The sequence below is a fragment of the Bradyrhizobium sp. AUGA SZCCT0176 genome, from assembly GCF_018130145.1.
GTDB lineage: Bacteria > Pseudomonadota > Alphaproteobacteria > Rhizobiales > Xanthobacteraceae > Bradyrhizobium.
This window is the reverse complement of the sequence record NZ_JAFCMB010000024.1, coordinates 1-57,671: the sequence shown is the minus strand read 5'-3', so window position 1 is coordinate 57,671 and position 57,671 is coordinate 1. Positions and strand designations below refer to the sequence as shown.

Genomic DNA, 57,671 nt, shown 5'->3' with positions numbered 1-57,671 from the left:
CTTCAGCTCGGTCGCCGGTGGGCTCGGGATCGTCACCGCGGGGCCGTCGCGCTTCCGGCATGCCTCGACCAGCCGCAGCACCCAGATCTCGCCGTCGGTATAATAGAGGTCGCCGCCACCATTGTAGCCCGCAATCGTCGGCCCGATCCCGGTCACCTGATATTTCGCGGTCACCATTCCGGCATTTGCGAGGTCGGCGCTGAGCCGCGCGCGCTCGGCGTCGAGATCGGCGCTGATGTGATGCGTCACCGCGCCGGTATATCTGCTGACGCCGACGCCGCGATCTTGCGTCGCCGCGCCGAGCCACACCGGGCGTTTTTCCTCGCCATGGTCCAGCACCTTCCAGTAGCGCACGTGGTTGCGGCGATCGGCGCTGGCGCCGATCGGCTTTTCGTAAGCCAGATCCTCGCGGCGTTCCTGATAATAGAGATTGCTGACCGGCGCATCTTTGTAGGGGCGGTCGAGCAGCACGGAGCCTACGATCTCGATCGATGATTTCAGCGTGATCGGATCGGCCGGATACCAGCCGGCCTGATGCATCGCGCAGACCACGTCGCTGATGTCGCCGATCAGGCCGACATTCATGGGATCGCCGGGAATGCCTTGTCCCGTGCGCGTCACCATCGGCAAATCGGCAAGCCCTTTCTGGTGCTCGTAATGCGTCCACAGCCCGGGCAGGATCAGATAGGCGAGCAGGCCATAGCCGCAAAGGATGAACAGGGTCAGCGTGATCGCACGGCGCAGCCCGCCGCGATGCTGTCGGGGTGGCGGGCTACTGGGTTGGGTGCCGGGCACCGCTAACGTTTGGTCTCGCGGCAGCCCGCGGCTTCGGCCTCTTCGACCGAGCAGAACCAGCGCGTGCCCTTGCTGATCTTCATCTCGATCTTCGCGTACCAGCGGCTGGTGGGCTGGTGGAAAATGCACTCGCCCGAGCGGTTGACGTTGCCCTTGATGGTGCAGTCGGGCGATGGCGCGACCGAGCCGGAGGCGGATGCCTGCAGGATGGTGCTGGCGTTCTCGGGCGGTTTGGCGGCGCCGAGAATGGCGGTCTTCTTGTTGCGGGCGCGCCAGTCCCACGGCGCGATGAAGGCGCCCTGCCACATGCCGGCCTTGGCCTCGCGCGCGGCCTTTTCATCCGCCTCATAGTCGTGGGAAATACGAGTGAACGCCAGCGCCCAGCCGTTGGCGACCATCCATTTCTGGACGTCCTCGCCGCCGACCTCGCATCGCGCCACAATGCGGCCGCGGCGATCGACGCTGCGGGTACGGCAGGTCCAGCTCTTGTTGCCGAAATGCTTGATCAGTTCGTCACGCGCCGCGACGCCGCAGGTCCAGCGTTCGCCCTTGTTGTTGAGGCAGAGCTGGTCCACCGCCGGCGCGTCGATGCCGCCGAGCCGAATGCGGGTATTGCCGATCTGGAGCTGGTCGCCTTGGCGGATTTTCGGGACGCCGGTGATGTCGGCGGCGTGCGCCATCGCCGGCAGCAACAACGTCAAGACGGCACAAAGCCAAATCTTCGAATTCCAGATCCTGGACTTCCAAATCTTAGACTTCATGGGCAATCCCGGCGCGGAAATGTGCACAATCATTGCGCGGATTGTGCGGACATTGAGGCCGGCTTGCCAGTGCTCTGGGACCGCATGGCTTTCAACTTCCCGTCAGAAGGAGGCGCTTCTTCTTACCCTCCCCTGGAGGGGGAGGGTCGGCTCACGTTGAGCGAAGCGAAATGTGAGACAGGGTGGGGTGATCTCTCAACACGGGTACTGTTCGAGACGAAAGACTTTCACCCCACCCCGCCGCGAATTTCATTCGCGTCGACCCTCCCCCTCCAGGGGAGGGTAATCTTAGCCCCTTCCACCCCGCATCATAACACCCCGTGCCAGCGCCAGCCCCATCAGCACGAAAGCCGAGGTCACCTCGGGGCCGCCGACCAGGATGCGCGTCGGGGTCTTCATCTTGTTCCACTCATAGGCCTTGTAGGGACCGTGCCGGCCGCCTTCGCCGACACCGGCGACGATGCAATGCAGAGCAGGTGCAAAGCTCGAAGCGTCAGCGCCGAGATGCGCCAGCGCCATCAGGGCCAGCGCCGCGTCGAAGGCGTTCATCTCGTGGGTGATCAACTCGCCCTCGACATAGGCCAGCACGCGGCCGCGGATGAAGTCGAAGGTGTTTTCGGGATCGATCGCCAGCCGCGCCGCCGGCGGCAGCGCGATGAAGGCCGCATAGCAGCGGCCGAAATAGGCGCAATACAGCTCCGGCAGATAATAGATATGCGAGCGCGGATTGGTGAACGCGCCGCTTTCCACCAGCCGCTTCTGGAAGCCGATGATGCGGTGAACCGTCTCCAGCCGTGACGGCGTCTCGATGATCTTCCAGCGCGCAAGGTTGCGGAAGCTGACCTCGAGGATGTCGAGATTGAGCGTGGGGTCGAGGTCGTTGCCGTAGGGCCGGTCGCCGGCGAGGTTGTCGATCCAGGTGACGACGCCGCCCTCGTACTCGACATTGTCGTTCAGCGGCACCGTCACGCGCGGCTCGTTGGCGCCGCTGCGGACCTGATAGCCGGCGTAGAAATCCAAAAGCGGCTGGTCGAGGATCGGATCGGTCGAGCCGGCCTGCGTCGCCGCCGAGAACGAGCAGGCCGTGGTGTCGCAGTCCGGCACGTAGATGCCGAAGCCGAGATCCTGCTTGATCTGGGAAAAGAACTTTGAAAAGCGCGGATGCGGCAGCGGCGCCAGTGCGGTGATGACGCGCACGGTGGAGCCGTCATGCGAGGGCACTTCCTCGGCGCTGGTGGCGAGGCAAAAATCGACCATCTCTGAGATGGCGCGGCGCGACGCCGCCGTCTGGTCCACAGAGGCCAGGCCGGTTTCGACGAAGCTCAGCAGCGCCTCGGTGAAGAAGGCGTCGTAATAGGCGGAGCGATGGCGGATCTGCATCGGCTCCCACATCGGCTCGGCGATGCCGGTCCAGGGCGGGTTGATCAGCGCGCGGGCCGGCGAATGCGCGATGAAGATCCGCGCCAGGCTGAACAGCAGGGTCGAGTTCTTGTAGCCGCGCGAATTGAGCCCGGTCAGCGCCATCAGCATTTCGCGCCCGCCCATGTCGGCATCGCCGAGCAGGTTGAACGCGGCATAGGTCGGGATGAAGCCGTTGCCGGCAAACGAGCGCAGCAGATGCGAGCCGCAGGTCCGGATCACGCGCTCGATCTCGGCGAGGTCAGGCGCTTTCGCCGGCGCCACGGCCGGCGCCGGCTTTGGGTGGCGGACATCAATCGTCGCCATCAGCTCGGCGATGGGTTGACCGACCGCTTCCCAGTCCGGCGCGTCGTTGTCGCGGGCGCGGGTCAGCGCCTGGCGCAGCGACTGCAGGCGGCCTTCGTCGCGCAGTTGCGGCAACCCGGTACGGCGCAGCAGCGGGCGCAGCGCCGGGTTGCCAAGCGCGGTCCGATAGAATTTTCCGAGATGGGGGTCGCCACCGGCATAGTTCAGCAGCAGGGGGTCGCAGACGTCATACAGCGACGGCCCGTCCTTGCGAGCGGTCAGCGCGCGGTAGGCGGCGCCGGCGAAATATTGAAAGCCCATGCAGTCTCTTTTCGCCGGAACCGTGAACCGAGGGCCGTCGAATCTACCGCCGGCCTGCAAGCCATTGAAAATGATACAAATCAGCGGGAAATACAAATGTGACCGATGTCACAGAAAATGTCCCGATTTGGCACCATCATTCTTCTGGGGAACGTCATGCGCCAAAGGAGGTTGCCCGCAATGGCCGTGCGGGTTAAGGGTTTCTTTGTTGCGGTGCCGCAAATTGCCATAATTCGACGGCACACCAATTCGCAACCCCTCAAACCTAAACGGCACTGGCGCGACTAACTGGCGCGCCCTGGTCAACGATTGGGAATTGAATGATGGACGGTAAGCCTAGCATCTCTCGCCGCACGGTCACCGTGGCCGCCGCTTTGGTCGGTCTGGTGTCGCTGGCGATCGGCGCCCATGCTGCGCTCAACAAGCGTTCGCTCGATGCCGCCAAGGCGATCGCGACCGAACAGAATTCCGACGTCGCCACCAAGACTTCCCGCGTCGCACTGGTCATCGGCAACGGCCACTATCCCGACGCCTCTGCGCCGCTGGCGCAGCCGATCAATGACGCCCGCGGCCTGACCGCGGCGTTGCGCGGCAAGGGCTTTGACGTCGACGTGGTGGAAGACGCCACCAAGGACGACATGGCCCGCGCCATCGGCCGGCTCAAGTCCAAGATCAAGCCCGACAGCGTGGTGATGCTGTTCTTCGGCGGCTACGGCGTCCAGGTCGGCCGCCAGAGCTACATGATCCCGGTCGATGCCGCGATCTGGAAGGAAGCCGATGTCCGCCGCGACGGCGTCAGCATCGAGGCCGTGCTCGACGCGATGAAGGCGCAGGGCGCCAAGGTCAAACTCGTCGTGGTCGACGCCTCCCGCCGCAACCCCTATGAGCGCCGTTTCCGTTCCTACTCCCACGGCCTGGCGCCGATCTCGGCGCCCGAAAATGCGCTGATCCTGTCTTCGGCGACGCCGGGCAAGGTGGCCGACGATTCCAAGGGCCAGTACAGCGTGCTGATGTCCGAGCTGCTGAACAACCTCGCCGCACAGGCCGGCGCCGAAACCGCCTTCAACAAAACGCGCGTGACGATCTCCCGCGCCAGCGAAGGCGAGCAGGTTCCCTCGGTGTCGTCCTCGCTGCTCGAAGACGTCAGCATCGGCGGGTAAGCAAGCTAAAATAATTGTCTAAGTGTCGTCATGCCCGGGCTTGTCCCGGGCATTTTCGTGCGTGCGGCTACTTCGCGTCCGCGGCCACCATCACCGGGCGCACCGGATCGCCTTCGCGCAGCAGGGCGCCCGCGCGGGCCACCACGATATCGCCTTCGACGATGCCCTCGCGGATCTCGACCTGGCCCTGTGACATCAACCCGGTTTCCACCCGCCGCGTCTCGACGCGCTGGCGTTTTACCACCTGCACCACGGTGCCGGCATTGCCATAGAGGATCGCGGTCAGCGGCACCGAGATGCCGCAGCTCTGGCCGGTCTTGATCTGCGCCCGCCCGGATGAATTGACCAGAAGCCGCCGGTTGGTGGTGACGGCGATGAACACCTGGGCGAGCTGGCTGTTGGGCTCGACCGTGGTCGACAGCCGCCGCACCCTGCCATCGACTTCGCCGGCGCCGATCACCTTGATCCGCGCGCTTTGGTTGATCTGAAGCTTTGCGATGTCGCGGGTCGGCACCAGCCCGACGAGGTCGAATTCGCTGCGAGCGATGATCGAGAACAGCGCCTCGCCCTTGCCGGACGCCATCGCGCCGACCGCGGCGGTCGAGGCCGAAACCAGCCCGGCGACGGGCGCCTGCACCAGCACCGTGCCGCCTTCCGGCAGCGTCAGCCGGGCCAGCGTCTGGCCCGCGGTGACGGTATCGCCGGCATCGACCAGCACTTCGGCCACCTTCAGCCCCATGCGCTCGGGCCGCACCTGGGTTTCCTCGCGCGCGATAATGGTGCCGGACACCTCGACATTGTTGCCGAAGCAGGATTTTGCGGCCTTGAACACGGTCACCGCCGCGCCCTTGGGCGCTGTTTCCTCGTCGGCGGCGAACGCCTGCGGCGCGGCCAGGCTGAGTGCCCCCGCAAGCATCAGGGCAGGCAGCTTGAGGTCGCGCACGGTGATCATCGGCGTTTCATTTCCAGTTTCGGGCCCATAGATACTAGAAATGGATACCAGATGCCCGACCGGCGCGCCAAGCGGCAAGAAGACCCAAACCGCCGCTCAACCGCCTGCCAGGCTGACCAGCTTCGCCACCGGCTGGCCGGCCGCCAGCGACACGCCGGCGAGTTCATCGGCGCGGACGATGTGGGCCGCGATCACGGGGTTGATGATGGCGGCATGGGTCATGGCAAGCATATGCCCGGCATCCGGCAGATGGCGCAGTTCGGCGCCGTCGATGACCGCGGCCAGCCGGCGGACGATGCGCTGGGTCAGGTTCGGCGATTGCCCGCCGGACAACAGCAGCGTCGGCAGGCGCAACGCCGCCGCCGCCATCGTGACGTTCTCTTCGGCGAAGGCGGCGGCGAAATCGAACGGCAGCCGTTCGGCATGTTCGATCATGCGGATGCGCGCGGCCACAGGCAGCTCCTCGCGCGGGCCGGAGCCGCACCAGAATTCGCTGAACTTGTCGATCGCCTCCAGCACTGACCCGTTCCAGATGTCCTGACGCACCTCGGCGGCGACACCTTCGAACTGGTCGTGCAGCCGCCGGTCCGGCGCGCTTTTACGCAGCAGCGTCGGCAGTACCGGCTCGATCAGCGCGAGGCTCTGGATGCGATGCTCATACGCCGGATCGGTCGCGATCTTGAACGCGATGGCGCCGCCATAGGAATGGCCGACCAGATGGATCGGGCCGTTGGCCTGATCGAGCGTCGCGCGCAGGCATTCGACTTCCTGCGCCAGCGTCAGCGGCAGGTCGAAGGTAACGGCACTATTGCCATAGCCGATCAGATCCGGCGCGATCAGCTTTGTGCCGAGCCCAAATTCGACGCCGAGCTTGGCCCATTGGCGTCCCGAACCGAGCGAGCAATGCAGCGCGACGACGCAGGCGGTGGCGCTTTTGCGTGAAGATATTGGAGTCAAAATATTCATCGAACTCATCCTGTGTGTTCTCAGAAATGACTTTCTCCTCGTCATGGCCGGGCTTGACCCGGCCATCCACGTCTTCCTCGCTTACGAAAAGCAAAGGCGCGGATGCCCGGGACAAGCCCGGGCATGACGACGTTGGGGGTGTGTGGAAGTGAATCGTCATCGCTTCGTAATCACCACTTCGAGATATTCGCTCGGCACCACCATGCTGCCGTTGGTGGCGCGGTTCATGCGCACGATCAGCGCGTGCAGATCATTGTGCAGCTCTTCCTGCTTGGCCGGTTCGAGCGCGGCAAACGCCTTGAGCACCGGGCCGTAGAACGTCTTGAACACGTCGAGGAAATGCTCGGCCGAGCGGTAGCGGAAATTGAACAGCCGCGACTCGGCCTTGATCGAGGCGGCGCCGGCGTCGAACATTTCGGTGAGCCGCGCGCGGGTGCCCCACATCGCCGGCGATTTCGCGCCTGCGGGCGGCGGCAGGTGCTTGCCGAGCGTCTTGAATACTTGGCCGATGAAACCGTCCGGCGTCCAGTTGGCGAGGCCGATCTGGCCCTTCGGCTTGCACACGCGCAGCAATTCACCCGTCGCCTTTTCCTGGTTCGGCGTGAACATCACGCCGAAGGTCGACAGCACGACCTCAAAACTGTTGTTGTCGAAGGGGAGGTTCTCCGCATCGGCCTCGCGAAACTCCATCGTCATGCCCTCGGCATTGGCGCGCGCCCGGCCGCGCTCCAGAAGCGCCGGCACGTAATCGGTGGAGGTGACGTCGCACCAGCGGCGCGCGGCGGCGAGTGAGGCCATGCCGTTGCCGGCGGCTACATCCAGCACCTTGGCGCCGGCCTTGAGATCCATTGCCTCGCACAGCTGCTCGCCGACGATCTGCAGCGTGGAACCGACGATGGCGTAATTGCCTGACGACCACGCCGCCTGCTGTTTTGTCTTGAGCGCGGCCAGATCCGGGGCAGGCGCGGGGACGGGCGTCGTGGTCGCGGCGGTGGCGGCAGCTTGGGTGGCCATGCGGGGTTCCTCCGGGTCATGCGGCCACGGGGTGGGCCGCGATGAACCGAACATCGCCTTCCGCGGACCTAAAGACTCTGACCCAGGGTGGATTTTGCCTTGAGGCCACCCTGATTTTTCTGTGAGGTGGCGCACGGCCCTGATGAAGCCGAGCAAGCTAAATCGCCCCCGTACCGAATTGGTACGTCAAATCAACAAGCTTTCGGGGATGGCAGCGTGCAGTTCCAGTTTTCAAACCATGTGCTCGACACCGCTGTGCGCGAACTGACCCGCGCCGGCCAAAATGTCGCAGTCGAGCCGCAGGTGTTCGATCTGCTCACTTATCTGGTCGAGCACCGCGACCACGTCGTTACCAAGGACGATCTGATCGAGAGCATCTGGCACGGCCGCATCGTCTCCGAATCCACGTTGACCAGCCGCATCAACGCCGCGCGCACCGCCATCGGCGATAGCGGCAAGGACCAGGCGCTGATCCGCACCATCGCGCGCAAAGGTTTTCGCTTCGTCGGGAACGTCAGCAGCGGCGCCCTTGCGCCGCGACCCGCGCTCAGCGGCACTCTTGTGCCGCAAAGCGCGACCCCTGCCTCCGCACCAACGCCACGCCCGCCCGAACCCGCCGCCGCCTCCCTGCCGCCGCTCGACCGCCCCGCCATCGCCGTGCTGCCGTTCACAAACATCTCCGGCGAGCCCGAGCAGGAATATTTTTCCGAAGGCATTTCGGAGGATATCATCACCGCGCTGTCCAAGCTGCGCTGGTTCTATGTCATCGCCCGCAACTCCTCTTTCGTCTATCGCGGCCGTCAGGTGCATCTGAAGCAGATCGGCGAGGAGCTCGGCGTCGGCTACGTCGTCGAGGGCTCGGTGCGCAAGGATGGCGATCACGTGCGCATCACCGCGCAGCTCAACGACGTCGTCACCGGCAGTCACCTGTGGGCCGAGCGCTACGACCGCAACCTCGCCGACGTGTTCGCGGTGCAGGACGAGATCACGCAGGCCGTGGTCGCCGCGATCGAGCCGCAGCTCTATGCCGCCGAGAATTTCCGCAGCCAGCGCAAGACGCCTGATAATATGGACGCCTGGGATCTGGTGATGCGCGCGCTGTCGCATTACTGGCGGGTGACGCGATCGGACAATCTGGTGGCGCAGGCGCTCTTGGAAAAAGCCATCGCGGTCGATCCCGGCTACGGCCAGGCGCTCAGCCTGCTCGCGGCCTGCCATATGTTTGCGGCCCATATGGGCTGGGAGGACATGCCGACGGCGGTGCGGGCGGCGGAACGCGCCGCCCTGGCGGCGATCCGCGCCGACAGTGAGGATGCGTGGGCGCACTATGCGCTGGCGAGTGTCTATCTGTTCAACCGCCGCTTTGACGATTGCATCGCCGAGTTCGAGCTGGCGCTGCGGCTCAATCCGAATTTTTCGCCGGCGCGCGGCATCTATGGCGTGGCGCTGTCCTATCGCGGGCGCTGGGAGGACGGCGACGCCGCCGCCCGGCAGGCGCTGCGCTTTTCCCCGCGCGATCCCTTTGCCGGCATCTATTGCGGCGTCGCCGCCTATTGCCAGTATGTCGGCCGCAACTACGAGGAGGCGATCCGCCTCTCCCGCGAATCGCTGCGCCAGCGCCCCGATTTCGTCGGCGCCCACCGCGTGCTGACGGCCTCCTTGGGCATGTCCGGCCACGTCAAGGCCGCCGCCGCCGCGCTGGAGGGGCTGCGCAACGTCCAACCCAACATCTCGCTGGCGTGGCTATCCACCGAAATGCCGTATGAGCATGAGGTGGAAAGGGAGCATTATCTGGAGGGGTTTAGAAGGGCGGGGCTGGGGTAGGGGTAGGCTAACGGCACAGCTCACGCCGCTTTCGTCAGAGGTCGCGCTCGTTCAATCCGCTTGCGTTCCAGTGGTGAATGCATCGCTTCCCACAGATCGCTTCGCCGCTGCACGTTAAGCCAGAAATCCGCGCTGTTGCCGAACACGCGGGCGAGAATGAGGGCGGTCGCTGCGGTCACATTGCGACGATCGTTGCACAGCTCGTTGACGTGCTTGCGTTGCACGCCCATGGCTTCAGCCAGCGCGCCTTGCGTCAGGCCGATCGGCTTCATGAATTCCTCGACCAGAATTTCGCCAATCGTCGCCGGCTTGCGTTTTGTCATCAACATGGCTCACACATCGCTGTGGTCGTCCGGATATATCTTGCAGCGTTTTCGACGCCAGCATTCTAAACTGCATTATTTTTTCCGACGAGCGAAATAACAGCACCGCGCCCATCGGTCAGCTGCATACTCCAAGCCTAGACCGCCAGCCCGTAAAAGCTGGCGGTCCATGCCTCCGCATCCAGCACTCACCGTGCCGAACGACCTCACCTCACAGAATAAAGTCCGCCGTCGTGAACTGGTGGCTGTTCGTCGAGATGATCTCCATGTCGGCCGCGCCGCCGTTGATGTTGAAGAACACGTGCTGGCCGTCGTCGTGGGTCTCGAACCAGAACTTGCCGGCCTGGGTGGTCGCGCCGCTGGACGAGAAGGTGAAGGTGCTGTTGCCGTTGGCGGAATTGCCGTCGGCGTCCATGAAGGACACGTCGATCTTGTCGCCCACCTGGAAGTCGGTGATCCGGTCCGCGGCGCCGACCGCGCTCTCGTTCTCAGTGCCGAGGCCGACGAAGTAGACGAAATTGTCGTTGCCCGTGCCGCCTGACATCACGTCGGCCTTGCCGCCGCCGTAGAGCGTGTCTTCGCCGCTGCCGCCGTACATCGTGTCGATGCCGTGCAGGTTGGACGCAACCGCGTCATTGTCGCCGACCAGATAGTCGTTGTCGCTGCCGCCGCTGATGTTGTCCGCGCCGGCGCCGCCGAAGATGTGGTCCTCGCCCGCCTGGCCCTTGAGCGTGTCGTTGCCCGCGCCGCCGTCGATCGTGTCGTTGCCGGAGCCGCCGAACACCGTGTCGGCGGAGTTGCCGTCCAGGATGATGGTGTCGTTGCCGCCCTGGCCGTTGACGAGCTTGGGGGCAGTCCCCGTCAGCTGGAAGTGAAAGTTGTTGCCGCTGCCCAGGTTCTGAAAACCGTCGCGCGCATCGTCCTGGGTCAGTTCGGATTGCTGTTCGGCGTAATCCAGCTTGTTGAAAGGCTTCCAAGGATAGATCATCGTCGTGTTCCCTCTGTGCCGGCCGCCCGGAATGGGCTTGCCTGTGACGGAGAACATCGCAGGGTCCGCCGGCCGGCGCTGTTCCCTGGGGAACAGGCGGCCAGGGAGCAGGCGAGCTGCTTTCTCCGTCATTCCCCGATGCGCAATTGCGCATCGGGGAATGACGAAGGAGGGAGATGCGACAAATCGGCACGACGGGCAAATCAGTTCTGATTTGCAGAAAACGTGTCAAGCCCCAAAATAAAAAAGATTTCTGTTTACCAGAACACAAATCAGTTTATATGATGAGTCATCCCGTCCCACTCAGAGGGCGTCGGCCGTCGTCACGGACGTTGGATGGGTTGCGGTGGACGCTGGTTTACGCCTCGACGACGGCGTGGATAAGCGTACGGCAAAACCGTGTGGTCCTGGCGCCCGTTGCAGGCGTCAAGCTGTCGGGTAGGCGAGAGCCGAACGGCAGCGACGGAGTCAACCAAGAACTCGTCTCCGGGGAGAGCACGGCATAAGCCGTAAAGCCATTGCGCAGGGAAGGCCGGGTGTTCTCCGCTGCCCTGTATGCTCGTGTGCAGCCTTTTCTGTGCAATCGCACACGGGACCGCGGGTGCAGCGCGCACCCGGTCTTCCCTGCGCCCTCTTAATTCTGGGGGCAAGGTTTTCTGACAAAGCTCGGACGCAATGCGCCGCGAGATCGCGAACACATATCCACGTCGTCCCGGCGAAGGCCGGGACCCATACGCCGCGGCCCTTATTGTTGAAAAGGGAAGATAACGACCTGCACGCAAAAACAACTATCGCCGGTGGTTATGGGTCCCGGCCTTCGCCGGGACGACGATGAGCGGCGACGACGCGGACACGTCACGCCGTAGCTCGAAGAGCGTAGGCGGATATTCAAAATCGAATCAGAAATTGCCGACGAAACACACACACACGCACCCGATGTGACTCCACGCACAGTGCGAAGCGACAGAGCACCTTACGTTTGCGCTGTCTCCGATGGGGAGATTTCAACACGAAAGGTCTACACCAATGTTCCGCTCAGCTCTCATTTTCACCGCTGCCGTCGCCGTCGCGCTCACCGCTTCCTCGGGCGCTTACGCAAGGGGCAAGCACCGCATGGCGATCTACGATTCGAACGGCAAGAAACTGTTCGATGACGGCAAGCTCGACGGCAAGGGTTGCGTCGTCGGCAAGCAGGCCAAGTTCGATCCCAAGACCGGCGGCATCAAGGTCGTCAACGCGGCGAAGTGCAACTTTTGACCTTCGTCACGACGGGCCGGCGACGACATGGAGCTTGATCGTTCCATGTCGTCTGTCGTCCTGGGTTGCCTAGTGGCAAGTGGTGGCCATAGAGGGTTGGCCCGTCTTCGGGTCCCGAGCGACGTATTTATGGCAATGCAGCTTGATATTCGATTGGATCATCGGCCGCGTCGGCTGAACGCGGGGCGGTGTCGGGATCGGGTGGTGGATCACGGTTTTCGAGCCGGCGAAGTTGGAATTGCCGACCATCCCGGCCTGCGCGACGGACACGGAAGCAATGGCGGCGACGGCAGTGGCAAGGGTGATCATGGATACATAGGCGGTGCGGGAAAACATCGGGGTAGCTCCTGGTTTTTGGGTGTTTGTCGTCCTGGGACGCCTAGCGGCAACGGTAGGAAGCAAAGACGTTGCCCGCCGCGTCCCGATCGCGGTGTGCACGGCAATCCAGCTTGAGATTCGATTTGATCATCGGCAACGGCGTCTGAACGCGGGGCGGCGTCGGGATCGGGTGGTGGATTACGGTTTTCGAGCCGGCGAAGTTGGAATTGCCGACCATCCCGGCCTGCGCGACCGAGGCGGTGGCAAGGCTGGCTGCGGCGGCGGCAAGGGTGATGACGGATACATAGGTGGCGCGGGAAAGCATCGGGAAGCTCCTGGTGTTGGGGGACTGTCCAGGCCGCGACCTCGAATGCGAACTGACCGCCGTTTGTCGCATCCAGCGGGCAACGGGTTCTATGCGATGCGGATAAGAGACGCTGTTTTTGTGCGCTGCGACGATTTGTCGGGTTGGCTGCGGGGAGCCCGACCAACACCACCGTCGTCCCGGCCTAGTGCGCGATTGCGCACGGGGGCCGGGACCCATACGCCGCGGCCTATCGGCGAGAACGCAGGCGTTAGAGACCTTCTGCAAAGTGAGCATCACGCGGTATGGGTCCCGGCGTTCGCCGGGACGACGGCAATTACGACTTCTTCTGTTGCCGCCGCGCCGCAGACGCCGCATCCACCACATTATCCACCTCTTCCCGCCAGCTCGTAATCTCGGCCGCAAGAATCGGATGGTTAAAACCCTTCAAATTGAGATCATCAATCGGCCGGCCCTCGACCCATGGTTCGACCATGCCGTAGACACGTCTGGACACCACGATCTGGTTGGCCTTGGCCTCGTCGCACAGGCGCGAGGCGAGGTTGGTGACGCTGCCGATCGCGGCATATTCCAGCCGCTGCTCGAAGCCGATCTGGCCGAGCGTGGCGTAGCCCAGCGCAATGCCGATGCCGAAGCCGAGATTGTGGCCGCGGTTGCGCCACTTCTCGGTCAGCTGCCCGATGGCGTCGCGCATCTCGACGCTCATCTTCACCGCGCGCTTGACATGGTCCTCGAACTGGATCGGCGCGTTGAACAGGATCATCACGCCGTCGCCGGCATAGCGGTCGAGCGTGCCCTCATACTTGAAAATCAGCGCGCCAAGGGCGGCGTGATATTCCCGCAGCACGTTCATCGCCTCTTCCGGCTCGGTGGTCTCGGTGAACGAGGTAAATCCGCGTATGTCGCAGAACACCACAGTGACTTCGCGGCGATGGCTGTCGAGCAAGCCTTCATGGCCGTCGCCGGAGGCGATCAGCTGCGCCACCTGCGGCGCCAGGAAACGTTCGAGGCGGCGGATGCGTTCGATCTCGCCGAGCTGGGTCTCGACCCGCTCCTCCAGCGATTTGTTCCAGTCCTTGAGCTGGTCGGTCTGCTCCTGCAGCTTGTCGGCCTGCTCGCGCACCGTGGAGTTCGCCATCTCCAGTTCGCGGCTCTTGTGGTCGACCTCAGAGAACAGCCGCGCGTTGCGCATCGCGAGCACGCTCTGGTGCGCAAAGGTCTTCATCAAGCCGATGAGGTTGTCGGAAAATTCGCCGGCGTTTTGCCGCAGCACCACCAGCGATCCCAAGATGCCCTGCTGGTCGACCAGCGGCACCACCAGCACCGAATGGAAGCCGGCCTCGACCACGACGTCGCGCAGCGGATGATCCGCCGTCGCGTCAAGGTCGGGGATCGCGATCGGCTCGCCCCGCGCGGCGGCTTCGCCGAGCGGCGAGTTGTCGGCCTCGATCGCAAGGTGTTTGCCTTCGGCCGCCTTGTCGATGCCGATCGATTCGGTGAGGTTGAATTTGCGGTTCGCGGCGTCGTAGCCGTAAATCAACACCGCGTCGGCATGGGTGATTTCGAGCGCGCGGGCGGCGACCGTCGGCAGCACGGCGTTGAGGTCTAGCGACGACGATACCGCGCGGCCGACCTCCTCGAGCACTTTCAGCTCGTTGATCGACTGCGCGAGATCCCGCGTCCGCTCCTTCACCTTGGCCTCCAGGCCGGAATAGGTTTCCGCAAGCTGGCTCGCCATGCCGTTGAACTGGTCGGCAAGCTCTTCCAGCTCGTCGGATGTCTTCACCTCGATGCGGTGGCTGAAATCGCCGCCGCCGAGCCGATGCGCGCCGGCGCGCAGTGCGTTGATCGGCACCAGCATCCGCCGCGCCATCACGGTGCCGGCGATGATCGCGGTCACGAGGCCCATCGCGATCAGAAGCGCGATGCGCAACAGTTGCTCGCGGATCGGCGTCAGCGCCTGCGCCGTCGGCTGCTCGAAGAACACGAACCAGCCGATCCGCGGCACCGCGCTCACCGTCGTCAGCACGTCGTTGCCGGCAATGTCCGTGCCCTCCGACAGCAGCGAGCCCTTGATGGCGGCGACCTGCGGCAGGCTTGAGACGTCCTTGCCGATTTCGGGGCCCTTCGACGAACTCGCCAGCACCTGGCCCTTGCTGTCGACGATATAGGCAAAGCCTGTCCTGCCGATCTCGGTATCGCCGAAGAAGTCCTGCAGGAAGGTAAGATTGATTTCGGCGACGGTGACCTGGGAATCCGAATGCGGCAACGAGATCGACGTGAACGGCCGCCCGTCCCGGAAATAGGGCGTCGCAAAGCTGGTGCCGCGGGAAGCGGACTCGGTGAAGCGCAGGTCGCGGGAGAAATCGGCGTTGCTGCCGTAGTGGACCGTCTGGCGCGTGATGCGGAGCTGCTCGCGGCCCTGGGCCGAGAGCAGCGTCAGCTGGCTCACATAGGGCACCTGGTTGAGCAATTGCGCATAGTCGGCGCGGCGGTCCTCGATCTTGTAGGAAGAGGTCCGCGTCACCCAGTTGATCTGCCGTTCGAGGTCCGACATCGATTGCTGGATGCGCTTGGCGGTGGCTTCGGCCTTCTCCGACATGCCGTCGGTCAGCGAACTCTTGATGCCGCGATAGCTGATCCAGATTTCCATCGCGCCGTTGACGGCGAGCACGAACACGACAAGGCCGACCAGCGCGACGACGTATTTCGCGAACAGGCCCTCACGCAGGAACCAGACTTTGCCCTTGGCGGCGCTCACATCCACGACCCTCGTGCGCCACGCCTCTTGCGCGCGCATCGGTTTTGCCGGTGGCGGCATTCCCCGGCCGGGAGCCGCCGCGGTTGGGCCTTTTTAGCACGATTTGAGGGCCGAGCAGGTGGCCTATCCCACACATGGTTAGCTTCGACTTTGGGCAGTTATCCGGGGAAATCGGCGGTGCGTGTGGCCATTACGGGCCGAGACCGTTGCGGCAGCGGAAGTCGGCCCCCTCTCCCCTTGTGGGAGAGGGCTGGGGTGAGGGGTCACGGTCTATCGAGGGACCAAGCTCACCGATTAAACAGCTGCCGCAAGACGTCGTTCATCGGCTGGCTGTCAGCTTGCGGAGCTGCGTCATTTTGCGCCGTCGGGGCGGCGGGCGCCGCGGGCTCGGCATCCGCGGGCTGCTGGCCGGGAATCGGAATGCTGCGCGGGCTGTTCGGCCGCGGCGCGGCTTGGCCGGCACTCCCTTGAGCGGGTCTGCCCTGACCGCCTTGACCGCCATTCAGACCTTGCTGCAGCAAATTGCCGATGGCCTCGCCCAGCTGGCCGCCGAGCGGATCGTTAGGCCTGCCGCCGCCCTGGCCACCCTGTCCCCCCGGCTGGCCGCCGCCGAGCAGTCCACCCAGAATCCCCTCAAGCCCGCTGCCTTGCTGGCCACCCGGTCCGCCCGGTTGTCCACCCGGGGGGACACCCTGTTGTCCGCCGAGCAGGCCGCCGAGGGCGGAGCCGAGGCCGCCGCCATTGGGACCGAACAGGCCCTTGCCCATCTCCTTGAGCTTGGCATAGGCGGCGTCGGGATTATCCAAAATGCCCTGCATGTCCGGATAGATTTTGGGCGCGCCCCACGGCCCCTCGATCATCACGGGAATGCCGAATCCGACCGGCTCATTGGCGCGGCCCTGGCCTTCGGTGGTCATCACGAGCTTTGGTTCGACGCGGAACCCGATCTGCTTGGTGTCGAGCGCAATGGTGCCGACGCCCGTCATCCGCACCAGCGGGCCGACCAGATTGAGATCGGTGGTGACGGCCTGCCCCTTGTCGATCTTGAACGACGCCGAAAGCTGCGACAGATCCGTCGACTGCTCCTTGCCTTCCTGCCAGCCGGACAGGGTGCCCGAGGTGAGCGAGCGGATCATCTGGGCGACGTTGAGGCCCTTGATGGCGCCGTCCTGGAACACGACGAACGCGGTGCCTTGCAGGCCCGCCATGATCGCGCGCTGGCTGTTGCCGGTGGAGCGCACGCTGATCTTGGTTTGCATCCTGCCGTCGAGCTTGTCGAAATCGGCCAGGCTCCTCAGCAGCGGCAGCGCGCGCACGCCGGTGAGATCGGCCCGCAGCGCAAATGTAGGATTGGCGGTCGAGGCATCAATGGTGAGATCGCCATTGGTGTTGCCGTCATAGGCGCCGAGATTGGAAACCTGCGTCTTCAGCACGCCGCTGTTGAGCGTGACGTCGATCGCCGCCGGCGCGAAACGCGCGTCGCCGATATTGAGCGCCGCCGCGGAGATCCGCGCCTGGGCATCGATATAATTGAGGCCATTGAGATCGATCGCGGCATTGCTCCAGGGCTGCGCCGCCGAACCGCCGTCACCACGGCCCATCGCGACATCGAGCCGCTGGAAATCCAGATCGAGCTTTACCAGCGGCTTGCTTGCGGTATCGACCGAGGCCCAGCCATTGAACGCGCCGTCGCCGAGCGTGCCGGTCAAGCCGTTGATCATCACCACCGGGCCGTTGAGCCGGACTTCCGCCTTGCCCGACAGCTGCCCGTGCAGGAAGCCGGGTGCATCGATCTTGAATTCGGTCGGGATGTTCTGCCGTTCGAGCGGCGGTGCCGGGGCCACCGCCTTGATGTCGAATTTCAACGCGTGCTCGCCGGCGCGCGCATTGCCGGTCGCCCGGATCTTGCGGTCGGCATCGATCGTCATGTCGGCGTTGATGGTCTCGATCTTGTTCTCGACGCGGTCGCGCAGATTGGAAAACACGATCGTGCCGCCGGTGACGCTGACATGCTCGATTGTAAAGGCTTCGCCCTTGATCGCGGCGGCCGGCCTCGACGGCTGATTGATATCCTTGATGCGTTCGCGCTGCAGCGGCAGGTTCAGCACCGGACGAACGATGACAAGTTCGGTAACTTGCGGTTTGCCGGACCACAGGCTCGCCAGTGTCACGTCTGCCTGGATGCTGACCGCGGTGAGGCGGTGGTTGATGTCGCGATCTTTCGGATCCTGCAGCGCGACGTCGTTCAGCGTGATGTTGAGCGACGGCCAGAGCCCGACCCTGGTTCCGCCGTTGATGGTGAGCTTGTAGCCGGTCTCGCGCTCGACCCGTTCCTGGATCTGCGACGTCATGAAGCCGGACGGGATGCCGATCACGAGCAGCAGCCCGATGATGACGATCACGGCGCCGATGGCGGCCCCGGCGAATTTCAATGCTCTCATTTCGACTTTCCAGACCGGGCAAACGGCATCGGTTTCGGCCGCGCCCGATGGGGCACAGCCGGACAAGCGAGCTTATCCCGGAAGGGGACATCGCTCAAAGAAGCCAAAATTATTCCAAGGCTACTGCAATGCTATGTGACTTATGACACACTTCGGTCGGGGTGAATCTTGCTAGGGCCTTTGGGGACGGTTTTGGGATCGAACTGGAAGGCAAACCAATGAGCAAACAGGCCGAATTTGCGGTCATTTTGAAGATGAACCCGATGTTCGCGGACCTTGGCGCCGACGAACTGCAGCGAATCTCCGGACTCTGCCACACCCAGCAACTGGGGCTCGGCGAGATGCTGTTCCAGAAGGGGGACCCCGGCGACGCCCTTTACGGGGTCCGCCGCGGCCAGATCCGGATCGAGACCGGCGCCTCCGACGGCAGCCGCCTGACCCTGAACTTCATGGGTTCAGGGGACCTCTTCGGCGAAGTCGCCGTGCTCGACGGCCAAAGCCGCACTGCGGACGCCACCGCCGGCGAGGCGACGGAACTGTTCGTGCTCCGGCGTGAGGATTTCCTCGCCTTCCTCGAACGTGAGCCGAAAGTCGCCATCAAGATCATCACGCTGCTGTGCCAGCGCATCCGCTGGCAGAGCGAGCGGATGGAAGAATCCATGCTGCAGCCACTGCCGGTGCGGCTGGCGCGAAGGCTGGTGGCGCTGGCTGCCGATTTCGGATCGGAAGTGCATATTTCGCAGGAGCAGCTCGGCGTGTTCGTCGGCGCCGCGCGCGAAAGCGTCAACCGTCAACTGCAGGCCTGGCGCAAGGACGGCATTCTGGATCTGCAGCGCGGGCGCATCTTGCTGCAGAACCTGAACAAGCTGACGACGGTGGCGCGCAACGAGTAGGGCCTGATCGTCAGGCCCCGGCGGTTATTTCCTTGATCAGCGCTGTATCGGCGAACTCGACGAGTTCGATGATTTTTCCGTCCTGGAATTTGAACAGGTCGGTCAATTCCGTCGTGAAGGTTATATCCTTGAACCGCATCGTGAGCCGCGAGTGCACGGCGGCGCGATCGCCGTCTGCGATAAAGGCGATGATGTCACGCTCGATGAACTGAAAAGCGCCAATGAAACCAGTCATCGCTTCGCGAACGTTCGGATGACTGCGAACCGTTCCCGCCAATGCGAGGACCTTCGGCTCCCCGGCAAGTTCGAAAACCGCGTCAGCGTGAAACGCTGACATGAGGCCCTCGATGTTGCCGCTACCGCGGTCTGCATACGCTTGCTCGACGAGCTTTCGCATCGCTTCTCGATCTGCCATCCCGCCCCCTTAAACTATTGGTTGAGCCCGAGCATAGCACCCGCTTCGATGCGGGCAACAGCAGAAGTGGTTCGGATGAACGGCGCGATGCAAGCGCCTGCAGAGCCGCAGGCGATCTCGGCTATCGACCGTTGAGGGCTTGCTTGGGTGGAAAGCGCCTCACTTCGCTGCGGGCGACATCGCCGGCGGGACCGGCGGCGGCCCCTTGGCTGGAGGCGGTGCGGTGTGATGGCCGCCCGGCGGAACATCGTCGCTCTCGGCTTCCGAGGCCAGCAGCAGCTTGCCGTAGCGCCAGATCAGCGCACCGAGATCGTCCATCATCATGAACATCGCCGGCACGAACACCAGCGACAGCACTGTCGAGAACACCAGACCGCCGATCACGGCGAGCGCCATCGGCGAGCGGAACTCGCCGCCGGCGCCGAATGCCAGCGCTGACGGCATCATGCCGGCCGCCATCGCGATGGTGGTCATGATGATCGGGCGGGCGCGCTTGATGCCGGCGTCGATGATCGCAAAATCGCGCTTGTTGCCTTCGCGGATCGACTCGACCGCGAACTCCACCAGCATGATGGCGTTCTTGGTGACGATGCCCATCAGCATCAGGATGCCGATCCACACCGGCGTGGTCAGCTGCTTGCCGGTCAGCAGCAAGGCTGCGATCGCGCCGCCGATCGAAAGCGGAAGCGAGAACAGGATGGTGATCGGCTGCAGGAAGGTGCCGAACAACAGCACCAGCACCGCGTAGACCATCATCAGGCCGGCGGTGATGGCGGTGGCAAAGCCGTCCGACAATTCGGCCAGGCTTTCGGCGTCGCCCGACGGGCTGACCTTGACGCCCTTCGGCAGGCTCTTCATCACGGGCAGGTCGTAGATCATCTTGGTAGCGTCGCCCAGCGCCGCGGTGCCGACGAGGTCGGCTGCGACGGTGGCCTGCCGTTCCCGGTCGTAACGGTTGATGCTGGTCGGGCCCTGGTCGAGCTGGATGTCGGCGACGACAGACAGCGGCACGCCGCCGCGCTCGCCGCGCTGGCCGAGCGGCACCCGCAATTGCTGCAGCATCTGCAGGTCGCCGCGCGCGCTGTCCTCGAGCTGGACGCGGATCGGCACCTGGCGGTCGCCGGCATCGAACTTGGCGAGCGCCGGGCCGACGTCGCCGATGGTGGCGACACGGATGGTTTGCGACAGGCTTTCGGTGGAGACGCCAAGCCGCGCGGCCAGTTCGGCCCTTGGGCGAATCCGAAGCTCCGGCCGGTCGAGCGAGGTTTCCGAGATCACGTTGGCGATGATCGGAATCCGCTTCATCTGGGTCGCGAGTTCGTTGGCGACGTTGCCGACGATGTTGCTGTCGATGCCGGTCACGACGAGCGAAATCGCACGCAGGCCGTTTTCATCGAGGAACCAGAACCGGATGTCCGGGACGTTTTCCAGTTCCTTGCTGATATCGAGCTCGAGCAGGCGCTGGGTGTGCTTGCTGTCGCGGTCTTTCTTCGGCGTGTAGTTGATGATCAGCGCGGCGCGCCGCACTTCCTGCGTTCCCGGCGGCACCCGGCCGCCATCGACGAATATGCTCTTGATCTCCGGGCGCTTGCGCAGGCGCTGGACGATTTCTTCCGTCACCTTCTCGGTGTAGGCGAGTTGCGAGCCTGGCGGCAGCTCCATCGCCAGCAGCGAGCGCGCGGTGTCCTGCGCCGGCAGGAAGCCCTGCGGCAGCAACGTGATGCTCCAGATCGAGGCGGCAAATATCGCAAGTCCGGCCAGCACGGTGATGAAGTAGTGTTTCACCGACCACGTCACGAGCCTGGTGTAAGCCTTCAGCAAGCGCCCGGGCGGCGGATCCTCATGCGGGTGATCTTTGAGGAAGTAAGCCGCCAGCACCGGCGTGACGAAGCGCGCCGCGAGCAGCGAGAAGAACACCTGCACCGACACGGTGATGCCGAATTGCTTGAAGAACTGCCCGGCGATCCCGGACATGAAGCTTGCCGGCGCGAAGATCGCGATGATGGTCAGCGAGATCGCGATCACGGCGAGGCCGATTTCGTCGGCGGCTTCCAACGCAGCGCGGTAGGGCGTCTTGCCCATGCGCATGTGGCGGACGATGTTTTCGATCTCGACGATGGCGTCGTCGACCAGAATACCGGTCGACAGCGTGATGGCGAGGAAGCTGACGAGGTTGAGCGAGAAGCCGAGCAGATCCATCACCCAGAACGCCGGGAAGATCGACAGCGGCAGCGAGATCGCGGCGATGATCGTGGCGCGGATATCGCGCAGGAACAACAGCACGACAACGACGGCGAGAATAGCACCCTCGAACAGGGTCGAGATCGCCGCCTCGTAATTGCCCTTGGTGAAATCGACCGACGTGTCGATCATCTTCAGGTCGACGTCGGGATAGGCCGCCTTCAGCGCATCGATGCGTTTTTGCACGGCGGCCGCGACCACCACGTCGCTGGCGCCCTTCGAGCGCTTGATGCCGAGCGCGACCACCGGCTCGCCGTTGAAGCGGGCAAAGGTCCGGCGATCGGCGATGGTGTCGGTGACGGTGCCGAGATCGTCGAGCCGCACCTCGCCGCCGCCGAACAGCGGGATCATGGTGCCGGCGAGTTCGTTCAGCGTCTTGGCGCCGGCCAGGGTGCGGATCGCCTGGTCGTTATTGCCGATTCCGGCGCGGCCGCCGGCGAGGTCGACATTGGTGCCGCGCAGGATCTGGCTGACATTGACGGCGGTAAGCCCCGAGGCCTGCAACCGGTCGGGATCGAGCGAGACCAGAATCTCGCGCTCGACACCGCCGATGCGCTCGACCTGGGCGACGCCGCGGACGCCCTGCAGCGCGCGTTTGACGACGTCGTCGACGAAATAGGACAGCTGCTCCGGCGTCTTGCCCGGAGAGATCGCGGCATAGGTGACGATCGGCAGGCCGATCACGTCGACGCGCTGGATCAGCGGCTCGGTGACGTTTTGCGGCAGGCTGGCACGAACGCGGGTGACGGCATCCTTGATGTCGTTCAGCGCGCGGTCGGTGTTGGTCTCGAGCGCGAACTGGATCGTGGTCAGCGACAGGCCATCGGTAATCGACGACGAAATGTGCCGCACGCCCTCGACGCCGGATACGCCGTCCTCGATCGTCTTGGTGACCTGAGATTCAAGCTCCGAGGGCGCTGCGCCGAACTGCGAGACCGCCACCGAGATCACGGGGATGTCGGCGCTCGGCAGCCGCGTGACCGCGAGCTTGGTGAAGCTGACCCATCCCAGCACCAGAAGGATGATTGAAAATACGATGGACGGAAGCGGGTTCCGGATCGACCATGCCGAGATATTCAAAGCCATTATCGTGTCCGCGTGCGCTCGAGTTCGTCGGCAAACATGGTCTTGATCTGGTCGCCGTCATGCAGCGAGGTTCCAGCATCGGCCACGACGGTTTCACCGACGGCGAGGCCTTCAAGAATTTCCGTAGAGGTGTCCGACGTCAGGCCGACCCGGACTTTTCGCGTCTCGATCCTGTTGTTCTCCTTGACCACCTGCAGGGTCAGGCGGTCGATGGCGGTACGCGGCACCGCGACGCCACAGCTGCGCTTGGCGTCGATATTGGCGCGGGCGAACATGCCGACCTTGAGCGAGGGATTGTTGTTCAGCGAAATCCTGACCTTGCCGAGCTGGGTGGCGCGGTCGATCTGCGGCGAGATTTGCCGGATCTTGCCGACCAGATCGGGCGCGTCGTCGCGGCTGATCCGCACCGTGGCGCCGGGATTGAGCTTGAGCAGATGGACGCTCGGCACTTCGGCCTCCAGCTCGATCTCGTTGTTGACGGAAATCCGGAACATCGGTCCGGCCTGCGGCGAGGCCGGCGCGCCGACGGCGGTCCTGACTTCGGTAACGAGGCCTGGGCCAGGCGTGCGCAGCGATATCGGTCCGGTCCTGCCGCCGCCCGGAGCTCCCGGCTGCTGCGGCGGCGCGGTCAGGCGTGCCAATTCCTGATTGTCCGCCACCATGTCGCCTTCGCGGACGAAGACATCGGTGACCCTGGAGCCTTCCTGATCGACGCCGACCTGCGCTTCGCGGCGCGGCACGATGAATCCGGTGACCCGCACCATGTCGGAGAAGCAGGCATTGGTGGATTTGGTCACGATCACCAGCGCCTGGCTGGGCGTATCCTTGGGCTCGGGACGGGAGCGGTGCTCGAACCAGTAGTAGAAGCCACCCACAACAACAACGAACGCTACTCCGAGCGCAGGTTTGAGGTATTCGGAGAGTTTCATCGCCGGATCAATCCAGACTGGAAGTCAAATGAAGCGGGGTGCATCCGGTTCACCGAAAAATCACAATGAACCCAAAACAAAATGCGTCCCGCAAGGGTGCTGCGGAACGCATTGTAGCCGGAAAATCTAGGTCAACGCCACGCCCTACTTGAACAGGCTATTTGGACGCAGTGGCCTTGTTTTCCATGTTCACAACCTGCACGCGGCGATTGGCTTCGGCCATCGGCTGGTTCGAGTCCTTCAGCTTGCTCTTGCCGTAACCGACGGTCACCAGATCGGTGCCGTTGATGCCGTATTTATCGACCAGATAGCGCTTGATCGCGTCGGCGCGCCGCTCGGAAAGGTCCTGGTTGTAGCCTTCGCCGCCGGCTGCGTCGGTATGACCGGCGACCACGAAGGTCGAGCCTTTCAGGTCGGAATTGGACAATGCGCGGCCGAGCGCCTGAACCGATGCCAGCGATCTGGGGCTGATATCGGCCGAGTTGTAGTCGAAGTTGATTTCCAGATCGATCTTGGGCTTGTCCTTGACGATGGCGGCGATCTCTTCACGCTCGCTGAACGACAGCGACCGCGTCGAGCGGCCGCGGATTTTCTGGACGAACTGCCCTTCGGCGGCAACTGCGGCCTGATCAACCTGCTGCGGACCGACCGACAGGCCGCGGGTCAGCGGCTTCTTTTCCGGCACCAGCGCGCGGAGGATCTGATCCTCGGTCACGTTCTTGTCCTTGGCCTTCTCCTCGGCAACCGCGCTGGCCATGCCAAAGCAGAGGGCGGCGCCGAGCGTCGCGATCGAAAGGAGCCCGGTCAGGGTCTTTGTTCCAGAGCTCTGTGACATTACCAGTCCCTCCTGCGCGTGGTTCCAAAACGTGATTCAAATGAGCTGCCGGACCAATCCGGTCGCGGCCTATTACCGTTAGTCTAGCCGCCCGCCTGTCGGTTCGAGGAGGCTGCCAGTTAGCGTCAAATAATCGTCACTGTACCCCGTAATCGGCGAATTCCTTAACGATATTCGGATCCATCGCCTTGGCGTTGCTAATATCCAGATCGCCTTCCGGGATCGAGCCGTTGCGCTTCTTGGCAATGCCCCGTCCGTACAGCGACGAGGTCAATCTCGGGTTGATCTTCAGCGCGGCGTCGAAGTCGGCAATTGCATTCTTGGTCTGTCCGCTCTTGAGGTTGACGAGGCCGCGGCTGTCCAGCGCATCGACGAAATTCGGACGCAACCGCAGCGCCTCGTTGCAATCCTTCAGCGCGGCCTGTAGGTCGCCGATGACCGTGCGGGCCCAACAGCGGTTGTTGTAGGCTTCCACATCCTTCGGGTTGAGCCGCAGCGAATTGTTGAAGTCCTTGATCGCGAGTTCGTAGGCGCCCTTGCTGGCATAGACCTGGCCCCGCCGATACAGCGCGGCCCCATCGTCGGGGTTGTCGTTGAGCTTGGCGGTGAGGCTCTTGATGGTCGGATCATCGGCGAGCGCCGCGATCGCCGTGTTGCTCTCGGTCGGCTTGGCCGGCGGAGCGGGCGGCGGGATGGTGACTTCGACCTGTTTTGGCGGCTGCGGCGGAGCGGGCGGCTGCGGCGGTGCAGGTGGCGGCGGTGCCGGCGTCGCAATGGCCACCTGGGCTCCGGCGGGAGGTGCCGGAGCAGGCGCCGGTGTCGGAGCGGGGGGAGGTGACGGAGCGGCGGCGACCGGCGGCGGGGAGGGCGCGGCGACAACCGGAGGCGGGGCTGGCGGCGGACTCGAAGGCTTCGGCCCTGCGCCGCCCGGGATGAAGGAGAAATCCTCGGCCAGCGACGACGAAATCCACGGCACCTGTTCCTGGCGCGAGGCGCGGGTGACGCCGACCCGGGTGCGATTCAAAGTTTCCTCGGCCATCAAATCGGGGGTGCGGATTTCCTTGAGCAGTTCCCGCACGAACAGGCTGCGATCGCTGCCATTATCCGAAATGACCGACGAAAGGGCCGCCGAATACATCACCAGAGAGCCGTTCGGCGCGATGACCGGCGCAAGTCCGGCGGAAAAACTGCGGAACCGGCGCTCGAACGGATTGCGCCTGGAGGCGTCGACCAAGGCGATCTTGACGCCGGCGCCGCGGCTGTTGATCTCGCCCAGCACCATCTCGAGGCTGAAGCCGTCGCGGCGCACGTCGGCCTCGGCCCAGATCTGCGCGTCGACCGGGATCATGTAGCTCTGGCGGTTCGCCTGGATGCCGAAACCCGAGAAGAAGATCAGGGCGACCGAGCCGGGCTTGATCTTCCCGTACAGGCGCTCGAAGGCCCGGCGCATGCCGTCGCCGGTGAGGTTTTCGCCGATATCGACGTTGAAGCCATCGCGCTTGAGTTCTTCGGCGACATCGCGCGCGTCGTTGATCGGCTCTTTCAGCGGCGCTTCGGCGTCCGGATATTTCGAATTGCCGATCACCAGCGCAAAACGCTCGCCGGCCCCGAACGACGGGGCGATCGACGCCACGGAAAAGATCACTGTGAGAAGCAATGCAAGGCGGATTTTCATTATCACCGCAGTCCAGCCAAAAAAGCGCCGATCCGAGCTTGCGCCGCGGCGACCATACTCCACGCAAACCGCATTATCAAACGAGCCCCGCAGGCCGTCAACCACTTGCGAAGGCGACGTTAATTGCGACAATTCACCGCGACGAACCCGCGATGAACCCTTGGGAATTGAAGGGGAATAAATCCCGTTGGTCGTGAAATTGCGGTGCGTGATCAGCCGGTGGTTGCGTAGCCCTCCAGCCGTGGCCCTGGTGCCCGGTCAGCCACCGGCGGTGTAACACATTGGGTGTGCCGCCCTGTTACGGATGGTCATTCGCACTGCCGGTTTGACCTTTGCGGATGACGATGGCTTGTTGTGGACGTCGGCCAAAACTCAAACCTCAAGAAAAGTGACACCGATGGGAAATGCCTACGAAATCTACGCACTGCGCTATGCGACGATGTCGCCGCGCACCCCTCATCTGAATTTCCTGATCCCGGATCCACACGACACCACGGCGCAGGACCTCGACTACTTCGTCTGGCTGATCCGCGGCCACGGCCGCGAGATCCTGGTCGATACCGGCTTCAACGCCGAGGAAGCCAAGGCGCGGTCGCGCAAGCTCAACCTCAATCCGGTCGATGCGCTGGAGGCGTTTGGCGTCAAGGCCGACAGCATCAAGGACGTCGTCGTCACCCATCTGCACTACGATCACGCCGGCAATCTCGACCGCTTCCCCGGCGCCCGGTTCCATCTGCAGGATCGCGAGATGAGCTACGCGACCGGGCGCTGCATGTGCAACGGCCTGATCCGGCACCCATTCTCTGTCGAACACGTCACGCTGATGGTGCGCCATGTCTATGGCGAGCGCGTCACGTTTCATAATGGCGATGGCGAGATCGCGCCCGGCGTCACCGTGCATCGCGTCGGCGGCCATTCCGATGGTTTGCAGGTGGTGCGGGTCGAGACCGCGCGCGGGCCGGTGGTGCTGGCCTCGGATGCCGCGCATTACTATGCCAACCTGCAGAAGCGCAGCCCGTTTCCGATCGTCTACAATGTCGGCGACATGGTGCAGGGCTGGGAGATCGTTGAAAAGCTGGCCGGCCACCCCGACCGCTTCATTCCCGGCCATGATCCGATCGTGAGCGAAATCTATCCGCGCGCCAGCGACAAGGTCGATGCGTTTGCCTTGCACCTGGCGCCGTCACGATCGTTTGTGAAGTAGGATCAAGCCATGATCGAACGCTTTCCCGGCCTCACGCCAACCCGCAGCCGCGCCGTCGTTCACGACGATCTGGTGCTCACCGTGGCGGTCGCGCCCGATCCGGTCACATCATCGATGTACGAGCAGAGCGTCAAGGCGCTCGCCCGCATCGACGAGAGCCTTGCTCTGTGCGGTTCGAACAAGAGCAAAATCCTGTCAGCGATCGTCTATATCTCCGACATGAAGCGCAAAAGCGAGATGAACCGCGCCTGGGATGAATGGGTCGACACCAGTAACCCGCCGATGCGCGCCTGCCTCGGCGTCGAGCTCGAACCGCCGCATATCGTGGAAATCGTGGTGACGGCGACGAAGTAGGCGGCGCGGTTTCGAGTTCGCGCGGGCGTGCTGATAGACCCTCATCCCCGCGCAACGGCTTTGCCGTTGTCGCTGGAAGAGCCGCGCTCTTGCGCGGCGTCTCGAAGGATGCGGGCCCGTCTATGGCCTCATGGTTCGAGACGGCGCAAGAGCGCCTCCTCACCATGAGGGTTGAGGATTAATACGCTTCCTTCGCGTCGGCCTCTGCGCTGGTCTGCACGAGGTCGAGGCTTGCCTCGATCTTGCCGAGCAGCGCGGCCAGCGCCTTTCGCTCCGGCGCGGAGAGGCAGGACAGGATCTCCTGCTCCCGGCGCAGCAGGCGCGGGATCAGTTCCTCGTACAGCGCCTTGCCTTTTGCCGTCATGCGCAGCCGGAATTCGCGGCGGTCTGCTTCGTTCTCGACGCGCTCGATCATCTGCCGTTTCATCAGCGTGGTGACGGCGCGGCTGATGGTCGATTTGTGGGTGCGGGTGCAATGGGCGATGTATTGCGCGCTGCAGGCGTGATCGCGAAAACCCAGCGTCGCCAGCACGCGCCATTCCGGAATGTCGAGCCCGTACCGCGCCTGATACTCGGCCGAGAGCGCCGAAGAGACTTCGGCTGCCAGCCGGTTCAGGCGGAAGGGAACGAATTTGAAGAGGTCGAGACGGCCGCCGTTCCTTGCGGCTTTCGCGGGCGTTGCATCCTTATCCCTGTCTTCGCGCGCGCCGCTGTCGGGCGCGGCTCGCGACCGGGCGCTGTTCTCGCTGGACGACGCGTTGGCCAAAATCGCTCCAATTTGAGTTGACGCCGGGGGCGCCAGCGGGTTTAAGATAGTTGCAGTTGCGACTAATTTAGCAAGTTCGTGCGCCCTTGGCCAGAGTAATACTTCCCATGGTCCAGACCAAAACCCAATTCGGCTACCGCAGACACCCCGACCAGGATCGGGCGGGCGCTGCTGTGGCCGAACATCCCGTCGTCGTGGTTGGCGCCGGGCCGGTCGGGCTGTCGCTGGCGATCGACCTGGCGCAGCGCGGCCAATCCGTCGTGCTGCTCGACGATGCCGACCGGATCGGCGAAGGCTCGCGCGCGATCTGCTTCTCCAAACGTTCGCTGGAATTCTGGGACCGGCTCGGCGTCGGCCAGCGCATGGTCGACAAGGGCGTGGTCTGGAGCGTCGGCAAGATCTTTCACGGCGACTCGCAGCTCTACCAGTTCAACCTGCTGCCCGAGGAAGGCCACAAGCGGCCCGCCTTTATCAACCTGCAGCAGTTCTATGCCGAGGCCTATCTGGTCGATCGGGTCCAGGAGCTCTCCGGCATCGACCTGCGCTGGCGCAACAAGGTGACCGGCCTTGAACAGCGCAACGACCATGTGCTGCTGACGATCGAAACGCCTGACGGACCGTACCGGCTGCATGCCGGCTTCGTCGTCGCCTGCGACGGCGCCCGCTCATCGTTGCGGCAGATGGTGGGCGCCGAATTCGCCGGGCAAGTGTTTGAGGATCAATTCCTGATCGCCGACGTCAAGATGACGGCGGCGTTCCCGACCGAGCGCTGGTTCTGGTTCGATCCGCCGTTCCACGCCGGACGCTCCGCGCTGTTGCACAAGCAGCCGGACGATATCTGGCGCATCGACCTGCAGCTGCATCCCGATGCGGATCCTGTCGTCGAGAAGCGCCCGGAAAATGTACGGCCGCGGATCGCGCGGATGCTTGGCCACGACAAGTTCGATTTCGAATGGATCTCGCTGTACAAGTTCCAGTGCCGCCGGATGGAGAAGTTCTTGCACGGCCGCGTGATCTTTGCCGGCGATGCCGCACACCAGGTCTCGCCGTTCGGTGCCCGCGGCGCCAATTCAGGCCTCGAAGACGCCGAGAACATCGCCTGGAAACTCGATCGCGTCTTGCGCGGGTCGTCGCCGGAAGCGCTGCTCGAGAGTTACCACACCGAACGCAGCGCCGCGGCGGACGAGAACATCCGCGAGTCCACGCGCTCGACCGATTTCATGGCGCCGGTGTCGCAACAGGAGGCGCGGCTGCGCAAGGCGGTGCTGTCGCTGGCCAAGGAAACCGAATTCGGCAAGCGCATGGTCAATGGCGGACGGCTGTCGGTGCCTTCCACCTATGACACGCCGCTGTCGACCGCCGATCGCGATGCGTGGCGCGGCGGCCCGCGGCCCGGCGCGTCGATGCCGGATGCGCCGATTGCGGCAGCGAGCGGCCAGCCGATGTTTCTGACCGAAGCTTTCGTTGGCAGGGGAGCGCAATTCACGTTGCTGGAATTTGGCAACGGTGCCGCGATCGATGCGCCCGAAGGCGTGGAAACCATTCGCATCGGCGGCGACCACGGCCTTGCCGACACCAGGGGCCTTGCAGGTACGCGCTACGACGCCGAGCCCGGCACCGCCTATCTGCTGCGGCCCGACGGCTATGTCGCGGCGCGCTTCCGGCATCCGACCCGGCCGGCGCTGGATGCGGCGTTGGCGCGTGCGGCGGCTCTCAATCGAGGACTGTCATGACGCTGTCCACCAGTTCGAATTTCGCAAAACCCGACGACGCCTTCCGCGCCATCGTCGAGGCGCATCGGGGCTTAAGCGAGGCGCAAAGCGCCGATCTCGACGCCGCGCTGGTTCTGGTGCTCGCCAACCATATCGGCGACATCGCGGTGCTGAACGAGGCCATCGCGCTCGCCAAGCGGCGGATGCTCGATGCCAGCCAGCAGCAACAGCAGCAACAACAATAGCCGAATTAACGAACAAGACGTCGCAAAGGAATCGAACTGATGGCCAAGGGTTTCGCGTCCACCACGGACATGGCGGAAAAGAAGATCACCTTCTCCGAGATCGGCACTGATCTCTACGCCTTCACCGCCGAAGGCGATCCGAATTCCGCTGTTATCGTCGGCGACGACGGCTGCCTGGTGTTCGACGCGCAGTCGACGCCGGCGATGGCGAATAAAGTGATCGAGCGGGTGCGCACCGTCACCGACAAGCCGATCAAATATGTCGTGCTGTCGCATTACCACGCGGTGCGCGTGCTCGGCGCTTCCGCCTACAAGGCGCAGGGCATCGTCGCCTCGGCGGAAACCTATCGCCTGATCGAGGAGCGCGGCCAGCAGGATTGGGATTCCGAATATGGCCGCTTCCCGCGCCTGTTCCAGGATGCCCAGAGCATTCCCGGACTGACCTGGCCGACGCTGACCTTCGAAGGCGAGATGTCGATCTATCTCGGCAAGCGCGAGGTGCGCTTAATCCAGCTCGGCGCCGGACATACCTCCGGCGACATCGTGGCCTGGGTGCCGGATGCCGAAGTGATGTTCTCCGGCGACCTCATCGAATATCACTCGGCCTGCTATTGCGGCGACGCGCATCTGCGCGAATGGCCTGTCACGCTCAACGAGATCCGCGCTTTCAATCCCAAGGCGATTGCGCCCGGCCGCGGCGACGCGCTCAAGGGCCTTTCGACCGGCCGCGATGCGATCGCGATGACGCGGGACTTCGTCACCACGCTCTATGGCGCGGCCGAGACCTCGGTCGCCAGGGGCCGCAACCTCAAGGAATCGATGGCGGCGACGCGCGAGGTGATGGACCCGAAATTTTCCAGCTTTGCGATCTACGAGCACTGCCTGCCGTTCAACGTCTCGCGCGCGTTCGACGAGGCTTCGGGGATCGACGATCCCGTGATCTGGACCGACAAGCGCGATCAGGAAATGTGGGCCGCCCTGCAAGGCGCATGATCCCGAAAAGTGGGTACCGGTTTTCGGACAAGATCATGCGCAAGATGAAGGAGGATGACCATGAATATCAACACCTCGCCCGATGCGATCTCGCGCAGCACCGTTGGCGTGACGCCGGGCTACATGTCCGGCTTCGGCAACAGCTTTGAAACCGAGGCGCTGCCCGGCGCGTTGCCGATTGGCCGCAACTCGCCGCAGCGCTGCGCTTACGGCCTCTATGCCGAGCAGCTCTCCGGTTCGCCGTTCACGGCGCCGCGCGGCGCCAACGAGCGGTCGTGGCTCTATCGCATTCGCCCCTCGGTGAAGCACTCGGGACGTTTTGAGAAGGCTGATGCCGGGTTGTGGCGCACCGCGCCATGCCACGAATACGAATTGCCGATCGCGCAATTGCGCTGGGATCCGGCGCCGATTCCGAAAGAAGACATGACATTCCTGCAGGGCGTGCAGACCATGACCACCGCAGGCGACGCCAACACGCAAGGAGGCATGGCCGCGCACGTCTATCTCATCACCAAATCGATGGTCGATCAGCATTTCTACAATGCCGATGGTGAGATGATGTTCGTGCTGCAGCAGGGCAATCTGCGCCTTGTCACCGAGTTTGGCCGCATCGACGCCGAACCCGGCGAGATCGTCGTGATCCCGCGCGGCGTCAAGTTTCGAGTCGAGCTCACCAACGGCCCGGCGCGCGGCTATCTCTGCGAGAACTACGGCGGCGCCTTCACGCTGCCCGAACGTGGTCCGATCGGCGCCAATTGCCTCGCCAATTCGCGCGATTTCCTCACCCCGGTGGCGGCCTATGAGGACAAGGACACGCCGACCGAACTGTTCGTGAAATGGGGCGGTTCGCTGTTCAAGACGACGCTGCCGCATTCGCCGATCGACGTGGTGGCGTGGCACGGCAATTACGCGCCCTATAAATATGACCTGCGCACCTTTTCGCCGGTCGGCGCCATCGGCTTCGACCATCCGGATCCGTCGATCTTCACGGTGCTGACCTCGCCGTCGGAAACCGCAGGCACCGCCAACATCGACTTTGTCATTTTCCCGGAGCGCTGGGCGGTCGCGGAAAACACCTTCCGTCCGCCCTGGTACCACATGAACATCATGTCGGAGTTCATGGGGCTGATCTACGGTGTCTACGACGCCAAGCCGGAAGGCTTTGTGCCCGGCGGCATCAGCCTGCACAACATGATGCTGCCGCACGGCCCGGATCGCCAGGCCTTCGATCATGCAAGCAACGGCGAGCTGAAGCCGGTGAAGTTGACAGGCACCATGGCCTTCATGTTCGAGACCCGCTACCCGCAGCGCGTCACCGCGCACGCGGCGAAGTCGGCGACCTTGCAGGACGACTACGCGGATTGCTGGCAGGGACTGGAAAAGCGATTCGATCCGAACAAGCCGTGACTTCGTTGCGCTCGTTTTTTTCGTCATGCCCGGGCTTGTCCCGGGCATCCACGACTTTCTTCTCTTTCGCCTAAGACGTGGATGGCCGGGTCAAGCCCGGCCATGACGATGTTCAATCGGAGAAACACCGTGCCCCATCCCAACGATCCCAAGCTGAAATCCTTCATCCCGGTCGATCCCGCGTCGGATTTCCCGATCCAGAATCTCCCCTACGGCGTGTTCTCCGCCAAGGACGGGCTCGCCCCGCGCGTTGGCGTCGCGATCGGCGACTATGTGCTCGATCTCTGGCAGCTCGCGCAGGATTGCCGGATCGACGTCGTCGAACCCGGCGTGTTCGCGAACGCATCGCTCAACGCGTTCATGGCGCTCGGGCCGGAGGTGTGGTCGCGGACGCGGGCGCGGATCAGCGAGCTGTTGCGCCACGATCATCCCGAACTGCGCGACAATGAAAAACTGCGCCAGCGCACGCTGGTGCCGATGGCGGATGTCACGCTGCATCTGCCGATCGCGGTTTCCGGCTACACTGACTTCTATTCCTCGAAGGAGCACGCCACCAATGTCGGCGTCATGTTCCGCGGCAAGGACAATGCGCTGCAGCCGAACTGGCTGCATATGCCGATCGGCTACAATGGCCGCGCATCGACCGTCGTCGTCAGCGGCACCAAGGTGCGCCGGCCGCGGGGGCAGCTCAAACCGCCGACGGCCGACGTGCCGAACTTCGGGCCCTGCAAGCGGCTCGATTTCGAACTCGAAATGGGCGTCGTCGTCGGGCAGTCGTCGGCGATCGGCGAAATGCTGACGGAAAAGCAGGCCGAAGAAATGATCTTCGGCTTTGTCATCCTCAACGACTGGAGCGCGCGCGACATCCAGCAATGGGAATATGTGCCGCTGGGGCCGTTCCAGGCCAAGGCGTTTGCGACCTCGATCAGCCCGTGGATCGTGACGCGCGAGGCGCTGGAGCCGTTCCGCGTCCAGGGGCCCGCGCAGGATCCGCAGCCGCTGGAATATCTGCGCCAGGCGCAGCCGAACAATTACGACATGCAACTCGACGTCGCCCTGCGCGCCGGCTCCATGAACGCGGCCGCCGGCATCTGCCACACCAATTTCAAGTACATGTACTGGTCGTCGGTGCAGCAATTGGTGCACCACGCCTCGTCCGGCTGCGCCATGAATGTCGGCGATCTCTTAGGGTCCGGCACCATCTCCGGCCCGGAAAAGGATCAGCGCGGCAGTCTGCTGGAGATCAGCTGGAACGGCACCGAGCCGGTCGAGTTGCCCGGCGGCGTCAAGCGTACGTTCCTCGAAGACGGCGATTCGCTCGTGATGCGCGGCTGGTGCCAGGGCGACGGCTACCGCGTCGGTTTCGGCGAGGTCGAAGGCACGATCACGCCGGCGGGTTAGTTCACATTATTAAACGCTGTCGTCCCGGCGAAGGCCGGGACCCATAATCCCGGGCGTCCGTGGCTAAGGGAAGTCGTCAAGCAGCTTTCTTAAACGATGGGCCGCGGCGTATGGGTCCCGGCCTTCGCCGGGACGACGATAGTGTCACCGCTCCTGTGGCGGAACGGCCCTGATTCGCGCTGAATGCGTCGCGACCTCGTCGAGGCTGTAGGACAGATGCACGCGCTTGTCCGACGGCGGCCGCTTCGCAACGCTTAGTCCCGGCCGCCATTCCTGCGCAGGCCGGATCGGCCGCGGCGTGAAACCGCCACCGCAGTTCGGGCACACATTATGCAGCTTGTTGTCGGCGCAGTCAGCGCAGAACGTGCACTCATAGGAACAGATCCGCGCTTCCGTTGCGTTCGGCGGCAGGTCCTTGTCGCAATACTCGCAGTTCGGACGGAGTTGCAGCGCCATAGTGATCTCTTCGCGTTGGTTCAGAAGCGATCATCGCAAATCGGCTGTCGAAAGCGAATGGCGAATACCCCTCGATTTCGGCCATCTCCCTCGAACCCTACCGCGCCGAATCCTTCAACGGCAGCTTGGCGCTTTCCTTCAGCCGGTCCAGCACGATCGAGGAGCGTACATGCGCCACGCTCTGGTGCGGCATCAGCACGTTGTTGACGATGTCGGAGAGGCTCTTGAGGTCGCGCAGCACGGCTTTGAGCAGATAATCGGCGTCACCCGTCAGCGAATAGGCCTCCTGAATCGCGTCGACGCGGCCCACCAGCGCGCGAAACTTCTTGGCGTTGTCGGGCGAATGCGTCGCCAGCGTGATGTGAATGAAGGCGATCAGGTTGAAGCCGAGCGCCTCGCTAGCGAGGTCGGCGTGATAGCCCGCGATCACTTTCTCTTCTTCGAGCCGCATCCGCCGCCGCGAGCATTGCGATGCCGACAGGCCGACCAGATCGGCCAGTTGTTGGTTGGTCAGCCGGCCGTCGTCCTGCAGCGCGGCCAGCATTTTGAGGTCGAAAGCGTCTACCGGAATCATGCGCGAAATGTCCATTTGATGCACGAATTGTGCATGACTATAGCCAATCCCGCCGCCATTTGCATGCACATTGCGCCTGATATGGCGGAAACTCCATGGATCAAATCAAGAAGGAGATTCCGCCATGGGTCCATTTCCGCACGACGCGCCGGCCGCCGTCATCAGCGCCGACAATCCGATGGGCACCGACGGTTTCGAGTTCGTCGAATACGCGCATCCCCGGCCGGAAGAGCTGCACGCGCTGTTCAAGCTGATGGGCTATGTGCCGGTCGCCCGCCACAGGACCAGGAACATCACGGTCTATCGCCAGGGCGACATCAACTATCTCATCAACGAAGAACCCGGCACCCACGGTTTTAATTTCGTGGCCGCCCACGGCCCCTGCGCGCCGTCGATGGCGTTCCGTGTGGTAGATGCGAAACAGGCCTACGCGCGCGCGATCTCGCTCGGCGCGGAACCCGCGGATATCCCGTCCGCGCAGAAGACGCTCGACGTTCCCGCCATCAAGGGCATCGGCGGCAGCCTGCTGTATTTCGTCGATCGCTACGGCGCCAAGGGCTCGGCCTATGAGCGCGAGTTCGAATGGCTTGATGCCAAAGACCCGCGTCCCGCCGGCGCCGGTCTGTTCTACATCGATCACCTCACCCACAACGTTCATCGCGGCCGCATGGATGTCTGGACCGGCTTCTACGCAAAGCTGTTCAACTTCCGCCAGATCCGTTTCTTCGACATCGAAGGCCGCGCCTCCGGCCTGTTCTCGCGCGCGCTGACCAGTCCGGATGGCAAGATCCGGATTCCGATCAACGAGGACGCCGGTGATTCCGGCCAGATCGAGGAATATCTCAACACCTATCGCGGCGAAGGCATCCAGCACATCGCCTGCGGCGCGCGGGACATCTACGGCACGGTGGAAATGCTGCGCGCCGACGGCTTGCCGTTCATGCCGTCGCCGCCGCTGACTTATTTCGAGAAGATCGACGCACGGCTGCCCTGCCATGGCGAGGACGTCGCGCGGCTGCAGCGCGACGGTATCCTGATCGACGGCGAAGGCGTCGTCGAGGGCGGCCACACCAAGGTGCTGTTGCAGATCTTCTCGGCGAACGCGATCGGGCCGATCTTCTTCGAGTTCATCCAGCGCAAGGGCGACGACGGCTTTGGCGAGGGCAATTTCAAGGCGCTGTTCGAATCGATCGAGGAGGATCAGATTCGCAGGGGCGTGTTGAAGGTGGACGCGGCGTAAGCCCGCGCGTCAAACTCGGTGTCGTCCCGGCCTTGAGCCGGGACCCATAACCACCGTCGTTCGTGAGACGAAAGGTCGACGAACAGCCGTTCTTAACCGAGGAGCCGCGGCGTATGGGTCCCGGCTCAAGGCCGGGACGACAACAGGGGCTATCTCCCCGTCTTCCACGCGCTGGTCAGCTCCCCAATCTCGGCCTTCTCCGCATCCCGGATCGCCGATGGCGTCCGCGAAAAACGCGGCGCCGGCGCGGGCTGGGTCACGCCGTGGCGTTCGACAAAGATTTTTCGTGCGGCGTTGTGTGGATGCTTCGGCGCTTCCGCCATGGTCAGGATCGGCGCGAAGCAGATGTCGGTGCCCTCCATGATCTTGCACCAGTCTTCGCGGCTCTTGCTCTTGAACACTTTTGTGAGTTTTTCCTTCAGCGCCGGCCAGGCGTTGCGGTCCATCTGGGCGTCGAAATCGGCGTCGGTCAGGCCAGCGTGTTCGCGCAGCAGCGCGTAGAACTGCGGCTCGATCGATCCAATCGAAATGAAATTGCCGCAGGAGCATTCGTAAACGCCATAGAAATGCGCGCCGCCGTCGAGGAAATTCTGATCGCGTCCTTCGGTCCAGCGGCCGATCGCGGTCATGTCGAAGAACATCGACATCAGCGATGCCGCGCCGTCGCACATCGCGGCATCGACCACCTGGCCCTTGCCGGATTTGGACGCTTCCAAAAGCGCCGCGAGGATGCCGACCACGAGATAGAGCGCGCCGCCGCCGAAATCGCCGACCAGGTTGAGTGGCGGTACCGGCTTCTCTTTGGTGCCGATCGCGGCGAGCGCGCCGGTGACCGAGATGTAATTGATGTCATGGCCGGCAGCCTGCGCCAGTGGGCCTTCCTGACCCCAGCCGGTCATGCGGCCGAATACGAGGCGCGGATTGCGCGCCATCACGACGTCGGGCCCGAGGCCCAGCCGCTCCATCACGCCGGGACGAAAGCCTTCGATCAGCGCGTCGGCGCCGGCGAGCAGATCGAGCACCTGCGCGACCGCGGCCTTGTCCTTCAAATCGAGTTCGACGACTTTCCGGCCGCGTCCCGCCACCGACTTCAAGTTCTTCTTGGCGCCGACGCGGTCGAGCGTCACGACCTCCGCGCCCATGTCGGCCAGCATCATGCAGGCGAACGGACCCGGGCCAATGCCCGCGAACTCGACGATGCGAAAGCCTGCGAGCGGGCCGGAGGCGCGAACTGCGGATTGGGCGGCGGGTTTGTCGAGCACGTCTTGTTCTCCCAAAAGGTATTTTTAATTAGCTGATTAGCTAAATTGTCTCGCCTCCGGCTGCGCGTGGCAAGCATTCTTTGTCGAGAATCTGACCAAATGCAGAGCGGCGCGCATTGCTGCGCGCCGCTTGCATGGGAACTTGTGTTTTAGAGCTAGCCCGCCGCGGTCACCGCGCGCTGCGCCATTACCTTGACCAGGTTGGCGCGATAGGCCGCGGAGCCGTGGATATCGGCGAGCATCCCGCTGTCGGAGACTTTGACGCTGTCGAGCGCGCCGGCCGACCAGTTCGCCTTTAGCGCAGTCTCGATCACCGGTACCCGCATGACGCCGTTTTGCGATGCGCCTGTTGCCGCAACCCTGACATCGCCGGCCTTGGTCTTGGTCACGAACACGCCGGTCAGCGCGAAGCGTGAGGCGGGATGGCGCATCTTCTCGTAACCGGCCTTGGCCGGCACCGGGAACGACACCTGCGTGATGATCTCGCCGTCTTCCAGCGCCGTCGTGAACAGGCCCTTGAAGAAATCATCCGCCGCTATCGAGCGCTTGTTGGTTTTCACGGTGGCGCCGAGCGAAACCAAGGCCGCGGGAAAATCCGCCGCCGGGTCGTTGTTGGCGATCGAGCCGCCGATCGTGCCGCGGTAGCGGACTGCGGGATCGCCGAGCACCGAGGTGAGGTAGGCGATCGCGGGGATCGACTTCTTCACATCTGCGCTTTGCATGATGTCGAAATAGGTCGTGGCCGCCTTGATGGTCAGCGTATCGCCTGATGCTTCGATCCCGATCAGTTCCTTGATCTTGCCGAGATCGATCACGTCGGACGGCGCGGCCAGCCGCTGTTTCATCACGGGAATCAGCGTGTGGCCGCCGGCGAGATATTTCGAATCCGAGCCTTTGCCGAAAAGTGCCACGGCTTCGTCGACCGAGGAGGGGCGATGATAAATTGTCTCGTACATGATTCTCTCCCTCTCAACCGTGAATGGCGTGCCAGACGCGATCGGGCGTCGCGGGCATTTCGAGTTTGTTGTTGCCGATCGCATCCGTGATCGCGTTGATCACGGCAGCCGACGCGCCGATCGCGCCGGCTTCGCCGCAGCCCTTGACGCCGAGCGGGTTGCCCGGACACAGCGTCGTGGTGTGGTTCAGTTTGAACGACGGCAGATCGTCGGCGCGCGGCATGGCGTAATCCATGAACGACGCCGTCAGCAGCTGACCCGAACTGTCATACACCGCGCCTTCGAGCAGTGCCTGGCCGATGCCCTGGGCGAGCCCGCCATGGACCTGTCCCTCGACGATCATCGGGTTGATCAGCCGGCCGAAATCGTCCGCCGCCACGAAGTTGACGAAGGAGGTCTTGCCGGTGGCGGCATCGACCTCGAGTTCGCAGATATAGGCGCCGGCCGGGAAGGTGAAGTTGGTCGGGTCGTAGAACGCGCCCTCCTTCAGGCCCGGCTCCATGCCGTCGGGCAGATTGTGCGCCGTGTAGGCGGCGAGCGCGACCATCGGCAGCGCGATCGACTTGTCGGTGCCGGTGACTTTGAACTCGCCGTTCTCGATCACGATGTCGCTTTCGGAGGCTTCGAGCGCATGGGCTGCGATCTTCTTCGCCTTGGCCTCGACCTTCTCCATCGCCTTGAGGATCGCGGTCAGGCCGACGGCGGCCGAGCGCGAACCGTAGGTGCCCATGCCGAACTGCACCTTGTCGGTGTCGCCATGGACGATCTGCACCTGGCTGATTGGAACGCCGAGGCGTTCGGCCACCAGCTGGCAGAACGTGGTTTCATGGCCCTGGCCGTGGCTGTGCGAGCCGGTGAGGATCTCGATGGTGCCGACCGGGTTGACGCGGACTTCCGCGGATTCCCACAGGCCGACGCCGGCGCCAAGACTGCCGACCGCTTTCGACGGCGCGATGCCGCAGGCCTCGATGTAGCAGGAGAGGCCGATGCCGCGCAGCTTGCCTTCGGACTTGGCCTTCGCCTTGCGCGCCGGGAAGCCGGCGTAGTCGATCGCCTTCATCGCCGAGTCCAGCGAGGCGCCGAAATCGCCGATGTCGTAGGCCATGATAACAGGCGTCTGATGCGGGAACTGGGTGATGAAGTTCTTGCGGCGCAGTTCCGCCGGATCGACCTTCAACTGCCGCGCCGCCGTCTCCAGCAGCCGTTCAACCACGAAACTCGCTTCGGGCCGGCCCGCGCCACGATAGGCGTCGACCGGGGTGGTGTTGGTGTAGACGCTGATCACCTCGGCGAAGATGTTGGGGATGTTGTACTGGCCCGACAACAGCGTCGCGTAGAGATAGGTCGGCACTGACGACGAGAACAGCGACATATAGGCGCCGAGATTGGCGTAGGTCTTGACGCGCAAGCCGGTGATCTTGTTGTTGGCGTCGAGCGCCAGTTCGGCATTGGTCAGGTGATCGCGGCCATGGGCGTCGGTCAGGAAGGCCTCGGTGCGATCGCCGGTCCACTTCACCGGACGCCCCACCTTCTTGGAGGCCCACAGCGCCACCATCTCCTCAGGGTAGATGAAGATCTTGGAGCCGAAGCCGCCGCCGACGTCGGGCGCCACCACCCGCAATTTGTGCTCCGGGGCGATGTTATAGAACGCCGACAGCACAAGACGGGCGACATGCGGATTTTGCGAGGTCGTATAGAGCGTGAAGTGCTCCTCCGCCTCATTATATTCGCCGATCGCCGCCCGCGGTTCCATCGCGTTCGGCACCAGGCGGTTGTTGGTGATGTCGAGCGAAACCACGTTGGCCGCCGCTTTGAAAGCGGCTTCGGTGGCGGCCTCGTCGCCGATCGTCCAGTCGTAGATCACGTTGCCGGGCGCTTCAGGGTGAAGCTGCGGCGCGCCCTGCTTGATGGCCGCGCGAATATCAGCGGCGGCCGGGAGTTCTTCGTAGTTGACGACGACGGCTTCGGCGGCGTCCTTGGCCTGGTTCTTGGTCTCGGCGATCACGACCGCGACCGCCTGGCCGACAAAGCGCACGGTCTCCGGCGCCATCGCCGGCCATGCGCCCATCTTCATGCCGGTGCCATCCTTCGACGTAATGGCCCAGCCGCAAATCAGATTGCCGACCTTGTCGTCGACGATCTGCTGGCCGGTCAGGATGCCGACCACGCCGGGCATGTCCTTTGCCGCTGAAGTATCGATGCTCTTTACCTTGGCGTGGGCGTGCGGGCTGCGGATGAAGTGCGCGTGGGTCAGGCCCACAATCTTGATGTCGTCGACGTAACGGCCCTTGCCGGTAATGAAACGGCGGTCTTCCTTGCGCACAACGCTTGCGCCAATGCCTTCAACGCCCATGTCCTGTCCTCCCAACCGGAGTTATTGTTTCCGCCATTTCCATCGAAACGAAGCGGCCTTTGAATGCTGGTTTGGTGGCCTGCGGCAGCTATTCGGCCGCCTGCGAGACCTTCATGCGTCCGGCCGCATCGAGCACCGCCTTGACGATGTTATGGTAGCCGGTGCAGCGGCAGATGTTGCCTTCCAGCTCCTGCCGGACGGTTTCCTCGTCGAGCTTGCCAGCATGGCGGTGCACGATATCGATCGACGACATGATCATGCCCGGGGTGCAATAGCCGCACTGCAGGCCGTGATTGTCGCGGAACGCCAATTGCATCGGGTGCAATTCGTCGCCCTTCGAGATGCCCTCGATGGTGGTGACGTTGGACCCGGCGGCCTGGCCCGCCAGCACGGTGCAGGATTTGACCGCCCGGCCGTCGATATGGACGACGCAGGCGCCGCACTGGCTGGTGTCACAGCCGACATGGGTGCCGGTCAGGTTCAGGTTTTCGCGAAGCAGATGGACGAGGAGGGTCCGGTCCTCGACGTCGGCTGAGACAGCCTTGCCGTTCACCGTCAATTTGATGGTAGACACGCGTGATACCTCCCGATGTTTTATAATTATTCCAATTAGAAACACGGGCGGGGGAACTTGCAACTAGGATTTTGGTCGCCCTTGTCATTGTGATGACATCCTCGCGGCGACGCGGCGTCGATCAGCCGATTCTTCGGCCGTGCTCCAGCGGGCGGGCCGAGGTGCAGCCAAAGCGCTGCGCGTGGCGGAAGGTAGATTGACGGGGCGAGGTCTCGTCCACCCCGCACCGCATCATACTTGCGGAGATCGTCCGGGCCCCCAAAGGGGGACCAAGACAAAAAAGCATGCTTCCAGCCCTGCAACCCAAGGCGAATGGAGCCGGAATTTACCCAGCCTTATCCATTGTGCCTTAGTTTTGCGCACTGGATCGGGGGCAGGGCCTCCCGATCCGGGTTTTCAGAATGAAAACGGGGGGCTTGAGGTGGAATTGCTGAAACGTACGGGCCTGTTCTCGATCAAACTCCCAACCTTTCGATTCCGCGCCAAAATCATGCTTGGCTTTGCCGTGACCCTGGCCATCTCGGCGGTCAGCATGGGCATTGCCTATATGGGATTTGAACACGTTTCCGCAGGCGTCGACGCCTACCGGCGCAGCGTGCAGGAAGCCGATCTGGCGCGCGACATCGACCGCGAGCTGATTTCCTATAGTTCGCTCGCCCGCTATTTCGTGGTCACGGCCAAGGAAGAGGATGGCAAGGCGACGCTGGCGGCCGAAGCCAGCCTGAAGGCAGCCATTATCGCCTCGATGAAGGGCACCACCGATCCAGGCCGGCTTGAACAGCTCGCCAAGCTGGAGCGGGAATTCCGCGCCTTTGCCAAGATCTTTGCCGACGTGGTCAAGGTCAAGGACGAGAGCGCGCGGATCACCCAGAACCAGCTCACACGCAGCGGCATGTCGCTGCACTACAAGCTCGACGATCTCCCCAGCAACGCCGACGAGTCCGAGCAGCAGGTCATCAGTCTCGGCGCGAAAAAGGTCTACGAGCAGTTTCAGGCCGTCACCGCACTGGTCAACACGTTCGTCATCAATTCCGACAAGGCGGTGGCCGCCAGCGCGTTGGCGCGTCTGAAATTCGTCGAGAACTCGCTGAAGTCGATTTCCTCAAAGAATGAAAAGGTCGTGGCCGACCTCAAGGAGTCCGCCGGACTTCTGGAAGCCTACCGGGAGGCGCTGGCGAAGCTGATTCACAACGCCAAGGAAATCGACGATCTGACGCTCGACATGACGGATTCCGTCACCGCGATCAGCAAGGGCGCTGCCGTCATGAAGTCCAGCCTGCTGGCCGATCAGAAGCGGCTCGAGGCGGAGTCGAACGCGAGCATTGGCGAAACCGAACGGCTGATCCTGATCCTGGCGGCCGGCGGCTTCCTGCTCGGCTGTGTCTGGGCGTTCTTGCTCGGCAAGGGCATTTCCAAGCCGATGACCGCAATGTGTGGTGCGATGCGTGAACTCGCCGCCGGCAATTTCGATGTCGTGCTGCCCGGCCTCGGGCGCAAGGACGAACTTGGCGAAATGGCCAGCGCGGTCGAGGAGTTCAAGGTCCAGGCGGTCGCCAAGGCCGAACGCGACGCCGCCACGCAAGAGGCGCAGAACAAGGCGAGCAGCGCCGCGCGCCGCACTGAACTCATTCGCTTTGCCGACGAATTCGAGGCCGCGGTGGGCGCCATCGTCTCCAACGTTTCGGCCTCGGCCGTGCAGCTGGAAGCATCGGCGGGAACGCTGACGCGAACGGCGGAAACCACCCAGAGCCTGTCGAGCCAGGTCGCCGGCGCTTCGGAGCAGGCGTCCGGCAACATGCAATCGGTGGCGTCCGCGACCGAGGAGCTTTCGGCCTCCGTCGACGAGATCGGCCGCCGCGTCAAGGAATCCAGCCAGATTGCGGAAGCAGCGGTGCGCCAGGCCGAACAGACCGATAACCGCATCGGAAAACTGTCGCGCGCAGCACAAGAGATCGGTGACGTGGTCAAGCTGATCACGGCGATTGCCGAGCAGACCAATTTGCTGGCGCTGAACGCGACCATCGAGGCCGCCCGCGCGGGCGATGCCGGCCGTGGCTTTGCCGTCGTCGCCTCCGAGGTCAAATCGCTCGCCAGCCAGACCGCGAAGGCGACCGACGAGATCTCCAATCACATCTCGGGCATGCAGGGCGCAACCCAGGAATCGGTCGCCGCGATCAAGGAAATCGGCGGCACCATCGGCAAGATCTCCGACATCGCCACGACGATTGCGGACGCAGTCGAACAGCAGAGTACGGCGACGCAGGAAATCGCACGCAGCGTTCAGAACGTCGCGCAAGGCACCGAGGAAGCCGCCGCCAGCATCATGCAGGTCAACCGCGGCGCGACCGAGACCGGTACGGCCTCGGAAGAGGTACTGCATTCGGCGCGCACGCTGTCGAGCGAAAGCACCCGGCTGCGCGAAGAGCTCGACCGCTTCATGGCGAATATCCGCGCGGCGTAAGGACATCGCTCCATCGTCGTCCCGGCGAAGGCCGGGACCCATAGCCACAACTGTTTGTTGTTTGAAGAATCTCTGCCGGCTCGCCGTATCACCACGGCCGCGGCGTATGGGTCCCGGCCTTCGCCGGGACGACGATGAATGAGACGCGCCTGAGTCGCATCGCTCGCAACAGCAAATGTCGTTGCCGCCTGCGACAAAACAACCCGACGGGCAAATCAGTTCCGATTTACAGAAGTCATGTCAAGCCCCGAAATGAAAAATATTTCTGTTTACCAGAAGGAAAATCAGGTGCATATCTTTGGCCATCCCGTCCCACTCAGAGGGCGTCGGCCGTCGTCACGGACGTTGGGCGGGTTGCGGTGGACGCTGGTTTACGCCTCGACGACGGCGTGGATAAGCGTACGGCAAAACCGTGTGGTCCTGGCGCCCGTTGCAGGCGTCAAGCTGTCGGAGAAGCGCAAGCGGGAACGGCGGCGACGGAGTCAACCAAGAACTCGTCTCCGGGGAGATCACGGCATAAGCCGTAAAGCCATTGCGCAGGGAAGGCCGGGTGTTCACCGCTGCCCTGTATGCTCGTGTGCACTTTGTTTTGTGCAAACCGCACGCGAGACCGCGGGTGCAGCGCGCACCCGGTCTTCCCTGCGCCCTCATTTTCGAGGGCGGGAAGTTTCTGGCAAAGCTCGGGCGCATCGCGTCGCGAGATCGCGAAACCGCGTTTTGTATGACGGTCGCGCAACAAGTACCGCCGTCGTCCCGGCCTTGAGCCGGGACCCATACGCCGCGGCCCATCGGTGAGAACGCAAGTGTCAAATACCTTCTGCAACAATGAGCATCACGCGGTATGGGTCCCGGCTCAAGGCTGGGACGACAAATGGTGGTGGCTGCCCGCGCATGACGACGACAGGATCGAGTGGAGTCGCACTATCCTCCGTCATTGCGACCCGTTGACTCGCAATGATGCGAAGGAACCGCGGTGCTAAATCCGCACGGCTCCCCTGCCGCAATGCGGGAACCATGACACCACGCGGACGTTGTCTCCCCGTGGCGGGCATCACGTCTGCCTTAATTCGGGCCAAAGAACCTTGGGGCTGGGGCGTTCCGGGTGTTTTTTCATTGGTTCAATTCCCATGGGTGTGCAGCTGACAGGGAAACGTTCGGCAGCGAATGATCCCGCCGCCGCGGCCGTGCGGCAGGATAATGATCGCGTCATCGAAACTTCCATTCCGGCGCGGCTCGATGATTTGCGCTGGAGCGGATTTCATACCCGCGTCGTGCTGGCGCTCGGGATCACCTGGATTCTGGATGGGCTGGAAGTCACGCTGGCCGGCGCCTTGTCCGGTGCGTTGAAGGAAAGCCCGACGCTTCGGTTTTCGAATTTCGATGTCGGATTGGCCAATAGCGCCTATCTCGCCGGCGCCGTGCTCGGTGCGCTCGGCTTTGGCTGGCTGACCGACCGGATCGGCCGCAAGAAACTGTTCTTCATCACGCTCGCGGTCTATCTCACGGCGACCGCGGCAACCGCGTTTTCATGGAGCGTGGGAAGTTATGCGCTCTTTAGATTCCTGACCGGTGCCGGGATCGGCGGCGAATACACCGCGATCAATTCGACGATCCAGGAGCTGGTGCCGGCGCGCTATCGCGGCTGGACCGATCTCGTCATCAACGGCAGCTTCTGGCTCGGAGCTGCGCTCGGCGCGGTCTGCGCGATCGTGCTGCTCGATCCGGCGTGGATCGGCCCCGATATGGGCTGGCGCCTCGCCTATATGACCGGCGCCGTCCTTGGCCTTGTCGTGTTCGTGATGCGGATGTGGATTCCGGAAAGCCCACGCTGGCTGATGATCCATGGCCGTCCTGATGAGGCGCACGCGATCGTGGATGCAATCGAGAAGTCGGCGGGGCAGGTACGGGATGAGACGAAGGATGTCTTGCCGAAGATCAGATTGCGTATGCGCAGCCATACGCCGTTGCGCGAAGTCGCGCACACCCTGTTGACGGTCTATCGCCAGCGTTCGATGGTTGGCCTCGTGCTGATGGTCGCGCAGGCGTTCTTCTACAACGCGATCTTCTTCACCTTCGCGCTGATCCTGACCGATTTCTTCGGCATTCCGGCCAATCATGTCGGCTGGTATATCCTCCCGTTCGCGGCGGGTAACTTTCTCGGTCCGCTGCTGCTGGGCCGGCTGTTCGACACGCTGGGCCGCCGCAAGATGATCACGCTGACCTATGGCGTGTCGGGTGTACTGCTGGCGCTGTCGGGCTATCTGTTCTCGATCGGGGCCCTGACCGCGCAGACCCAGACGATCGCCTGGATGGTGATCTTCTTCTTTGCCTCGCCCGCGGCGAGTGCGGCGTATCTCACCGTCAGCGAGACGTTCCCGCTGGAGGTGCGCGCACTGGCGATCGCGCTGTTTTATGCGATCGGCACCGGAATTGGCGGCGTAATTGGGCCTGCTTTGTTTGGTGCATTGATCGATACGGGATCGCGCACGAGTGTTTTCGCCGGCTACCTGTTGGGGTCGGCACTGATGGTCGTTGCGGCAGCCGTGGCATGGCGCTACGCCGTCGCCGCCGAGCGCAAGTCGCTCGAAACTGTCGCACGACCGCTAGCCTTTGTGGAGTAGGATAAGATGAACGAGGATCTGTTGGAAATGCCATTGGAAGATGAGATCGTTGGCGAGGAGGAAGGTGCGCCGGAAACCGTTCCGGTGCCGCGCTCGCTGGTGCCGCATTTGAGCGAAACAGCTATCTTGCTCGACATCGACGGCACGCTGCTCGAATTGATGCCGACGCCGCGCGAGGTCTGGGTGCCGCCGGGGCTGTCGAAGACGCTGAACCGGCTGTTGGCTCGCACCAACGGTGCGCTGGCGCTCGTCAGCGGCCGCTCGCTCAACGATATCGACCTGATCTTCGCGCCGGAGCAATTCCCGGCCGTCGGCGGCCATGGCGCGGAAATGCGCATCGATCCCGACAACGAATCGGTCGATTCCCATGCGCCGCCGATGGACAGGGAATTGAAGCGCCGCCTGGCGGCGATTGCCAAGCTCAGTCCGGGAATACTGCTGGAAGACAAGGGCTATTCACTGGCGCTGCATTATCGCCTGGCGCCGCATGCGGAGAAGGCGATCTATGCAGCGGTGTCGCTGATCAGGGCCGACCTGCCGAATGCGCCGATCGAAGTGCTGCCGGGCAAATGCGTCTGCGAGATCAAGCATTCCGGTTTCACCAAGGCGACCGGCGTGCGCGAGCTGATGACGCGCGAACCGTTCAAGGGCCGCCGTCCGCTCTTCATCGGCGACGACGTCACCGACGAAACGGTGTTCGGCATTATGCCTGATTACGATGGTCTCGCATTCTCTGTCGGTCGCCGCGCGCAAGGCGTGCAGGGACATTTCGATTCGCCGAGCGATGTTAGAGAGTTTCTAGCGCACCTGCTCGACGACGAAAGAGACGCGGCGTTGCCATGATCAGCGCACGATTTTGCAAATGGCGCCGGTTTTAGAACACAGTTCCCTGACGCATCACCATCATCTCGCGAAAAATTTTCTTTTTCGTGAGATCAGGTGAGTTCCGTCCCCGCCAGCCCGAATTTGGTTTCAATTCGTTGAAAGGTTGGCCAGGAACCATATTGATGAATGGTTGTTAATTCGCGAGTGCAGCAACAGGAGGGGACCTGTGAACCTCGTCGTCGTCTCGAACCGCGTTGCGCGCGGAAAGCCCAATGAACCCATGACCGGTGGCCTCGCGGCGGCTTTATTGCCGGTTGTCGAGAAGTCCGGGGCGATTTGGGTCGGTTCCAGCGGTCGCGTGCGTGACGGGAACCTGAAGGAACCTTTCGCCGAAATTGAAGCATTGGGCGCGGGCGCGCTTGCCATGCTCGATCTGCCGGCGGCGCATTACGGCGGATATTACGAGGGCTTTGCGAACTCGGCGCTGTGGCCGGCGCTGCATTCCCGCGCCGACCTGATTCGTGCCTCCCAGGATGATTACGTCAGCTATCGCGAAGTGAATGCCTTCATGGCGCGCGCGCTGCTGCGCTTCAAGAAGCCGGACTCCGCGTTCTGGGTTCAGGACTATCATTTTCTCGCGCTCGGTGCCGAGCTGCGTGATCTCGGCGTAACACAGCCGATCGGCTTCTTCCTGCATACGCCGTGGCCGACGCGCTCGGTGATATCAGGCGTGCCGCACCATCGCGATCTGATCGAGGCGATGCTGGCCTATGATCTCATCGGTTTCCAGACAGAAGAGGATTGCGAGAATTTCCTGGCTTACGCGCAGTCAGATCTCGGGCTCGCCGTGCAGGACGGCGTCGTCGTCTCGCGCCATGGCCGGACGCGCGCCGCGGTATTTCCGATCGGCATCGATCCGCAGAAATTCGCCCAGCAGGCCGCCAAGGCCACGACCCATCCGGATGTGTCGCGGCTGCGGCGCAGCCTGAATGGCGAGAAGCTCGCGATTGGCGTCGACCGGCTGGATTATTCCAAGGGGCTGATCAACCGCATCAAGGCGTTCGACCGGATGTGGGCGTTGCATCCGCAGCTGTTGCGCACCGTGTCGCTGCTGCAGATCGCGACCCCGTCGCGCGGCGCAATCGAAGCCTATGGCAATCTGCAGAGCGATGTCGCGAGACTCGTGAGCGACGTCAACGGCGTCCACGGCGAAGTCGACTGGACGCCGATCCGCTATCTCAACAAGGGCTTTGGCCAGGCTGTGCTCGCGGGGCTTTACCGCACCGCGCAGGTCGGCGTGGTGACGCCGCTGCAGGACGGCATGAATCTGGTCGCCAAGGAATATGTCGCCGCCCAAAATCCCGCCGACCCCGGCGTGCTGGTGCTGTCGAAATTCGCCGGCGCCGCCAACGAACTCGACACCGCATTGCTGGTAAACCCGCACGATATCGACGGCATGGCCCGCACCATCTCAACGGCGCTTTCGATGCCGCTGACCGAACGGCGGATGCGCTGGGAGGCGATGATGGAAAAGCTGCGCGGCGGCACGATCCAGCAATGGTTTGCCGATTTCATCGACGCGCTGCAGGAAAGCCAGCTCGATAGTGGCCCTTTGGAACCTGTCACGGCTGATACGCCGACCCGGTTGCCGCTACGCTCCGTCAATAACGGCGCGCGGTATCATTAGAGACGTCCACGAACAGCTCAGTAGCAATAGGAGACGCCATCCAGCACCGGACAGCGTGCCCGGCGCGGATCGCTCGGATTCTCCATCGGCACCACGCCGTTGCCCTTCCCGACGAATACGCCTTTTCCGACGATGACGGACGATTTGTTGCCGATGATGACGCTCGGATGCGGCGAGGCCAGGCTCGAGCGCGTGCCGTCGGCCCAGATGATCGCTTCCCCCGAAAGGATGCCGCGCCTTCCGTCGTCGCAACTCACATCGACGCCCTGGCGGGTGCAGGATTGCGCCATGGCGGGGACCGCGGCGCCTGCGACCAGCGCCGCTATCAGGGTGGCGAATGAAAGCGCTCGCGTGATCATCATGCCGTTCTCCGCCCATGGTTGCCCCCATGGTCGTCGGCGATAACCTGATTCCGGTTCAAGGCCCAGCGCGAAGCGGTTGCCCCAGCGGACATAAGTGACAAATTATCCAATAAATTCAAACAATTGGGGAAATTTCAGCGCGCGTGTCCGCGGTCCCTTGCAAAATGTGTCCTGCCCCTTCAAGAGAAGGCCTCCGGAGAGATGGCCGAGTGGCTTAAGGCGCACGCTTGGAAAGCGTGTGTGCGGGAAACCGTACCGTGGGTTCGAATCCCACTCTCTCCGCCATATATATCAAATAAGCATATGTTATAATTGAGCTTTTTTTATATTAGCGAGTGGTGGCCCCCAAATTAGTCCCCAAGCTGAACTGCAATTCCGTTGGGTTAGAGGGCACGGAAGCCTACGTGCGTGTAAGCTCTAATCCGTGGGCAGACGTTCAATATTTTGAATCTTAGGCTCTGAAAGCTGACCCTCAGCTGTCAATGTCGCGCACCAACGCACCGCGAATTGAAAACTGAAAGTTCGTCTGAAGTCGGTAGATATAGTGAAGCTAGTATTGGCTCCGTTGCTCGCTGGGGAGGTTGATACGAATATTGAATTCGCTCCTGTTCCCCCGCCCATCGAAAATGGTCCAGTGATGGCCGTTCCTCCGCCTCCGACCGAATAGGGAATTGTGCTCCCTCCACCTCCCATAGAAAATGGACCAGTTATTGCTCCGCTTAACGGCGAGCCTCCGACCGTTCCAATTACGCTTCCTGTCCCGGCGCTCGTGATCGACGTCCCCGCAGACGGCGTGGAGGTAACCCACGCCGTGTTTGCAACCGATGCGCCGACCCGATAGTGGAAGCCAACGATGGTCGAGAAGTGTAGCAGTTTCGCATTCTTTTCCAGAAATGTTGGCATTCCAATATCGGTGGTCACGAATTCGATGGGCGCGTTGATGCTCACATTCTCAGGTTCCTTCGCCAAGTCGGCCGCGAACGTCTCCCTAATAATCTTGTCCAAGTTGGCGCTGTAGTAAAAAGTTTCTCGGTCACCGGCGCGATAAAAAAGGGCTGTGGCTTTCACCAAGATGTCACTAATTTCGGCGGACGAAAGATGGGCTGGGATGCCATTTATGGCGCTGCTCAATTCCGTCAAATTTCTAACAACTGTAACTCTATCGCCGAATTCTTTTACTCGTTCCTTAGATGCGGCGACGGCCAAATCATCGTTAGCGAGAAACACAATTTTGTTGTTTGGATCTTTATACAATGAGGCCGCTTGCTGGCAGAACGTCTCAATAATCACTGCATCCCGGAATCCCTTTTCCTTATCGCCAACTTGGAAAGGAGCATGACGAAAAATTGCAGAGCGGATGATGGAATCCCAATCGACTTGCGAAGACTCCAATTTTAGGACCGTTAGGGAGTGACGGGCGATACCTTGCTTGATGACCTCGCGAACTGCGTGGACTATGTCGTCCTTCGAAACCTTAAAATTAACGGCCAATATCTTCTCGACTGCCCTGAAATCATTCAAAAGCGCTTCAGCCGCTGAAACCATCTGGTACTCGCGTTCGAGGAGGACTGCTTCGGGTAGGTACCAAAAAACCCGTACGTCTCTGACTTCGGACAAAGCCTTGATTGCAGCGCTCAATGGGTGGTTCAACAAATATCGAGAGCCTCCCGCAAAGACGACGCTCGACTCTAAAATGATGTGAAAATCGGGGTTGGATTGCTTCGCCACGGTGTGCCTTTGCCTGGAACTCTCCCAATCTAATTGAATATTGATTCGAACGCTACCAGCCCTAGCTTTCGTCTATTGACGCAAGAATCCTAAGTCGCGTGCTGCGCGGATCAGTCCAGAGACCTCGCGCCTGCGCGCAATCGCCTCCGCCGTGTAGCGCCCGTGCTTCAGTGCATTACAATTTCCCTTTGGCGCCCCAGGAGAAGGCCCGCCGTGCATCCTGCACCTACCGTTCGGCATCGCCGGCGATTGGCACGGCTGCCCGCGCCGCGTTCTCGCTCCGCATCGTTTGGCCTGGCGCATATCCAAGAGCATGGGGTTGATTCTCCGATTTGGTCCGTACCCCACCCCCCTCGACGTTGCCGACGATGGCCTGGCCGCCGCTATGGACGTGGACGTGTTCGACGGTGACCTTCTGTTGGCCTTTGCCACGATGGCGGTTCAATGCCTCCAACAACGTGGCGTGCGTTCGAGAAAGCTTGTTGGCCTGATTCAAGTTCTCTTTCCGGCCTTCAAATGTCTGTTCGGAAATCATCGCCCGCCGATAACATTCCATTGCTGCGTTGTGAGACGCCAGCAACTGCGCCGCTAACATTCCCTCCAGTTCGTCCTTTGGCTCGACACCGGTGAGAAAGCTGAGGCCGGCCGATTGCAGCTTGTGGGAACGATCCGCATCCGGATTGTTGCCATACCATGCGGACGACAGTGCTTGATTGGCGACAGTGCCGTTCCAGGCATCGAATCTAGACCCGCCGAGATAAGTGAGCTTTGGATTGGAGCTGTCCAGCTTGTGTGCTCTCGCCGGCTGCTCCTTGCTTTCCTTCACCGGTGCTTTTGCTTTCGTCATTGGTCGCCCCTCTCCGAGACCGGCGGTTCGCTCGCTACAGCGCACCTTGGGGGGCGCGCTTCGCTAACCGCCTTGCGGTCTATGGTAAACTATATGTGTGCCCTAGATTGATACCGCGACCGCCCCTTAACGAGCGCTCACGGGGTCGATTGAACGCACCGTGAGGCCAATTTTCGTTGATTTCAGGCGGCACGCTGGCTCTGATTTGATACCTCGACCGGATATTTTGATACCGCGTCTTGTTTTTTCGTGACCCCATCGCATGAACGCTTTGTTCGGTAATGAGGCGTTTCATGGCATGTGAGTTCCCTACTGGACTGGAGAAGGCCATGGCCAAGCCGGAAGAACCGTATCAGGAAATCATTGTCGAGACGTATTATGAAAGCGGCTCGGGCCTTCACGGCGACATTCATGTCCGCTGCGTTGAGGGGCAACCGTTTCCGCGGCACCTGCGCGTTCGCTTTCCTCGCGCCGTTCGATACGCCCACAAGGTGCCCACTCGGTTTCGCGTTGCTGGGAGCCTGTCGGACAGGGAGGGTGGAAACGAGTTTATCCATACCAACCATGCCTGGGGCTATCACGTAGAAAAATGAAAAACCCCCGCACGAAGCGGGGGACACATTGCGAGTCATCAAGTTACGGCGTGGTTCCTAGTCCCTCGCACGTTGTCTGCTTCAATCGAAATCTCTTGGCTAACTTGAAGCCGCCTATTGATTTCAAACGATAATTACTTTCGATGAAATTTAGCCCGCTTCGTCATTGTTTACATTTTTCTCCATTCTCCTCGGTCGAGGAATTCGGTAGTTTTGGGCAGTGAAACGGTTCCGACAAAAGTCACCTCGACTACCGTTGACGGCAAATCGAGCCATCTATCGGCAGCAAGAAACGTGTCAGGGCCACGGGGGCTCTTTCGACCGTTCACTGTCCGTGGAGCGCCTGAATTGAAACGACTGAAATACGGAAGGTGGTTCGGGTTGCATGAGAGTAATTCGCGCAATCCAACCCGCAACATTGCCTGTCCGTTCGGATCGTAACTGTTGGCCAGCCTCTGACCGCTCGGAACTATACGCTCGCGTGTACCCGGCCAAAAGAAGACGCGTGCGTTCAGTTCGCTGAGGAATTTCTCCCAAGTCCAATCACCTAACAATTCGACGTGCGCTCGGTGAAGGGGAAGTTGGTCCCGAACGATTACAGTTCGGTCACGGAAAGCAACCGAAAAAATGGAATTGCGTCGCTTCGGTTCTACATTCACAACCAAGGTTTCTGCGCAGTGAAGGGCGCCGTCGGTACGTATGCCTTCCAAATTAGGTAGGGCGGTGAAGTGGTAGAGTACCGGTCGCAATTCTGCAAATTTGTCGATATCGAGCGGCATGACGCACCAACCATGAATTCTAACTGGCCAGCAATTTCGACGCCAGCGCTACACAACCGTAATCCAAAACTTCTTCGTAGTGGTCGTTTTGCTCCCCGTAACGGTTATATGTCGCCCAGCGCATCCATTTTGGCTTTGGCGGTAAATCCCACTCATCCGGATCAAGGTCCGCTATCAATTGCGACTTGATCCGCGCCTTTCCCGCATGTGCCCGGTTCGTTGCGTCGTTGAACTGGGATTGGTATGCGACTTGCCGGCCCCAGGTTTGTCGGCTGCAAAATCGCGTGGCGCCGTTTGGCTTCCAAAGCACCGAGGCCGGCCGGTTCATGATCGGACACAAGAAGTACCATTGCTGACCGCCGAAGTGTCGGGCGCGCGGAAGAAGTATGATCCGCTGGTCGAGGCTGCCCAGCTGGATGCGAAACCAGCCTTCGTCTTTGCCACTCATATCGGCGCTAATGGTGCCGGTGGCAATTTCGCCCCAATATGAGTGCGTCCATTTAATTCCACGTCCGCCAATGTTCGCGCCGCGTCGGACGAATCCCTGTCGAGCGAGCCGGTTCAAATCCAGCTTCAGTCCATCCTGCAAGCAAACCCGTTCGCGTGGCCGTGGCATCCAAAGAGCCCCATGTTATTACATAAAATAATCATTAGTGCTTAGTCAGCAAGGCCCGACCAACGGCCGCTTTGAGCATCTCCCGTCACCTCTCAGGTTGAATGCGAAGCCAGCCTTAAGAAAACAGTGCGTGGCCAATTGCCGATAGGCAACACCGAGGGCGAGCGTTAATAGAGACCACGAAGGAGTACCGGGAACGGTAGCCCCAAAAATGCAAGGCAAGGCAAAATGGCGCCCAAATCCAAAAAACCGATCGCGCGCTCACAATGGCGCTGCCTATGGATACTGGGTGCACTCGTGCTTGCGCCCCTCGCCGCGAAAGCACAGAGCAGAAACGTAGAGTTTATTTGCGTCGCCGATATGGTGAGCGGCTTAGGTTACGACAGTGGTAGCCAAAAATGGAAGGCGATGACCTTCCCGATTGAACACAAATTTAATTTAAGGCTAAAGTTCCTGAGCGCCAAGGCGACCAAAAATATTTTCGATAAGGATGATGTCGAAACGAAGTATGAAGTTGCAGTAACGACGTCAGCGCAGAAGACGCCTACGCCGTGCGTGGACTTCGGGCGTGGATTGACGACGGAAATCACGGTCACTGAATTTAGTTATTTGAGTTGTTATTGGGGTGGGCTTGGTCCTTCTAGGCAGTTGAGGCTCAACTTAAAGAATAAACGATTTCTCGAAGTGTACTTGCATGGATACTTAGATGGTGAGGACGTTCCGAACACCGGGCCAGCATTGCTAGGCGGTTCATGTAAGGAACTGCCGCCAAGTCGTTAACGTCGCTGAAGCAAAGCCCGCAAGGGGAATAATTAGCCGGCGGTGACGATAGCGTCCCTCAACGCAAGCCGAGTAATTAGTGGTGTTCTCGCCTATGGTAAACTATATGTGTGCCCTAGATTGATACCGCGACGGCCGGTGAAACGCGCCTCACGGTATCAAACGAGGGCACCGTGAGGCTGTTTCGGCGTAGTTTCATGCGGCGCGCTGGCTCTGATTTGATACCGCGACGGGATATTTTGATACCGCGTTTTGTTTTTCGCGACCCCATCGCATGAACGCTTTGCTCGGCAACTGGCCCGTCACGTTGCATGTGTTGAACGTCAGCCGCCATTCGCTTGCGTGAGGCGATTTGCGGCTGAAGGCTCCTTTCGTCACCAGCTCGATAAAGCCGCGTTCCTGGAGTTCGACAAAGGCGCGCTGTGCCGTCCCGCGTGCAACGTTGCACCGCTCGGAGGCTCGGCGAACGGATAGGCCGAGCTGGCCGTTGTTATTGCCCTTGTACAGCCTCGTAAGCTCGATCAGCACGGCCCGCGCCGGGCAGCCAAGGGAAAGATACGCCGGCGAAGTTAGGAGCCAGTCATAAAAGCGAACATGCGGTGCATCGATCCGCTTGTTCATTCTAGGGCGCTTTAGCATGGCCACCCTCCACACGGGCCAGAACCCCGTCCGTGATTGTTCGCGACATCGGACTGGATTGGAGTGCGGGCGGGGCCGAAGCCCCGCCGGTGACGATTTGTGGGCCAGCAATCGCCATCATGCCTTTCCGTCCTTCTTTTCGAGGATGGTAATCAGGCTCCGCAGGACATAGCGCGCGTGTTGGCCGGCGACCCGAAGCGGTTTAAGATGATCGATGGGTTCAAATCGAAGCCGCGTGGCTCGCGATATTTTTCTGGCTTGATCGTCCTTTGCGTCCTGATTGGGTTAGTAGCCGCCCTAGCATGGCCGAAGTTTTCCAATGACCTGAAGGTAACGAGCCCAACCAAATCGGTGTCTGCCCCCGCTTCAATTTCGGTGTATGTCGTCGATGGGGATACTATTGGTCTTGGCGACGGTGGATCGAACGTCCGCTTGGTAGGCTTCAACGCGCCCGAAACAGGCAACCGCGCGCGATGCGAGACAGAACGTCAAAAGGGCGAAGCTGCTCAACGGCGGCTCCGCGAACTTGTCAGCGGCGGTCGTCCAGATTTCCAGCAAGTCGCTTGCTCTTGTCCGGCGGGAACGGAAGGCACTAATGCGTGCAACTTTGGACGCCGCTGCGGAACGCTTCGGGTCAATGGCGTAGACGTTGGATCAACTCTGATTGGCGAGGGGTTGGCAGTTCGGTTCGTGTGCGGAGCGACTAGGTGTCCAGCGTTGCCCCGCCCTTGGTGTTGATTCAGATTTCCGATTCTCCCGCCAGACATATCCACACCCGCCGCCGGTCGCGCCGCGATGTTGTTCCGGGCGCAAGCGGTGGTGTGATTCGACTCTGACGCGGCGTGCGGCAAGATTGTCGTCATGCCATGGCGTCGAAAACCAAATTCGCGACTCCGCTATTGGCCGGACGGCACACCGACGACTGCGAAGGCGGCTGGTTACAAATCCATCTTGATCTATTGCGTCGGTCCGCCTGTCGGCGAACAGCGCCCGCGTTGCTGGCATTCGGCAGTCGTGAAGTTAGACGACCTGCCGGACTGGCAATGGCCGGATATATTGGCGCACCTGAAATGTACGAAGTGCGGCAGTGTCGGTTGGGTCGATCCCCGACCCCACTTAGGCGAGGTCATCAACTACCATCGGGGGGTGAATGGATGATTCTGACTCGCGAATCATTGATCCGACTCGGTATGATTGCGTCATCATTGCCCTTCAACCGATTCGAGAACCATGAAGATTCGACCGATCAGACTGAAAGAGTTTTTGACGCAAGCTAATGCGCCGACAAGCGATCTTCTGCCGCTTGTTCACTCGACGGCTTCAGGGCGGCTAACCGTGCGATACCCGAGCATGACAATCCGTGGCTCGAATCTGAAAGCCGCTTTTTGCCAGAAGCTGAACGCGCCGAGTTAAATGCCTTCTATTCTAATATACCTGCGGACTCCCAAGCGCGACTGACCGTGACGGCTTTCATTCCGTTCGACGAGATCGTCGCGGTTGATGATATTGGGGAGGAATGTTGGAGTCACTGTGAGGGGATGCCGGTGCTCTTCGTGCCAATTAACGACGGGGCAATGCCTATTGATCCTGGCACCCCCGGGGGAGGGAAAAATTTGCCGGAAAGCATGCTTAGGTTGCAGTTGCCCGTCTACAAAAGTGCGCGTCGGCGGAAGATCCGCGGGCCGTCATATCGGGATTGAACACGCACCGGGTACCGGTCCGCAATCGGCCCCACATTCTCGCGCGAGATGTTAAGCTTGCTAGTTTCCGAGCGACAGGCTGATCCGAGTGACGACCGAATCCCACTGACGGTCTTCCGCGGCTGGATAATTTATTAGGACGCAGTTCATGTATTCATTTACCCGGTTACAGCGGTTGTACCAGGTTCGCCCATTGCGAATGCTGGACACTGCGAAGAAACGTGGTGTCACTCGTTTGTACTGAATATCAGCGGGAGGCCTCTGCCTTGCAAGAAAAGTGGCAGGCGAGTCGTTCTCAGGATTGGGAACCGACTGCAGAGTCAAGTCTGCTCGGCGGTCGCTTGTGAAAAAGCGCCGCCCCGGGCCGCCCTCTGGCGCTCCCGCATCCTCGGTGAAAATACTCACCGGGATATCTACTTTAGCGCCGGTACTCGGGATAGCAAATTGCCGCCACTGCGTGCTGTCCGCAAAGGCTGCGGCGAACCGTTGGCGCGATCCTGCTGCCCATGCTGTTCGAGCGCTTCCCCAACATGACCTTGCCTGATCCCGCGG

Annotated in this window: 50 protein-coding genes and 1 tRNA gene (1 of these 51 running past the window's edge); 19 read left to right on the top strand and 32 right to left on the bottom strand. The window is 62.2% G+C overall.

Annotation, left to right across the window (positions count from 1 at the left end; translation table 11 throughout):
• From JQ600_RS32115 to JQ600_RS32105, 3 genes are all read right to left on the bottom strand, one after another.
• Positions 1-795: the 5' portion of an LssY C-terminal domain-containing protein gene (locus JQ600_RS32115; RefSeq protein ID WP_312011098.1), read on the bottom strand. 42 nt of this gene lie to the left of the window's left edge; the window shows 795 of its 837 coding nt (coding positions 1-795); its start codon is at positions 793-795; its stop codon lies beyond the left edge, outside the window.
• 2 nt (positions 796-797) lie between these two features.
• The gene (locus JQ600_RS32110; protein ID WP_249133659.1) at positions 798-1,475 is read right to left on the bottom strand and encodes a thermonuclease family protein; all 678 of its coding nucleotides are present in this window, start codon (positions 1,473-1,475) and stop codon (positions 798-800) included.
• Between the two features lie 369 nt (positions 1,476-1,844).
• Positions 1,845-3,581, bottom strand: coding sequence for a hypothetical protein (locus tag JQ600_RS32105; RefSeq protein ID WP_212269036.1), 1,737 nt, complete (start codon positions 3,579-3,581; stop codon positions 1,845-1,847).
• A gap of 323 nt (positions 3,582-3,904) precedes the next feature.
• Here JQ600_RS32105 and JQ600_RS32100 point away from each other — a divergent pair, with 323 nt between their 5' ends.
• Positions 3,905-4,741, top strand: coding sequence for a caspase domain-containing protein (locus JQ600_RS32100; protein WP_409410691.1), 837 nt, complete (start codon positions 3,905-3,907; stop codon positions 4,739-4,741).
• Between the two features lie 67 nt (positions 4,742-4,808).
• Here JQ600_RS32100 and JQ600_RS32095 read toward each other — a convergent pair whose 3' ends face one another.
• The 3 genes from JQ600_RS32095 to JQ600_RS32085 form a co-directional block, all read right to left on the bottom strand.
• On the bottom strand, positions 4,809-5,693 hold the full coding sequence (locus JQ600_RS32095; protein ID WP_212391329.1) for an efflux RND transporter periplasmic adaptor subunit: 885 nt from the start codon (positions 5,691-5,693) through the stop codon (positions 4,809-4,811).
• A 96-nt stretch (positions 5,694-5,789) separates the two neighbouring features.
• Positions 5,790-6,659, bottom strand: a complete 870-nt coding sequence (locus JQ600_RS32090; RefSeq protein ID WP_212490299.1) for an alpha/beta fold hydrolase — start codon at positions 6,657-6,659, stop codon at positions 5,790-5,792.
• Positions 6,660-6,815: 156 nt separating this feature from the next.
• A complete protein-coding gene (locus JQ600_RS32085; protein WP_212391326.1) occupies positions 6,816-7,673 on the bottom strand; it encodes a class I SAM-dependent methyltransferase in 858 nt (285 codons plus the stop codon).
• Positions 7,674-7,889: 216 nt separating this feature from the next.
• Here JQ600_RS32085 and JQ600_RS32080 point away from each other — a divergent pair, with 216 nt between their 5' ends.
• Positions 7,890-9,497 (top strand): winged helix-turn-helix domain-containing tetratricopeptide repeat protein, encoded by a 1,608-nt coding sequence (locus JQ600_RS32080; protein WP_212490298.1) that lies wholly within the window; start codon positions 7,890-7,892, stop codon positions 9,495-9,497.
• Positions 9,498-9,517: 20 nt separating this feature from the next.
• Here JQ600_RS32080 and JQ600_RS32075 read toward each other — a convergent pair whose 3' ends face one another.
• Both JQ600_RS32075 and JQ600_RS32070 read right to left on the bottom strand, forming a co-directional pair.
• Positions 9,518-9,826, bottom strand: coding sequence for a HigA family addiction module antitoxin (locus JQ600_RS32075; protein WP_212391322.1), 309 nt, complete (start codon positions 9,824-9,826; stop codon positions 9,518-9,520).
• A 205-nt stretch (positions 9,827-10,031) separates the two neighbouring features.
• Positions 10,032-10,808 (bottom strand): calcium-binding protein, encoded by a 777-nt coding sequence (locus tag JQ600_RS32070; protein WP_212391320.1) that lies wholly within the window; start codon positions 10,806-10,808, stop codon positions 10,032-10,034.
• Positions 10,809-11,834: 1,026 nt separating this feature from the next.
• On the opposite strand from JQ600_RS32070, the gene JQ600_RS32065 reads away from it, so the two are divergent.
• Positions 11,835-12,065, top strand: a complete 231-nt coding sequence (locus JQ600_RS32065) for a hypothetical protein (protein WP_212391318.1) — start codon at positions 11,835-11,837, stop codon at positions 12,063-12,065.
• Between the two features lie 69 nt (positions 12,066-12,134).
• On the opposite strand, the gene JQ600_RS32060 is transcribed toward JQ600_RS32065, so the two are convergent.
• The 4 genes from JQ600_RS32060 to JQ600_RS32045 form a co-directional block, all read right to left on the bottom strand.
• Positions 12,135-12,401, bottom strand: coding sequence for a hypothetical protein (locus JQ600_RS32060; RefSeq protein WP_212391316.1), 267 nt, complete (start codon positions 12,399-12,401; stop codon positions 12,135-12,137).
• Between the two features lie 43 nt (positions 12,402-12,444).
• Entirely contained in the window at positions 12,445-12,708 is a 264-nt protein-coding gene (locus JQ600_RS32055) for a hypothetical protein (RefSeq protein WP_212391314.1), read from the bottom strand.
• A 316-nt stretch (positions 12,709-13,024) separates the two neighbouring features.
• Positions 13,025-15,469 carry an adenylate/guanylate cyclase domain-containing protein gene (locus JQ600_RS32050; RefSeq protein ID WP_312011099.1) on the bottom strand — a complete coding sequence of 815 codons (2,445 nt, stop codon included), beginning with the start codon at positions 15,467-15,469 and terminating at the stop codon, positions 13,025-13,027.
• Between the two features lie 287 nt (positions 15,470-15,756).
• Positions 15,757-17,910: an AsmA family protein gene (locus JQ600_RS32045; protein ID WP_212391310.1), complete on the bottom strand. Its 2,154-nt coding sequence runs from the start codon at positions 17,908-17,910 to the stop codon at positions 15,757-15,759.
• A gap of 218 nt (positions 17,911-18,128) precedes the next feature.
• Here JQ600_RS32045 and JQ600_RS32040 point away from each other — a divergent pair, with 218 nt between their 5' ends.
• Positions 18,129-18,803, top strand: coding sequence for a Crp/Fnr family transcriptional regulator (locus JQ600_RS32040; RefSeq protein ID WP_192735671.1), 675 nt, complete (start codon positions 18,129-18,131; stop codon positions 18,801-18,803).
• Between the two features lie 10 nt (positions 18,804-18,813).
• Here the strand turns inward: JQ600_RS32040 and JQ600_RS32035 are convergent, their stop codons facing one another.
• The 5 genes from JQ600_RS32035 to JQ600_RS32015 all read right to left on the bottom strand — a co-directional run bounded on the left by JQ600_RS32035 (position 18,814) and on the right by JQ600_RS32015 (position 25,984).
• Positions 18,814-19,200 (bottom strand): nuclear transport factor 2 family protein, encoded by a 387-nt coding sequence (locus JQ600_RS32035; RefSeq protein WP_283814760.1) that lies wholly within the window; start codon positions 19,198-19,200, stop codon positions 18,814-18,816.
• Between the two features lie 177 nt (positions 19,201-19,377).
• The gene (locus tag JQ600_RS32030; protein WP_212269024.1) at positions 19,378-22,545 is read right to left on the bottom strand and encodes an efflux RND transporter permease subunit; all 3,168 of its coding nucleotides are present in this window, start codon (positions 22,543-22,545) and stop codon (positions 19,378-19,380) included.
• The gene (locus JQ600_RS32025; protein ID WP_212269023.1) at positions 22,545-23,474 is read right to left on the bottom strand and encodes an efflux RND transporter periplasmic adaptor subunit; all 930 of its coding nucleotides are present in this window, start codon (positions 23,472-23,474) and stop codon (positions 22,545-22,547) included. Before JQ600_RS32025 ends, JQ600_RS32030 begins: the two co-directional genes overlap by 1 nt.
• Before the next feature lie 157 nt (positions 23,475-23,631).
• A complete protein-coding gene (locus tag JQ600_RS32020) occupies positions 23,632-24,309 on the bottom strand; it encodes an OmpA family protein (RefSeq protein ID WP_212269022.1) in 678 nt (225 codons plus the stop codon).
• 136 nt (positions 24,310-24,445) lie between these two features.
• A complete protein-coding gene (locus JQ600_RS32015; protein WP_212269021.1) occupies positions 24,446-25,984 on the bottom strand; it encodes a caspase family protein in 1,539 nt (512 codons plus the stop codon).
• Between the two features lie 397 nt (positions 25,985-26,381).
• Between JQ600_RS32015 and JQ600_RS32010 the strand changes: the two genes are divergently transcribed.
• Both JQ600_RS32010 and JQ600_RS32005 read left to right on the top strand, forming a co-directional pair.
• A complete protein-coding gene (locus tag JQ600_RS32010) occupies positions 26,382-27,188 on the top strand; it encodes an N-acyl homoserine lactonase family protein (protein ID WP_212416569.1) in 807 nt (268 codons plus the stop codon).
• A 9-nt stretch (positions 27,189-27,197) separates the two neighbouring features.
• Complete coding sequence (locus JQ600_RS32005) at positions 27,198-27,542, top strand: RidA family protein (protein ID WP_212269020.1); 345 nt, start codon at positions 27,198-27,200, stop codon at positions 27,540-27,542.
• 178 nt (positions 27,543-27,720) lie between these two features.
• Here the strand turns inward: JQ600_RS32005 and JQ600_RS32000 are convergent, their stop codons facing one another.
• Positions 27,721-28,158: a MarR family winged helix-turn-helix transcriptional regulator gene (locus JQ600_RS32000; RefSeq protein WP_249136196.1), complete on the bottom strand. Its 438-nt coding sequence runs from the start codon at positions 28,156-28,158 to the stop codon at positions 27,721-27,723.
• Between the two features lie 257 nt (positions 28,159-28,415).
• Between JQ600_RS32000 and JQ600_RS31995 the strand changes: the two genes are divergently transcribed.
• From JQ600_RS31995 to fahA, 5 genes are all read left to right on the top strand, one after another.
• Positions 28,416-30,041, top strand: coding sequence for an FAD-dependent oxidoreductase (locus JQ600_RS31995; protein ID WP_212391305.1), 1,626 nt, complete (start codon positions 28,416-28,418; stop codon positions 30,039-30,041).
• Positions 30,038-30,265, top strand: a complete 228-nt coding sequence (locus JQ600_RS31990; protein ID WP_212391303.1) for a DUF2783 domain-containing protein — start codon at positions 30,038-30,040, stop codon at positions 30,263-30,265. The genes JQ600_RS31995 and JQ600_RS31990 overlap by 4 nt, the downstream gene beginning before the upstream one ends.
• A gap of 39 nt (positions 30,266-30,304) precedes the next feature.
• On the top strand, positions 30,305-31,258 hold the full coding sequence (locus JQ600_RS31985; RefSeq protein ID WP_212391301.1) for an MBL fold metallo-hydrolase: 954 nt from the start codon (positions 30,305-30,307) through the stop codon (positions 31,256-31,258).
• 60 nt (positions 31,259-31,318) lie between these two features.
• On the top strand, positions 31,319-32,665 hold the full coding sequence (hmgA, locus tag JQ600_RS31980) for a homogentisate 1,2-dioxygenase (protein WP_212296634.1): 1,347 nt from the start codon (positions 31,319-31,321) through the stop codon (positions 32,663-32,665).
• Positions 32,666-32,794: 129 nt separating this feature from the next.
• Positions 32,795-34,066 (top strand): fumarylacetoacetase, encoded by a 1,272-nt coding sequence (gene fahA, locus JQ600_RS31975; protein WP_212391299.1) that lies wholly within the window; start codon positions 32,795-32,797, stop codon positions 34,064-34,066.
• A 144-nt stretch (positions 34,067-34,210) separates the two neighbouring features.
• Here fahA and JQ600_RS31970 read toward each other — a convergent pair whose 3' ends face one another.
• On the bottom strand, positions 34,211-34,522 hold the full coding sequence (locus tag JQ600_RS31970; protein WP_212391297.1) for a DUF1272 domain-containing protein: 312 nt from the start codon (positions 34,520-34,522) through the stop codon (positions 34,211-34,213).
• Between the two features lie 97 nt (positions 34,523-34,619).
• On the bottom strand, positions 34,620-35,096 hold the full coding sequence (locus JQ600_RS31965) for an Lrp/AsnC family transcriptional regulator (RefSeq protein ID WP_212490297.1): 477 nt from the start codon (positions 35,094-35,096) through the stop codon (positions 34,620-34,622).
• Positions 35,097-35,220: 124 nt separating this feature from the next.
• On the opposite strand from JQ600_RS31965, the gene hppD reads away from it, so the two are divergent.
• A complete protein-coding gene (hppD, locus tag JQ600_RS31960) occupies positions 35,221-36,336 on the top strand; it encodes a 4-hydroxyphenylpyruvate dioxygenase (RefSeq protein WP_212391293.1) in 1,116 nt (371 codons plus the stop codon).
• Positions 36,337-36,485: 149 nt separating this feature from the next.
• Here hppD and JQ600_RS31955 read toward each other — a convergent pair whose 3' ends face one another.
• From JQ600_RS31955 to JQ600_RS31940, 4 genes are all read right to left on the bottom strand, one after another.
• Positions 36,486-37,598, bottom strand: coding sequence for a CaiB/BaiF CoA-transferase family protein (locus JQ600_RS31955; protein ID WP_212391291.1), 1,113 nt, complete (start codon positions 37,596-37,598; stop codon positions 36,486-36,488).
• 155 nt (positions 37,599-37,753) lie between these two features.
• Positions 37,754-38,554: a xanthine dehydrogenase family protein subunit M gene (locus JQ600_RS31950; protein WP_212269004.1), complete on the bottom strand. Its 801-nt coding sequence runs from the start codon at positions 38,552-38,554 to the stop codon at positions 37,754-37,756.
• A 13-nt stretch (positions 38,555-38,567) separates the two neighbouring features.
• Complete coding sequence (locus tag JQ600_RS31945) at positions 38,568-40,907, bottom strand: xanthine dehydrogenase family protein molybdopterin-binding subunit (protein WP_212269003.1); 2,340 nt, start codon at positions 40,905-40,907, stop codon at positions 38,568-38,570.
• A gap of 88 nt (positions 40,908-40,995) precedes the next feature.
• Complete coding sequence (locus JQ600_RS31940) at positions 40,996-41,481, bottom strand: (2Fe-2S)-binding protein (protein ID WP_212391289.1); 486 nt, start codon at positions 41,479-41,481, stop codon at positions 40,996-40,998.
• Between the two features lie 490 nt (positions 41,482-41,971).
• On the opposite strand from JQ600_RS31940, the gene JQ600_RS31935 reads away from it, so the two are divergent.
• From JQ600_RS31935 to JQ600_RS31920, 4 genes are all read left to right on the top strand, one after another.
• Positions 41,972-43,942, top strand: coding sequence for a methyl-accepting chemotaxis protein (locus tag JQ600_RS31935; protein WP_212391343.1), 1,971 nt, complete (start codon positions 41,972-41,974; stop codon positions 43,940-43,942).
• Between the two features lie 1,127 nt (positions 43,943-45,069).
• On the top strand, positions 45,070-46,563 hold the full coding sequence (locus JQ600_RS31930; protein ID WP_212269002.1) for an MFS transporter: 1,494 nt from the start codon (positions 45,070-45,072) through the stop codon (positions 46,561-46,563).
• Between the two features lie 6 nt (positions 46,564-46,569).
• Entirely contained in the window at positions 46,570-47,406 is an 837-nt protein-coding gene (otsB, locus tag JQ600_RS31925; protein ID WP_212269001.1) for a trehalose-phosphatase, read from the top strand.
• Between the two features lie 208 nt (positions 47,407-47,614).
• Positions 47,615-49,075: a trehalose-6-phosphate synthase gene (locus tag JQ600_RS31920; RefSeq protein ID WP_212392406.1), complete on the top strand. Its 1,461-nt coding sequence runs from the start codon at positions 47,615-47,617 to the stop codon at positions 49,073-49,075.
• Positions 49,076-49,092: 17 nt separating this feature from the next.
• Here the strand turns inward: JQ600_RS31920 and JQ600_RS31915 are convergent, their stop codons facing one another.
• A complete protein-coding gene (locus JQ600_RS31915; protein ID WP_212268999.1) occupies positions 49,093-49,437 on the bottom strand; it encodes a hypothetical protein in 345 nt (114 codons plus the stop codon).
• A gap of 195 nt (positions 49,438-49,632) precedes the next feature.
• On the opposite strand from JQ600_RS31915, the gene JQ600_RS31910 reads away from it, so the two are divergent.
• Positions 49,633-49,722, top strand: a tRNA-Ser gene (locus tag JQ600_RS31910).
• Between the two features lie 132 nt (positions 49,723-49,854).
• Here JQ600_RS31910 and JQ600_RS31905 read toward each other — a convergent pair.
• From JQ600_RS31905 to JQ600_RS31900, 3 genes are all read right to left on the bottom strand, one after another.
• Positions 49,855-51,165 carry a PIN domain-containing protein gene (locus JQ600_RS31905; RefSeq protein ID WP_212490296.1) on the bottom strand — a complete coding sequence of 437 codons (1,311 nt, stop codon included), beginning with the start codon at positions 51,163-51,165 and terminating at the stop codon, positions 49,855-49,857.
• A gap of 72 nt (positions 51,166-51,237) precedes the next feature.
• Entirely contained in the window at positions 51,238-51,468 is a 231-nt protein-coding gene (locus JQ600_RS37300; RefSeq protein WP_283815736.1) for an HGGxSTG domain-containing protein, read from the bottom strand.
• Positions 51,392-52,012 (bottom strand): hypothetical protein, encoded by a 621-nt coding sequence (locus tag JQ600_RS31900; RefSeq protein ID WP_249136191.1) that lies wholly within the window; start codon positions 52,010-52,012, stop codon positions 51,392-51,394. The genes JQ600_RS37300 and JQ600_RS31900 overlap by 77 nt, the downstream gene beginning before the upstream one ends.
• Before the next feature lie 329 nt (positions 52,013-52,341).
• Between JQ600_RS31900 and JQ600_RS31895 the strand changes: the two genes are divergently transcribed.
• Positions 52,342-52,605, top strand: a complete 264-nt coding sequence (locus tag JQ600_RS31895) for a hypothetical protein (protein WP_212490295.1) — start codon at positions 52,342-52,344, stop codon at positions 52,603-52,605.
• Between the two features lie 170 nt (positions 52,606-52,775).
• On the opposite strand, the gene JQ600_RS37670 is transcribed toward JQ600_RS31895, so the two are convergent.
• Together JQ600_RS37670 and JQ600_RS31890 are read right to left on the bottom strand one after the other, a co-directional pair.
• The gene (locus tag JQ600_RS37670; protein ID WP_409410690.1) at positions 52,776-53,384 is read right to left on the bottom strand and encodes a DUF7002 family protein; all 609 of its coding nucleotides are present in this window, start codon (positions 53,382-53,384) and stop codon (positions 52,776-52,778) included.
• Positions 53,385-53,403: 19 nt separating this feature from the next.
• The gene (locus JQ600_RS31890; protein WP_212490294.1) at positions 53,404-53,973 is read right to left on the bottom strand and encodes a hypothetical protein; all 570 of its coding nucleotides are present in this window, start codon (positions 53,971-53,973) and stop codon (positions 53,404-53,406) included.
• A 255-nt stretch (positions 53,974-54,228) separates the two neighbouring features.
• Here JQ600_RS31890 and JQ600_RS31885 point away from each other — a divergent pair, with 255 nt between their 5' ends.
• Entirely contained in the window at positions 54,229-54,780 is a 552-nt protein-coding gene (locus tag JQ600_RS31885) for a hypothetical protein (RefSeq protein WP_212490293.1), read from the top strand.
• 195 nt (positions 54,781-54,975) lie between these two features.
• Here the strand turns inward: JQ600_RS31885 and JQ600_RS31880 are convergent, their stop codons facing one another.
• Positions 54,976-55,401: a hypothetical protein gene (locus JQ600_RS31880; RefSeq protein WP_212490292.1), complete on the bottom strand. Its 426-nt coding sequence runs from the start codon at positions 55,399-55,401 to the stop codon at positions 54,976-54,978.
• A gap of 1,778 nt (positions 55,402-57,179) precedes the next feature.
• The coding region (locus JQ600_RS37085) for a hypothetical protein (RefSeq protein ID WP_409410689.1) at positions 57,180-57,671 on the bottom strand (492 nt) is incomplete at its 5' end.

Bases quoted from the DNA above. Each gene is read 5' to 3' on its own strand.
- JQ600_RS32070 (WP_212391320.1), bottom strand. From the start codon at position 10,808: ATGATCTATCCTTGGAAGCCTTTCAACAAGCTGGATTACGCCGAACAG.
- JQ600_RS32105 (WP_212269036.1), bottom strand. From the start codon at position 3,581: ATGGGCTTTCAATATTTCGCCGGCGCCGCCTACCGCGCGCTGACCGCT.
- JQ600_RS31900 (WP_249136191.1), bottom strand. From the start codon at position 52,012: ATGACGAAAGCAAAAGCACCGGTGAAGGAAAGCAAGGAGCAGCCGGCG.
- JQ600_RS32040 (WP_192735671.1), top strand. From the start codon at position 18,129: ATGAGCAAACAGGCCGAATTTGCGGTCATTTTGAAGATGAACCCGATG.
- JQ600_RS32015 (WP_212269021.1), bottom strand. From the start codon at position 25,984: ATGAAAATCCGCCTTGCATTGCTTCTCACAGTGATCTTTTCCGTGGCG.
- JQ600_RS32030 (WP_212269024.1), bottom strand. From the start codon at position 22,545: ATGGCTTTGAATATCTCGGCATGGTCGATCCGGAACCCGCTTCCGTCC.
- hmgA (WP_212296634.1), top strand. From the start codon at position 31,319: ATGAATATCAACACCTCGCCCGATGCGATCTCGCGCAGCACCGTTGGC.
- JQ600_RS32055 (WP_212391314.1), bottom strand. From the start codon at position 12,708: ATGCTTTCCCGCGCCACCTATGTATCCGTCATCACCCTTGCCGCCGCC.
- JQ600_RS31965 (WP_212490297.1), bottom strand. From the start codon at position 35,096: ATGATTCCGGTAGACGCTTTCGACCTCAAAATGCTGGCCGCGCTGCAG.
- hppD (WP_212391293.1), top strand. From the start codon at position 35,221: ATGGGTCCATTTCCGCACGACGCGCCGGCCGCCGTCATCAGCGCCGAC.
- JQ600_RS31945 (WP_212269003.1), bottom strand. From the start codon at position 40,907: ATGGGCGTTGAAGGCATTGGCGCAAGCGTTGTGCGCAAGGAAGACCGC.
- JQ600_RS32010 (WP_212416569.1), top strand. From the start codon at position 26,382: ATGGGAAATGCCTACGAAATCTACGCACTGCGCTATGCGACGATGTCG.
- JQ600_RS31930 (WP_212269002.1), top strand. From the start codon at position 45,070: ATGGGTGTGCAGCTGACAGGGAAACGTTCGGCAGCGAATGATCCCGCC.
- JQ600_RS31880 (WP_212490292.1), bottom strand. From the start codon at position 55,401: ATGAACAAGCGGATCGATGCACCGCATGTTCGCTTTTATGACTGGCTC.
- JQ600_RS31950 (WP_212269004.1), bottom strand. From the start codon at position 38,554: ATGTACGAGACAATTTATCATCGCCCCTCCTCGGTCGACGAAGCCGTG.
- JQ600_RS32095 (WP_212391329.1), bottom strand. From the start codon at position 5,693: ATGATCACCGTGCGCGACCTCAAGCTGCCTGCCCTGATGCTTGCGGGG.
- JQ600_RS37670 (WP_409410690.1), bottom strand. From the start codon at position 53,384: ATGCCGCTCGATATCGACAAATTTGCAGAATTGCGACCGGTACTCTAC.
- JQ600_RS31885 (WP_212490293.1), top strand. From the start codon at position 54,229: ATGGCGCCCAAATCCAAAAAACCGATCGCGCGCTCACAATGGCGCTGC.
- JQ600_RS31990 (WP_212391303.1), top strand. From the start codon at position 30,038: ATGACGCTGTCCACCAGTTCGAATTTCGCAAAACCCGACGACGCCTTC.
- JQ600_RS31935 (WP_212391343.1), top strand. From the start codon at position 41,972: ATGCTTGGCTTTGCCGTGACCCTGGCCATCTCGGCGGTCAGCATGGGC.
- JQ600_RS32060 (WP_212391316.1), bottom strand. From the start codon at position 12,401: ATGTTTTCCCGCACCGCCTATGTATCCATGATCACCCTTGCCACTGCC.
- JQ600_RS32045 (WP_212391310.1), bottom strand. From the start codon at position 17,910: ATGAGAGCATTGAAATTCGCCGGGGCCGCCATCGGCGCCGTGATCGTC.
- JQ600_RS31970 (WP_212391297.1), bottom strand. From the start codon at position 34,522: ATGGCGCTGCAACTCCGTCCGAACTGCGAGTATTGCGACAAGGACCTG.
- JQ600_RS37300 (WP_283815736.1), bottom strand. From the start codon at position 51,468: ATGCGCCAGGCCAAACGATGCGGAGCGAGAACGCGGCGCGGGCAGCCG.
- JQ600_RS32005 (WP_212269020.1), top strand. From the start codon at position 27,198: ATGATCGAACGCTTTCCCGGCCTCACGCCAACCCGCAGCCGCGCCGTC.
- JQ600_RS32025 (WP_212269023.1), bottom strand. From the start codon at position 23,474: ATGAAACTCTCCGAATACCTCAAACCTGCGCTCGGAGTAGCGTTCGTT.
- JQ600_RS32065 (WP_212391318.1), top strand. From the start codon at position 11,835: ATGTTCCGCTCAGCTCTCATTTTCACCGCTGCCGTCGCCGTCGCGCTC.
- JQ600_RS32035 (WP_283814760.1), bottom strand. From the start codon at position 19,200: ATGCGAAAGCTCGTCGAGCAAGCGTATGCAGACCGCGGTAGCGGCAAC.
- JQ600_RS32020 (WP_212269022.1), bottom strand. From the start codon at position 24,309: ATGTCACAGAGCTCTGGAACAAAGACCCTGACCGGGCTCCTTTCGATC.
- JQ600_RS32075 (WP_212391322.1), bottom strand. From the start codon at position 9,826: ATGTTGATGACAAAACGCAAGCCGGCGACGATTGGCGAAATTCTGGTC.
- JQ600_RS31895 (WP_212490295.1), top strand. From the start codon at position 52,342: ATGGCCAAGCCGGAAGAACCGTATCAGGAAATCATTGTCGAGACGTAT.
- JQ600_RS32100 (WP_409410691.1), top strand. From the start codon at position 3,905: ATGGACGGTAAGCCTAGCATCTCTCGCCGCACGGTCACCGTGGCCGCC.
- JQ600_RS31915 (WP_212268999.1), bottom strand. From the start codon at position 49,437: ATGATGATCACGCGAGCGCTTTCATTCGCCACCCTGATAGCGGCGCTG.
- otsB (WP_212269001.1), top strand. From the start codon at position 46,570: ATGAACGAGGATCTGTTGGAAATGCCATTGGAAGATGAGATCGTTGGC.
- JQ600_RS31995 (WP_212391305.1), top strand. From the start codon at position 28,416: ATGGTCCAGACCAAAACCCAATTCGGCTACCGCAGACACCCCGACCAG.
- JQ600_RS32090 (WP_212490299.1), bottom strand. From the start codon at position 6,659: ATGAATATTTTGACTCCAATATCTTCACGCAAAAGCGCCACCGCCTGC.
- JQ600_RS32110 (WP_249133659.1), bottom strand. From the start codon at position 1,475: ATGGCGCACGCCGCCGACATCACCGGCGTCCCGAAAATCCGCCAAGGC.
- JQ600_RS32085 (WP_212391326.1), bottom strand. From the start codon at position 7,673: ATGGCCACCCAAGCTGCCGCCACCGCCGCGACCACGACGCCCGTCCCC.
- JQ600_RS31985 (WP_212391301.1), top strand. From the start codon at position 30,305: ATGGCCAAGGGTTTCGCGTCCACCACGGACATGGCGGAAAAGAAGATC.